Origin of the sequence: Pseudoxanthomonas daejeonensis (genome assembly GCF_010093205.1) — a bacterium.
Taxonomy (GTDB): domain Bacteria; phylum Pseudomonadota; class Gammaproteobacteria; order Xanthomonadales; family Xanthomonadaceae; genus Pseudoxanthomonas; species Pseudoxanthomonas daejeonensis.
In genome coordinates this window covers 1-54816 of sequence record NZ_PDWN01000019.1, presented here as the reverse complement: position 1 = coordinate 54816, position 54816 = coordinate 1, and the positions used below count along the sequence as shown (strand labels likewise).

54 protein-coding genes, 8 tRNA genes and 1 other RNA gene (1 of these 63 only partly in view) are annotated in these 54816 nt (G+C 68.8%); 23 read left to right on the top strand and 40 right to left on the bottom strand.

From position 1 onward, the window contains the following. The 3 genes from CSC65_RS15745 to CSC65_RS15735 form a co-directional block, all read right to left on the bottom strand. Nucleotides 1–205: the 5' end (the start) of a hypothetical protein gene (locus CSC65_RS15745; RefSeq protein ID WP_162411546.1), read on the bottom strand. It extends 494 nt beyond the left edge of the window; the window shows 205 of its 699 coding nt (coding positions 1–205); it begins with the start codon at nt 203–205; the stop codon falls past the left edge of the window. Nucleotides 206–360: 155 nt separating this feature from the next. Beyond that, nucleotides 361–630 (bottom strand): coiled-coil domain-containing protein, encoded by a 270-nt coding sequence (locus tag CSC65_RS15740; protein WP_162411528.1) that lies wholly within the window; start codon nt 628–630, stop codon nt 361–363. A gap of 438 nt (nt 631–1068) precedes the next feature. Then, nucleotides 1069–1440 carry a YciI family protein gene (locus tag CSC65_RS15735; protein ID WP_162411527.1) on the bottom strand — a complete coding sequence of 124 codons (372 nt, stop codon included), beginning with the start codon at nt 1438–1440 and terminating at the stop codon, nt 1069–1071. 224 nt (nt 1441–1664) lie between these two features. Here CSC65_RS15735 and CSC65_RS15730 point away from each other — a divergent pair, with 224 nt between their 5' ends. Together CSC65_RS15730 and ffs are read left to right on the top strand one after the other, a co-directional pair. Then, entirely contained in the window at nt 1665–2885 is a 1221-nt protein-coding gene (locus CSC65_RS15730) for a DUF418 domain-containing protein (protein ID WP_202922913.1), read from the top strand. A gap of 223 nt (nt 2886–3108) precedes the next feature. Next, an RNA gene (gene ffs, locus CSC65_RS15725) (signal recognition particle sRNA small type) lies at nt 3109–3205 on the top strand. A gap of 135 nt (nt 3206–3340) precedes the next feature. On the opposite strand, the gene CSC65_RS15720 is transcribed toward ffs, so the two are convergent. The 8 genes from CSC65_RS15720 to CSC65_RS15685 form a co-directional block, all read right to left on the bottom strand. Next, nucleotides 3341–4231, bottom strand: coding sequence for a TolB family protein (locus tag CSC65_RS15720; RefSeq protein ID WP_162411526.1), 891 nt, complete (start codon nt 4229–4231; stop codon nt 3341–3343). 206 nt (nt 4232–4437) lie between these two features. Continuing rightward, nucleotides 4438–5478: a Vgb family protein gene (locus tag CSC65_RS15715; RefSeq protein WP_162411525.1), complete on the bottom strand. Its 1041-nt coding sequence runs from the start codon at nt 5476–5478 to the stop codon at nt 4438–4440. After that, nucleotides 5475–5966, bottom strand: coding sequence for a molybdenum cofactor biosynthesis protein MoaE (locus CSC65_RS15710; protein ID WP_162411524.1), 492 nt, complete (start codon nt 5964–5966; stop codon nt 5475–5477). Before CSC65_RS15710 ends, CSC65_RS15715 begins: the two co-directional genes overlap by 4 nt. Nucleotide 5967: 1 nt before the next feature. Beyond that, nucleotides 5968–6213, bottom strand: coding sequence for a MoaD/ThiS family protein (locus CSC65_RS15705; RefSeq protein ID WP_202922912.1), 246 nt, complete (start codon nt 6211–6213; stop codon nt 5968–5970). Then, complete coding sequence (gene moaC / locus CSC65_RS15700; RefSeq protein WP_162411522.1) at nt 6210–6719, bottom strand: cyclic pyranopterin monophosphate synthase MoaC; 510 nt, start codon at nt 6717–6719, stop codon at nt 6210–6212. The genes CSC65_RS15705 and moaC overlap by 4 nt, the downstream gene beginning before the upstream one ends. Beyond that, the gene (gene moaA / locus CSC65_RS15695) at nt 6720–7742 is read right to left on the bottom strand and encodes a GTP 3',8-cyclase MoaA (RefSeq protein WP_162411521.1); all 1023 of its coding nucleotides are present in this window, start codon (nt 7740–7742) and stop codon (nt 6720–6722) included. After that, nucleotides 7739–8497 carry an MBL fold metallo-hydrolase gene (locus CSC65_RS15690; protein ID WP_162411520.1) on the bottom strand — a complete coding sequence of 253 codons (759 nt, stop codon included), beginning with the start codon at nt 8495–8497 and terminating at the stop codon, nt 7739–7741. Before CSC65_RS15690 ends, moaA begins: the two co-directional genes overlap by 4 nt. Next, a complete protein-coding gene (locus CSC65_RS15685; protein ID WP_162411519.1) occupies nt 8497–9249 on the bottom strand; it encodes a 3-deoxy-D-manno-octulosonic acid kinase in 753 nt (250 codons plus the stop codon). The genes CSC65_RS15690 and CSC65_RS15685 overlap by 1 nt, the downstream gene beginning before the upstream one ends. Nucleotides 9250–9280: 31 nt before the next feature. Here CSC65_RS15685 and CSC65_RS15680 point away from each other — a divergent pair, with 31 nt between their 5' ends. Then, nucleotides 9281–10330, top strand: coding sequence for a glycosyltransferase family 9 protein (locus CSC65_RS15680; RefSeq protein WP_162411518.1), 1050 nt, complete (start codon nt 9281–9283; stop codon nt 10328–10330). Between the two features lie 31 nt (nt 10331–10361). On the opposite strand, the gene CSC65_RS15675 is transcribed toward CSC65_RS15680, so the two are convergent. After that, complete coding sequence (locus CSC65_RS15675) at nt 10362–10769, bottom strand: DUF6165 family protein (protein ID WP_162411517.1); 408 nt, start codon at nt 10767–10769, stop codon at nt 10362–10364. Nucleotides 10770–10880: 111 nt separating this feature from the next. Further along, nucleotides 10881–10971: transfer RNA gene (locus tag CSC65_RS15670), tRNA-Ser, on the bottom strand. 191 nt (nt 10972–11162) lie between these two features. Between CSC65_RS15670 and CSC65_RS15665 the strand changes: the two genes are divergently transcribed. Next, a complete protein-coding gene (locus tag CSC65_RS15665; protein ID WP_162411516.1) occupies nt 11163–11867 on the top strand; it encodes a PP2C family protein-serine/threonine phosphatase in 705 nt (234 codons plus the stop codon). 21 nt (nt 11868–11888) lie between these two features. Here CSC65_RS15665 and dnaQ read toward each other — a convergent pair whose 3' ends face one another. Genes dnaQ through CSC65_RS15650 form a run of 3 tightly spaced genes read right to left on the bottom strand, consistent with a single transcriptional unit; the run spans nt 11889 to nt 13762 of the window. Next, entirely contained in the window at nt 11889–12626 is a 738-nt protein-coding gene (gene dnaQ / locus CSC65_RS15660; protein ID WP_162411515.1) for a DNA polymerase III subunit epsilon, read from the bottom strand. A gap of 6 nt (nt 12627–12632) precedes the next feature. After that, nucleotides 12633–13085: a ribonuclease HI gene (gene rnhA / locus CSC65_RS15655; protein WP_162411514.1), complete on the bottom strand. Its 453-nt coding sequence runs from the start codon at nt 13083–13085 to the stop codon at nt 12633–12635. 20 nt (nt 13086–13105) lie between these two features. Further along, on the bottom strand, nt 13106–13762 hold the full coding sequence (locus CSC65_RS15650; RefSeq protein WP_162411513.1) for a hypothetical protein: 657 nt from the start codon (nt 13760–13762) through the stop codon (nt 13106–13108). Nucleotides 13763–13773: 11 nt separating this feature from the next. Between CSC65_RS15650 and gloB the strand changes: the two genes are divergently transcribed. Continuing rightward, the gene (gene gloB, locus CSC65_RS15645; protein ID WP_162411512.1) at nt 13774–14535 is read left to right on the top strand and encodes a hydroxyacylglutathione hydrolase; all 762 of its coding nucleotides are present in this window, start codon (nt 13774–13776) and stop codon (nt 14533–14535) included. Then, complete coding sequence (locus CSC65_RS15640; protein WP_162411511.1) at nt 14532–15722, top strand: lytic transglycosylase domain-containing protein; 1191 nt, start codon at nt 14532–14534, stop codon at nt 15720–15722. The genes gloB and CSC65_RS15640 overlap by 4 nt, the downstream gene beginning before the upstream one ends. A gap of 170 nt (nt 15723–15892) precedes the next feature. On the opposite strand, the gene CSC65_RS15635 is transcribed toward CSC65_RS15640, so the two are convergent. The 8 genes from CSC65_RS15635 to tig form a co-directional block, all read right to left on the bottom strand. Further along, nucleotides 15893–17869: a peptidyl-prolyl cis-trans isomerase gene (locus CSC65_RS15635; RefSeq protein WP_162411510.1), complete on the bottom strand. Its 1977-nt coding sequence runs from the start codon at nt 17867–17869 to the stop codon at nt 15893–15895. A 184-nt stretch (nt 17870–18053) separates the two neighbouring features. Then, nucleotides 18054–18130 (bottom strand) — tRNA-Asp (locus CSC65_RS15630). A gap of 48 nt (nt 18131–18178) precedes the next feature. Continuing rightward, a tRNA-Val gene (locus tag CSC65_RS15625) sits at nt 18179–18253 on the bottom strand. Between the two features lie 11 nt (nt 18254–18264). Beyond that, on the bottom strand, nt 18265–18597 hold the full coding sequence (locus CSC65_RS15620; protein ID WP_274379422.1) for an HU family DNA-binding protein: 333 nt from the start codon (nt 18595–18597) through the stop codon (nt 18265–18267). 152 nt (nt 18598–18749) lie between these two features. Then, nucleotides 18750–21221, bottom strand: a complete 2472-nt coding sequence (gene lon, locus CSC65_RS15615; protein WP_162411508.1) for an endopeptidase La — start codon at nt 21219–21221, stop codon at nt 18750–18752. A 180-nt stretch (nt 21222–21401) separates the two neighbouring features. Further along, the gene (gene clpX, locus CSC65_RS15610) at nt 21402–22691 is read right to left on the bottom strand and encodes an ATP-dependent Clp protease ATP-binding subunit ClpX (RefSeq protein ID WP_162411507.1); all 1290 of its coding nucleotides are present in this window, start codon (nt 22689–22691) and stop codon (nt 21402–21404) included. 151 nt (nt 22692–22842) lie between these two features. After that, nucleotides 22843–23466 (bottom strand): ATP-dependent Clp endopeptidase proteolytic subunit ClpP, encoded by a 624-nt coding sequence (gene clpP / locus CSC65_RS15605; protein ID WP_425501380.1) that lies wholly within the window; start codon nt 23464–23466, stop codon nt 22843–22845. Between the two features lie 114 nt (nt 23467–23580). Then, nucleotides 23581–24876, bottom strand: coding sequence for a trigger factor (gene tig, locus CSC65_RS15600; protein ID WP_162411505.1), 1296 nt, complete (start codon nt 24874–24876; stop codon nt 23581–23583). 269 nt (nt 24877–25145) lie between these two features. Here tig and CSC65_RS15595 point away from each other — a divergent pair. The 6 genes from CSC65_RS15595 to CSC65_RS15570 all read left to right on the top strand — a co-directional run bounded on the left by CSC65_RS15595 (nt 25146) and on the right by CSC65_RS15570 (nt 26845). Next, nucleotides 25146–25222: transfer RNA gene (locus CSC65_RS15595), tRNA-Pro, on the top strand. 36 nt (nt 25223–25258) lie between these two features. Continuing rightward, nucleotides 25259–25335: transfer RNA gene (locus CSC65_RS15590), tRNA-Arg, on the top strand. A gap of 34 nt (nt 25336–25369) precedes the next feature. Then, a tRNA-His gene (locus CSC65_RS15585) sits at nt 25370–25446 on the top strand. Between the two features lie 84 nt (nt 25447–25530). Then, nucleotides 25531–25606, top strand: a tRNA-Lys gene (locus CSC65_RS15580). 92 nt (nt 25607–25698) lie between these two features. Beyond that, nucleotides 25699–25784 (top strand) — tRNA-Leu (locus tag CSC65_RS15575). Nucleotides 25785–26086: 302 nt separating this feature from the next. Continuing rightward, on the top strand, nt 26087–26845 hold the full coding sequence (locus CSC65_RS15570; RefSeq protein ID WP_162411504.1) for a Bax inhibitor-1/YccA family protein: 759 nt from the start codon (nt 26087–26089) through the stop codon (nt 26843–26845). A 71-nt stretch (nt 26846–26916) separates the two neighbouring features. Here CSC65_RS15570 and CSC65_RS15565 read toward each other — a convergent pair whose 3' ends face one another. The 4 genes from CSC65_RS15565 to grxC form a co-directional block, all read right to left on the bottom strand. Then, nucleotides 26917–28239, bottom strand: a complete 1323-nt coding sequence (locus CSC65_RS15565; protein ID WP_162411503.1) for a Na+/H+ antiporter NhaC family protein — start codon at nt 28237–28239, stop codon at nt 26917–26919. A 131-nt stretch (nt 28240–28370) separates the two neighbouring features. Then, on the bottom strand, nt 28371–29375 hold the full coding sequence (locus tag CSC65_RS15560; RefSeq protein ID WP_162411502.1) for an isocitrate dehydrogenase: 1005 nt from the start codon (nt 29373–29375) through the stop codon (nt 28371–28373). A gap of 150 nt (nt 29376–29525) precedes the next feature. Then, entirely contained in the window at nt 29526–29927 is a 402-nt protein-coding gene (locus CSC65_RS15555) for a carboxymuconolactone decarboxylase family protein (RefSeq protein ID WP_162411501.1), read from the bottom strand. Beyond that, nucleotides 29924–30217: a glutaredoxin 3 gene (gene grxC, locus CSC65_RS15550; protein ID WP_162411500.1), complete on the bottom strand. Its 294-nt coding sequence runs from the start codon at nt 30215–30217 to the stop codon at nt 29924–29926. Before grxC ends, CSC65_RS15555 begins: the two co-directional genes overlap by 4 nt. Nucleotides 30218–30369: 152 nt before the next feature. Here grxC and CSC65_RS15545 point away from each other — a divergent pair, with 152 nt between their 5' ends. From CSC65_RS15545 to CSC65_RS15520, 6 genes are all read left to right on the top strand, one after another. Continuing rightward, nucleotides 30370–32010: a M48 family metalloprotease gene (locus tag CSC65_RS15545; RefSeq protein WP_162411499.1), complete on the top strand. Its 1641-nt coding sequence runs from the start codon at nt 30370–30372 to the stop codon at nt 32008–32010. A gap of 91 nt (nt 32011–32101) precedes the next feature. Beyond that, nucleotides 32102–32791: a phosphate regulon transcriptional regulator PhoB gene (gene phoB, locus CSC65_RS15540; RefSeq protein ID WP_162411498.1), complete on the top strand. Its 690-nt coding sequence runs from the start codon at nt 32102–32104 to the stop codon at nt 32789–32791. Nucleotides 32792–32876: 85 nt separating this feature from the next. Beyond that, nucleotides 32877–34223, top strand: a complete 1347-nt coding sequence (phoR, locus tag CSC65_RS15535; protein ID WP_162411544.1) for a phosphate regulon sensor histidine kinase PhoR — start codon at nt 32877–32879, stop codon at nt 34221–34223. 22 nt (nt 34224–34245) lie between these two features. After that, nucleotides 34246–36354: a polyphosphate kinase 1 gene (gene ppk1 / locus CSC65_RS15530; RefSeq protein WP_162411497.1), complete on the top strand. Its 2109-nt coding sequence runs from the start codon at nt 34246–34248 to the stop codon at nt 36352–36354. A gap of 52 nt (nt 36355–36406) precedes the next feature. Next, nucleotides 36407–37945, top strand: a complete 1539-nt coding sequence (ppx, locus tag CSC65_RS15525) for an exopolyphosphatase (protein ID WP_162411496.1) — start codon at nt 36407–36409, stop codon at nt 37943–37945. A 175-nt stretch (nt 37946–38120) separates the two neighbouring features. Continuing rightward, nucleotides 38121–39899, top strand: a complete 1779-nt coding sequence (locus tag CSC65_RS15520; RefSeq protein WP_162411495.1) for a vWA domain-containing protein — start codon at nt 38121–38123, stop codon at nt 39897–39899. Nucleotides 39900–39936: 37 nt separating this feature from the next. Here CSC65_RS15520 and CSC65_RS15515 read toward each other — a convergent pair whose 3' ends face one another. From CSC65_RS15515 to CSC65_RS15505, 3 genes are all read right to left on the bottom strand, one after another. Continuing rightward, nucleotides 39937–40881, bottom strand: coding sequence for an aspartate carbamoyltransferase catalytic subunit (locus CSC65_RS15515; protein WP_162411494.1), 945 nt, complete (start codon nt 40879–40881; stop codon nt 39937–39939). Nucleotides 40882–40998: 117 nt separating this feature from the next. Next, the gene (gene ruvX, locus CSC65_RS15510; RefSeq protein WP_162411493.1) at nt 40999–41472 is read right to left on the bottom strand and encodes a Holliday junction resolvase RuvX; all 474 of its coding nucleotides are present in this window, start codon (nt 41470–41472) and stop codon (nt 40999–41001) included. Beyond that, the gene (locus CSC65_RS15505; protein WP_162411492.1) at nt 41465–42034 is read right to left on the bottom strand and encodes a YqgE/AlgH family protein; all 570 of its coding nucleotides are present in this window, start codon (nt 42032–42034) and stop codon (nt 41465–41467) included. The genes ruvX and CSC65_RS15505 overlap by 8 nt, the downstream gene beginning before the upstream one ends. Before the next feature lie 78 nt (nt 42035–42112). Here CSC65_RS15505 and CSC65_RS15500 point away from each other — a divergent pair, with 78 nt between their 5' ends. Beyond that, on the top strand, nt 42113–42673 hold the full coding sequence (locus tag CSC65_RS15500; RefSeq protein ID WP_162411491.1) for a DNA-3-methyladenine glycosylase I: 561 nt from the start codon (nt 42113–42115) through the stop codon (nt 42671–42673). 68 nt (nt 42674–42741) lie between these two features. On the opposite strand, the gene CSC65_RS15495 is transcribed toward CSC65_RS15500, so the two are convergent. From CSC65_RS15495 to CSC65_RS15485, 3 genes are all read right to left on the bottom strand, one after another. Further along, nucleotides 42742–43416: a YitT family protein gene (locus CSC65_RS15495; RefSeq protein WP_162411543.1), complete on the bottom strand. Its 675-nt coding sequence runs from the start codon at nt 43414–43416 to the stop codon at nt 42742–42744. A 259-nt stretch (nt 43417–43675) separates the two neighbouring features. Then, complete coding sequence (locus tag CSC65_RS15490) at nt 43676–44806, bottom strand: PilT/PilU family type 4a pilus ATPase (RefSeq protein WP_162411490.1); 1131 nt, start codon at nt 44804–44806, stop codon at nt 43676–43678. 49 nt (nt 44807–44855) lie between these two features. Further along, on the bottom strand, nt 44856–45893 hold the full coding sequence (locus CSC65_RS15485; RefSeq protein ID WP_162411489.1) for a type IV pilus twitching motility protein PilT: 1038 nt from the start codon (nt 45891–45893) through the stop codon (nt 44856–44858). Nucleotides 45894–46006: 113 nt separating this feature from the next. Here CSC65_RS15485 and CSC65_RS15480 point away from each other — a divergent pair, with 113 nt between their 5' ends. The 4 genes from CSC65_RS15480 to CSC65_RS15465 all read left to right on the top strand — a co-directional run bounded on the left by CSC65_RS15480 (nt 46007) and on the right by CSC65_RS15465 (nt 48661). Beyond that, nucleotides 46007–46687, top strand: coding sequence for a YggS family pyridoxal phosphate-dependent enzyme (locus CSC65_RS15480; protein ID WP_162411488.1), 681 nt, complete (start codon nt 46007–46009; stop codon nt 46685–46687). A gap of 43 nt (nt 46688–46730) precedes the next feature. After that, complete coding sequence (gene proC, locus CSC65_RS15475) at nt 46731–47570, top strand: pyrroline-5-carboxylate reductase (RefSeq protein WP_162411487.1); 840 nt, start codon at nt 46731–46733, stop codon at nt 47568–47570. Next, nucleotides 47567–48037, top strand: coding sequence for a DUF4426 domain-containing protein (locus tag CSC65_RS15470; protein ID WP_238390427.1), 471 nt, complete (start codon nt 47567–47569; stop codon nt 48035–48037). The genes proC and CSC65_RS15470 overlap by 4 nt, the downstream gene beginning before the upstream one ends. A 201-nt stretch (nt 48038–48238) precedes the next feature. Continuing rightward, complete coding sequence (locus CSC65_RS15465) at nt 48239–48661, top strand: hypothetical protein (protein ID WP_162411486.1); 423 nt, start codon at nt 48239–48241, stop codon at nt 48659–48661. 116 nt (nt 48662–48777) lie between these two features. Here CSC65_RS15465 and CSC65_RS15460 read toward each other — a convergent pair whose 3' ends face one another. The 6 genes from CSC65_RS15460 to CSC65_RS15435 all read right to left on the bottom strand — a co-directional run bounded on the left by CSC65_RS15460 (nt 48778) and on the right by CSC65_RS15435 (nt 54796). Then, a complete protein-coding gene (locus CSC65_RS15460) occupies nt 48778–49632 on the bottom strand; it encodes a pirin family protein (RefSeq protein WP_162411541.1) in 855 nt (284 codons plus the stop codon). 125 nt (nt 49633–49757) lie between these two features. Beyond that, a complete protein-coding gene (locus CSC65_RS15455; protein ID WP_162411485.1) occupies nt 49758–50423 on the bottom strand; it encodes a DUF2306 domain-containing protein in 666 nt (221 codons plus the stop codon). A 15-nt stretch (nt 50424–50438) separates the two neighbouring features. Then, nucleotides 50439–51800 carry an NAD-dependent succinate-semialdehyde dehydrogenase gene (locus tag CSC65_RS15450; RefSeq protein ID WP_162411484.1) on the bottom strand — a complete coding sequence of 454 codons (1362 nt, stop codon included), beginning with the start codon at nt 51798–51800 and terminating at the stop codon, nt 50439–50441. A 112-nt stretch (nt 51801–51912) separates the two neighbouring features. Beyond that, nucleotides 51913–52758: an ABC transporter permease subunit gene (locus tag CSC65_RS15445; RefSeq protein WP_162411483.1), complete on the bottom strand. Its 846-nt coding sequence runs from the start codon at nt 52756–52758 to the stop codon at nt 51913–51915. After that, nucleotides 52755–53666: an ABC transporter permease subunit gene (locus tag CSC65_RS15440; protein WP_162411482.1), complete on the bottom strand. Its 912-nt coding sequence runs from the start codon at nt 53664–53666 to the stop codon at nt 52755–52757. Before CSC65_RS15440 ends, CSC65_RS15445 begins: the two co-directional genes overlap by 4 nt. After that, nucleotides 53663–54796: an ABC transporter ATP-binding protein gene (locus CSC65_RS15435; protein ID WP_162411481.1), complete on the bottom strand. Its 1134-nt coding sequence runs from the start codon at nt 54794–54796 to the stop codon at nt 53663–53665. Before CSC65_RS15435 ends, CSC65_RS15440 begins: the two co-directional genes overlap by 4 nt. Between the last annotated feature and the right edge of the window lie 20 nt (nt 54797–54816).

Sequence of the window (54816 nt, the reverse complement as noted above, 5' to 3'; positions counted from 1 at the left end):
CAGCGGCCTTGTCCATGACCGCGAATGGATAGCCTTGGCTGTCGCCGCTTGCGACGACCCAGCCGGCCAGTTCGATCACCGTGTCGGACACTTCCTGGCCAGGAGGAAGCTGGTCGACGGCGGCCCCGCTTTGCGCGGGCGCGGGCGCGGGCGCGGGGGCAGGCGCGGCGTCGGCCACGCCGACGTTGGCGAACGACAAAACCAACAGCAGCGCACCACAAGCGCCCCGGATAGCAGGATGTATGGACGTACGGATGGGACGATTCCTCATGAACGGGATCGGGCAAGGAAGGAGACCGGTTGCCAGCAACGGCAACCGGTCCCAGGTTCGAACCTTGGTCACAAATCGCGGAAGAGCGACTAGCCGCGCGGCGCGCGCTTGGGTGCGCTTTCGAGCTGCTGGACGCGGCCTTCAAGCTGGTTCAACCGCTGGTTGGCCTGCTGGGCGGACTGGTTGGCGGATTCGGCACTCTGGGCCGCGCCCTGCACCCTCGTGTCGAGTTGATCGAGGCGCGAGTTGATTGTTGCGAACTCGTCGTCATAGGTGGCGCAGCTGGCGAGACCCAGGGCGGCGACGAGTGCCACGCCGAGCGTACGCGCCGTTGTGAGATGTTGCTTGGTCATGAACATTTGCAATCCTCCTTCGTGTGGGACCCCGGGAATATAGCGACCTTTTAGCCGGAGCCATGACTCGCCTTCATCTGACGTTGGAGTACGTATATGGACTGTGAAGAGGTGGTGATTCGCGACTGGCCGCTCGAACCATCCGTCGCCGCGAACCCAGGGCATTCGATCGGCCGTCACGGCCCGGCCACGGCAATGCCCCGGTGAACGGAAACCTTAATAGGCAAGCAATTCTTCCAGTGACGGATGTTCCGGGACCTCTTCGACTCCTCGCAATCATCAGCCAGGAAGGCCATACCGGTCTTCCAATGTCCAGGCGGTCGGCATGGTCTCTCCGCCCTCACTCTCGCACCGCACGCCGTGCTGCCAGGCCGCCTGCGGCGGAGCCAGAAGTGTGTCGGCGTGCACATCCATGCGCCGGCCAGGTGCAACTTCGCCAGCGCCTCACCACCCCCGATAGAACTCCAGCGGCACCAGCTCCACCGTCCACCCGCATTCCTCGCCCAGCGTCGCGGCCGGATGCATCGACGCGATCCGCAGCGCCTCGTCTTCGCTGTCCGCCTCGATGACGAACAGCCCGCCGACGACCTCCTTCGCTTCGGTATAGGGCCCGTCGCTGACCTGCGTCCTGCCGCCGTGCGGGCGCAGCGTGCGCCGGGTGTGCGGCTCGCCCAGCGAAGCAGACACCCGCATCTTCCCGGTCGCCTGCATCTTCTCGTCCAGTGCGGGGCACTGGCGGGTCAGCGACTCGACCGCTTCCGGCGTCATCGCCGCGAAGGCTTCGGGGGTGTAATAGGCCAGGCCGAGGTACTTCATTGGGATGTCCTTGTTGGAGTGGGATGCAGGGACGACGAGACGGTGCATCCAGGATCGACGGGCCGATGCCGGCATTGCGCGGGCGGGCGGGATCGATTCAAGCGTAACCGGATCACCCTCGCCGCCCGCCGCCCGCCCCGCTATGCTCGCCGCACTGGGAGCAACACCGTGGACGTGCCTGCCTGCGCGGCGGGTGGCGTGTTCGCGCCTGGACGGGGAACCCCATGCAAGACACCACCTACACCCCGCGCATGGAAGGGCTCGACGCCCTGCGCGGCTTCGCCCTGTTCGGGCTGTTCATCGTGCACATGCCCGAGCTGTTCGAGCTGTACTGGGCGCATCCGGCCACCGATCCTTTCCAGCTGGCCGTGCACGACGCGGTCTGGCTGGTCTTCGCCGGCAAGGCCTTCGCCCTGCTGGCGCTGTGCTTCGGGGTGAGCTTCTTCATCATCATGGACCGCGCCGCGCGGCGCGGCGTGGACTTCACCGGGCGCTTCGTCTGGCGGCTGGTGCTGCTGGCGGCGATGGGCCTGCTGCACGGGCTGTGGTACCGCGGCGACGTGCTCGAAGTGCTGGCGGTGATGGGCCTGTTCCTGCTGCCGTTCCATCGCGTGCGTTCGAACCGGGTGCTGCTGGCGGTGGCGGTGCTGTTCCTGCTGCAGCCGCTGATGCTGGTGCGGATCGTGGCCGGCCTCGCGGGTGCCGACTGGGCCAACCAGCCGCTGCGCTTCTGGAGCGCGACGATCCCGCAGGTCTACCTGGATGGCGGCTTCGTCGACACGCTGCGCATGAACGTCGCCGAAGGCTGGGCGTTCAAGTGGCTCTTCATGTACGAGTCCGGGCGCCTGAGCCAGATCCTGGGCCTGTCGCTGGTCGGCATGCTGCTGGGGCGGATCGGTTTCTTCAGCCGGCCGCAGGAGTTCGCCCGCGCACGCGTGACCGGCCTGCTGATCGCGCTGGGCGTGGCGGTGGCGCTGTACTTCGCGCGCGAGCCGCTCGCCGCTTGGGTGCCAGCGAGCGAGGCGATGCCCATGCCGCGCGCGCTCACCGGCGCGCTGCTGGGCAGCCTGTTCGACCTGGCGGTGATGGCGGTGCTGATGCTGGGCTTCGTCGCGCTGTACCACGGCGGCGCGCACCGGGCGCTGGGCGTGCTCGCCCCGGCCGGGCGGATGACCCTGACCCTGTACATCGCCCAGTCGCTGCTGTTCGTGCCGGTGTTCTACGGCTACGGCCTGGGCCTGCATGCGTCGATGACCCAGGTGCAGGCTTTGCTGCTGGGGCTGGCCGCGTTCGCCGTGCAGGTGCTGTTCGCGCACCTGTGGTTCCGGCGCTTCTATTACGGGCCGCTGGAATGGGTGTGGCGCGCCGGCACCTACCTGACCGTGGACGTGCCGTTCGTGAAGCGCGGCAACGGCGCGCCGGGCAAGGAACGCGTGCCGGCCTGAGCCGGGGCAGCGGAGGCATGCGGCGGGGCGTGCGGCGGGATCAGCCGCCGCCGCACCCCTTGCCGCTGAACGGCCGGACCGCGCGCACGGGCCGCCGGCATGGCGGCGCGTCGCCGGGATCGGCTAGAATTCGCGTCCCCGCTCGCGCGGCGGCCGCCCCAGGCGGCCTGCCCCGCTCGCCGGAACCATGGATCGCCCCGCGCGCTCCAGTCCTATGGTGGCCCCGTCGGCCCCTCGCGACGCTAGATCGAAAATCCCGCCAGGGCCGGAAGGCAGCAACGGTATCGGTCGATGCGGGCGCCGAGGTCAGCCGGCGGGGCCGCCACCTTTTTGGGCCGCGGAAAAGTGCGGCAGTTTCCCGATGCCGCATGGCTGCGGCGCTGGCCCAAGCGATCTCGCACGGGTAGCACCACGCGCTGGGCGCGGAGATCAGCGGAAGGCGCCATCTTCCCAGGCTATTCGCCGCAGACCGGCGGCCATCGCGGATCGGCACCCGGCGCCAGGTCCACGAGGAAGAATTCGCCCGACGCCGCGCCATCGGCCTGCGCGAACAGCAGCCGCCTTCCGTCCGGCGACAGCAACGGTCCGACCTGGAACACATCGGCGTAGGCCGGCACGCGGCCGCGCTCATGCCAGGCTTCACCCTCGCCCTCGCGGTCGTACACGTACAGGTGCGAACGCGTGCCGCGATTGGCGACCACGACCAGCACGCGGCCATCGGCGGACAGGTCGGCCTCGTACTCGTCCTGCGGCGTGTTGACCGGCGCAGGCAATGTCGCGACGTCCCAACCACCGCCGTCGCGTGGCGTGGCCAGGTAGACATCGCGCCCTCCCATGCCACCCGCGCGATGGGAGCCGAGCAGCACGCGCCCATCGGCCAGCGGCCGCGGCAGGAGTTCGGCCTGCGCCGAGTTCACCGGTGCCGGGAGCCGCTCCGGCTCGCCCCAGCTGCCGTCGCCAAGGCGCGGCACCCGCCAGATGTCCAGGTCGCCCGGGTGGGTGCGGTCGCTGGCGTAATACAGCCACGCGCCGTCGGGGCTGTAGGCCGGATCCGTTTCCAGGGCTTGTGCCGGACCGGCGAACGCCGGGGCGCGCGGCGCGCCCCATTGCGTCCCCTCGCAGCGCGAGTACAGGAGACGGTAACGGTCGAAGGTTGGCGGGGCGCGGAAGAAGAACAGCTCGCGGCCGTCGGGCGAGAACACCGGCGAGGATTCGTACTGGTCGGTCGACAGCGCCGGCGGCGTCCAGCGTGCGGGCGGCGGGACATCGAGATCCTGCGATGGCCCCGTGGCGCAAGCCACGGCCGGCAACAAGCAGAGCACGGGCAAAAGCGGGCGCACGGGCATGAAGGATCTCCTGGGGATCGCCGCGACCTTAGCCGGCCGCGATCACGGTGCGTAGCGGAGATTCCACAAGCCAGCCTTGAGCGTGGCTCATGCTGCCGATCAGCGTGGGTCAGTCGTCTGCATTGAGCGGGTGAAATCGCCGCTGATGGCGGACCCGTGCCAGATCACGCGGCGAACGCCTTCGCCCGCTTGCAGGCAGGCGCGCCCTACTTCGCCTTTCCGCGCGCCGGTGCCGCCGGATCCGTGACGATCCCCAGCGCATCGGGCTCGTCGCCGGTCGGCCAGCGTTCGACCACGCTCCAGCTTGCGGTGTCGACCACGGCGATCTCGTTGCCGCCGCTGATCGCGACGTAGACGCGTTTGCCCGAGGGATCGGAGATCACGCCGATCGGCAACGCGGCGCGGCCGAGCATTGTTTCGCGGTACTCGGTGCCTGGTTTGGCCAGAGCGACCACGGCGACGGGCTTGCGCGAGACGGTATCGAACACCGCCAGCGTCGCGGCACGCGCGTTGGTCACCAGCGCATGGCGGCCGCTGGGGGTGAAGCCGACCCGGATCGGGAAACCGTCGCTGTCGAGCGTATCGTGGACGTCCAATGTCGCCGGATCGTGCACGGTCACCGAGCCGTCCTCGCGGTTGCTGACCCAGACGCTGCCATCGGGCGCCACGCCGATGCCTTCGGCACCGGCACCCGCGGGCTTCTCCAGCGTGGCGCCATCGGCCAGGTCCACGCGCACCACGGTGCCGGCGCCGACCTTGCTGACGTAGGCGACCTTGCCGTCCCGCGACAGCGCGACCATGTGGCCCTTGCCCGGCCCCAGGTCGATCGCGCGATCGACCTTGCCGGCGATGTCGACCACGACCAGTGCGTCGCTGCCTTCGGTGGTGACCAGAAGGTGCTGGCCATCGGCGTCGAAGCGCATGCCGTGCGGCCGCGAATGCGTGCCCAGGTCGATCCGCCGCAGCAGGTGGCCGTCGGTGGTGTCGTACACGCCCAGGGTGTTGCCGGACGCCTGGCGGCCGTACTCGCTGACCACCGCCAGGCGGCCGTCGGGACTGACTGCGATCTCGTGCGGGCCGGGTGCGGTCGGCGATTCGCCGAGCTTGCGTCCATCCTCCAGGGACAGGCGCCAGAGCGTATCGGCGGACTTGTTGCCGACCAGCAGTTCGGCCGCGCCTGCGGCGGGAGCCGCGAACAGCACAACCAGCAGCCCTGCGGCCAACCCGCTTCTTGAGATGCGATTCATCGCGCGCCTTCTCCACGCGGTTCGTCAGTGCTACCCGCGGCAGCCGGCTCCGGATGCAGCCACTGAAGGTCGCCGTCGGCGTAGCGTTCGTGCTTCCAGATCGCGACCCGCGATTTCACTTCATCGATCACGAACCTGCACGCGTCGAAGGCCGCGCCACGGTGCGCGGCGCTCACGCCTACCCATACCGCCAGGTCGCCGATCGCCAGGTCGCCGGTGCGGTGCACGCAATGCACGCCGGTGATGGCGAAGCGCGCAACGGCTTCCTCGACGATGCGCCGCCCCTCGGCCGAGGCGAGCGCGGCATAGGCCTCGTAGCGCAGGCCCAGCACGGGGCGGCCATCGTTATGGTCGCGGACCCAGCCTTCGAAACTCGCATAGGCGCCGGCCGCGTCGCGCAGCAGCTGCGCGCGCAAGGGCTCGACTTCGAAACGTGCGTCGGCCAGTTCAAAGCGGGCGACAATCGTTCCAGCAGCGTGAGCAGTCATGTCAGCCTCCCGAAACCGGCGGGATGAACGCGACTTCGCTGCCATCGCGAAGCGCGTCGTCCCACTGCGCGAACGCGCCATCGACCGCCACGCGCAGGCGCTCGCGCGGCCAGGCCAGTGCGTGCCGGGCTGCGGCCTCCGCATACAGCGTGGCCAAGTCGGGCGCGGCGCTGTCCACGACTTCCACGTCCTGCCCCGTCGCTTCGCGCAGGCTGGCGAAGTACAGCAGTCGCACCTTCGCCATCATGCCTGCGCCCCGAAATCGCGCTTGCCGCCGCGCTTGCCGAGCAGCTTCGCCGGACCCAGCACGATGGCGTGCGACAGCGCCTTGCTCATGTCGTACACGGTCAGCGCCGCCACGGTCGCGCCGGTCAGCGCTTCCATCTCCACGCCGGTGCGCGCAGTGGTGCGTGCGCTGCACTCGATCCGCAGCTCGCGCTCGCCGTGCCAGTCGATGGAAATACGCAGGCCCTCCAGCGGCAGCGCATGGCAGAACGGGATCAGTTCATGGGTGCGCTTGGCCGCCAGGGTGCCGGCGATCACCGCGGTCTCGACGATGCCGCCCTTGGACCCGCGCAGGCCATTGGCTCGCAGCTGCGCGGCGACTTCGGCCGGGAAGCGCACGCGGCATTCGGCAATGGCACTGCGCGCGGAGACCGCCTTGGACGAGACATCGACCATCGCCGGGCGCCCTTCGGCGTCCAGGTGGGTCAGGTGCGGCGGTGCCGGCTTGGGGGACGTGCGGGTGGCCACTCAACCTCCGATCAGGTACATCTCGATGTGCTTGCGCGGCGCCAGCGGATTGCCGCGGATCTCGCTGTAGCGATCCTCGCGCCGGCTCCACAAAGCGGCCACGTGCGCCGCAAGCGCCGCTTCGCCCTGCTCCAGCGCCGGCTTGAGATCATGCCCGTCGCCGGCGAACAGGCAGGTGTAGATGCGGCCGTCGGCCGAAACGCGGGCGCGATGGCAGTCGCCGCAGAACGGCGCGCTGACCGAACTGACGAAGCCCAGTTCGCCGGCGCCGTCCTCGAAGGCATACCGCTCGGCGACTTCGCCGCGATAGCGCGATTGCAGCGCGCGCAGCGGCCAGCGCGCGGCGATGCGGTCGCGCAGCTGCGCCGAGGACACCACCTCTTCGCTGCTCCAGCCGTTGCAGGTGCCCACGTCCATGTATTCGATGAAGCGGACCACGTGCCCGCTGCCGCGGAAGTGTTCGAGCAGCGGCAGCACCTGGTCCTCGTTGGCGCCACGCTGGACCACGCAGTTGATCTTCAACGCGGTGAAACCGGCGGCCTCGGCGGCGGCGATGCCGTCCAGCACCGCGGCGATCTCGCCGCGTCCGCCCGACATGGCGCGGAACACCGCCGGGTCGATCGCATCGAGGCTGACGGTGATCCGGTGCAGCCCGGCCTCGCGCAGCGCGCGTGCCTGCGCGGCCAGCAACGAACCATTCGTGGTCAAGGCCAGGTCGTCGATGCCGGGAATGCGCGCCAGCCGCGCGACCAGCTCGGGCAGCCGCTTGCGCAGCAAAGGCTCGCCGCCGGTCAGGCGCAGTTTGTGCACGCCCACCGCGGCAAAGCCCCGTACCAGCGCTTCGATCTGGTCGAACGACAGGCGCCCGGCGGAATCCAGGCCGTGGTCGTCCGGGATGCGGTCGGCGGGCATGCAGTAGCCGCAGCGGAAATTGCAGGCATCGATGACCGACAGGCGCAGGTCGCGCAGCGGCCGTCCGAGCTGGTCGTGCGGCAATGCCTGCAGCGGCCGGGCCAGGTTCATGGCAGCGCCAGCATCGCGGTGTGCTCGGCCAGCGGCCACGACTCGCCCGGTCGCGCCACGCGGTAGCCGCGCGCGACCATCGTGGCCGCATCGGCGTGCCCGGCGTAGTGGTAGAGCAGCATGCGCTTGCGCAGCGCATCGGAATACTCGCGTTCCAGGTCGTCCAGCCCGGTGTGGGATGGATTGCCGTGCAGCGCGCAGTCGTGGGCGATGAGCTCGCCGGCATCGGCGTGGCGCGCCAGCATTTCGGGAATGGGCCGGGTATCACCGCTCCACACGACGCTGCCGCGCAGGCGCAGGCCGAACGCGGTGTCGGGCCAGTGGTGGCGGACCGGGAACACTTCCAGGCGCAGGCCGTCGTGCCAGAACGCATCGCTGACCGGGACCAGCTGGAACGCGTCCCAGAAATTGGCGCCGCCCTCGGCCAGCACGTTCGGGTAGTCGCCCACGCGCCGCTGCAGCAAGGGCACCACCGGCGCGGGCACGTACAGGCGGATGCGGCCACGGCGCTGCGGATCGAAATAGCTGGACACGAACAGCCGTTCCAGACCGGCGACGTGGTCCAGGTGCACGTGGGTGATGAACACTGCGTCGGGCGGGCGGCCGTACAGGGCCTCGAACGCGGTCAGGCCCTCGGCACCGCAATCGATGGTCAGCCAGGGCCGCCCGTCGCGCTCGATGCTGGCCATCGCCGAACCCAGCTCCACCGCCGATGCGTTGCCGACCCCATGCAGCTGCAGCGCCCAGGCGGCCATCAGCAGCCCCGCTTCCAGGCCAGGTCGTAGGCGCGGCGCAGGCGGGCGTAATCGGCCTCGACCTCGTCGGAGGCACGCTCGCCGCGCAGCTTGAGCAGGGAACGCAGCAGCCGCCGCAGGTTCTCCTCGCGCCAGTGGGTGGCGGGGATGCGCAGGCGGCCGCGGTCGAAATCGATCATCCAGCCGCGGCCGTTGCCGTCGAACAGCAGGTTGTGGGCGTTGAGGTCGGCATGGTCCAGGCCTTCGCGGTGGAAGCGCGCGATCAGCCGGCCGGCTTCTTCCCACGGCGCGCCGTTGCCGGCGACCAGCGCGCGGTCGGCCAGCGAGCGCACGTCCATCAGCCGTTCCAGCAGGATCGCGGCGCGGTACTGGAAGCCGCCGTCGCGCACGTAGCTGGCCGCCAGCGGGCGTGGCACGGGCAGGCCGCGCATCAGCAGTTCGCGCATCAGCCGGAACTCGGCGAAGCTGCGCGTGTGCGCCGCGCCGCGCCACAGGTAGCCGTCGCGGCTGAAGCGCGCGGCCAGCCCGCCGCGCAGGTACTGGCGCAGCACGCTGGGGCCGAACGGCGCATCGACGAACCAGGCGCCACCGCGGCCACCGGAGGTCACCGGCCGCGCTCGCTCGCCCCAGGCCGCCGGCGAGAACAGCTCGGCGCCGGCTTGCCGCAGCCGATGACGGTCGAAGAGAATGGCCCCGTATCCGCGCTCGGCACGGTACGGCGTCAAGGCTTCGCTGGCGTCGAATGCGACCATCCGCACGAGTCTAACAACACACTGCAAGCGAATGCGCCCATCACTCTGCCTGCTGCGCCTGTCCGCCCTCGGCGACGTGACCCATGTCGTACCGCTGGTGCGCACCCTCCAGCGCGCCTGGCCCGGCTCGCCGGACAGGACGCCGCCGCTGCACTGGATCATCGACCCTGCCGGCAAGCGCCTGCTCGACGGGCTCGAGGGCGTGGTCTTCCATGTCTATGACAAGCGCACCGGCCTGGCCGGCATGCGCGCCCTGCGCGCCGCGCTGCCGCCGGAAGGCTTCGACGTGCTGCTGCAGATGCAGGTGGCGTTCCGCGCCAACCTGCTGTCGGCGCATGTCCGCGCGAAGCGGCGGATCGGCTACGACCGCTCGCGCTCCAAGGACCTGCACGGGCTTTTCATCAACGAGCGCATCCCCGACCGGCCGGGCATCCACGTGCTCGATGCGATCGGCAGCTTCTGCGAACCCCTGGGCCTGAAGCAGACGGAAGTCACCTGGGACCTGCCGGTGCCCGATGCGGCGCGCGAGTGGGCCCGGGCGCAATGGCCCGAGGACGGCACGCCGGTGCTGATGATCTCGCCCTGCTCCAGCCACGCGCGCCGCAACTGGTATCCCGAGCGCCATGCCGCACTGGCCGACCACGCCGTGTCGCGCGGCTGGCGGGTGGTGCTGTGCGGGGGACGCAGCGAACTCGAGCGCAGCACGGCCGACGCGATCCTGGCGGCGATGCGCGGCCCGGCCCTGGACCTGGTCGGCAAGGACACGCTCAAGCAGCTGCCGGCCCTGCTCGAGCGCGCCCGCCTGCTGGTCACCCCCGACTCCGGACCGATGCACATCGCCAATGCGATGGGCAGCAAGGTGCTGGGCCTGCATGCGGCCAGCAACCCGGCCCGCAGCGGCCCCTACTCCGACCGCCGCTACTGCGTGGACCGCTACGACGACGCCGCGCGCAAATACCTGGGCAAGCCTGCGTCGGCGCTGAAGTGGGGCACCAAGATCGAGCACGACGGGGTGATGGACCTGGTCACCGTGGATGACGCGATCGGGGCGTTCGAGCGCTACCGGGCCGACCACGGCTGAGCCGGCGCGGGTCGCGGCCCGCAAGGGCCGATCAGGGCGCGGCGCCGCTCCGGTAGTCCTGGTACGACTTCTCCTCGACGTAGGCCGAGCCCAGCGCCAGGTTGATGTCCTTCTTCACCCGCGCGCGCTCGTCGTTCTCGAAGTAGACGCTGCGCGCCAGACGCACGAATTCGTCGTCGAAGGCCTGGGCCTTCTCCTTGACCCGGACCTCGTCCTCGATGTCCCACAGGCGCTCGTTGACCGCCTTGAGCTGCGCCCGCAACAGGGCGATGTCGCCGCCGGCCGCCGGATGCTGCATCCAGGTGCGCTCCAGCGCGGACAGCTCCTTGTGGACATTGGCCAGCTTGGCCGGATCGGTCATCCGCTCGGCCTTGATCTGCAGGATCGAGATCTTGTCGAGCAGTTCGCCGAACGAGACGGGCACGATGATTTCGGACATGGGTCGATGCGTCTATGGGATCGACACAGTCTACCGCCCCCATCCGTGGGGTCCGCGTAACGGCCCCAAAACAAAAGGGGTCACGCCGGAAGCGCAACCCCTTGAATAATCTGGCGGAGAGGGAGGGATTCGAACCCTCGAGGCGCTATAAACGCCTGCCTGATTTCGAGTCAGGTACATTCAACCGCTCTGCCACCTCTCCGCGGTCCCCGGCATGACCGGGGCCGTGCATGATACGGATACGGCCTGCCCGGGACAAGCTGGCCCTACCCCCCGCGACACCGTTCGCGAATGACGTGCCGGCACGCCATCGCGTAACCTGCCTTGCCCGTTGTCCTGTCCGTCCGGATCATTGCGTATGCATTTCTTGAGCACCCCGGCCCGCCGGCAGACATGATCGAATTCGGACACCTGACCCACGTCGGCCTGCGCCGCCAGCTCAACGAAGACACCTATTACGGCGACAGCGAGCTGGGACTGTGGCTGGTCGCCGATGGCATGGGCGGACACGCCTGCGGCGAAGTCGCCAGCGCCCTGGCCCGCGAGACCATCGTCCGCGAGATCCGCAGCGGCACCCCGCTGACCCAGGCCATCCGCATCGCCGACGAGGAGATCATCCGGGTCTCGCGCCGGCGCAACGACGCCCTGCCGATGGGCACGACCGTGGTCGCCGCCCGGGTCCAGGGCCAGCGCTTCGAAGTGGCCTGGGTCGGCGACAGCCGCGCCTACCTGTGGCGCGACGGCAAGCTGGCCCAGCTCAGCCAGGACCACAGCTACGTGCAGGACCTGATCGCGCAGGGCACGCTCACGCCCGAGCAGGCCCGCTCCCATCCGCATCGCAACGTGGTCACCCAGGCGCTGGGCGTGACCGACCCCAACCACCTGAACGTGTCGACCATGGCCGGCGAACTGCGGCCGGGCATGCAGCTGCTGCTGTGCAGCGATGGCCTGACCGAGGAAGTGGACGACCGTCATATCGCTACCACCCTGGGCGAGCAGGAATGCAGCGCCCAGGAATGCGTCGACACGCTGGTCGCCGCCGCCCTGGACGGTGGTGGGTCGGACAACGTCACCGCGGTGCTGGTGCGCTGCCAGTAGCGCCCGGCACGCGGCGGCGGCTCAGGCCGGCACGCCGTCCGTGACGGCCGGCGATTCCACGACCGCATCCCACACTGCCCGCCCCGCCTTCTTGCGCAGGGTCTCCAGTCGGCGCAGGTGCGCCTCCTGTTCGCCCGGCAGCAGGCCGATGCGCGGACGCTCGCCAGTCGCGGGGATGAAACTGGCCGCCGCGGCCGGCCGCGCGTCGTGCGCCTGCGCGTCGCCGAAGCCGATCTCCTCCTGGCCCGAGGTCAGGGCGACGTAGACGTCGGCGAGGATCTGGGCGTCGAGCAGCGCGCCGTGCAGTTGCCGGTGCGAGTTGTCCACGCCCAGCCGCTTGCACAGCGCGTCCAGCGAATTGCGCTGGCCCGGATACCGCTGGCGCGCCAGCAGCAGCGTGTCGACCACCGTGGTGCGATCGGCCATCCGCCCGTACTGGCTACCCGCCCGCGACAGTTCGTTGTCGAGGAAGCCCAGGTCGAAGGCCGCGTTGTGGATGATCAGTTCGGCGCCATCGATGTAGGCGAGGAACTCTTCGACGACATCCTCGAACACCGGCTTGTCGGCGAGGAACTCCAGGGTCAGGCCGGTGACTTCCTGCGCACCGGGTTCGAAGTCGCAATCGGGCTTCAGGTAGCGGTGGAAGTTGCGGCCGCTCGGGCGCCGTTCCAGCAGCTCGACGCAGCCGATCTCGACCACGCGGTTGCCCTTCTTCCACTCTAGTCCGGTGGTTTCGGTATCGAGGATGATCTGTCGCATGCGCGATCAGTGTACCGCGCCGGCGTCGCGCACCTGCTCGGCGGCGGTACGCGCGAGCACGTCAACGCGCTCGTTGTCCGGATCGCCGTTGTGGCCCTTGACCCAGCGCCAGTCGATCCGGTGGCGGCTGGCGGCAGCGTTCAGGCGCTCCCACAGGTCCCGGTTCTTGACCGGGTCGCCGCCGGCAGTCTTCCAGCCGCGCCGCACCCAGCCGGCCATCCACTCGGTGATGCCCTGGCGTACGTACTGCGAGTCGGTCTGCAGCATCACTTCGCATGGTTCGCTGAGCGCCTCGAGGCCGCGGATCGCCGCCATCAGCTCCATGCGGTTGTTGGTGGTATCGGGTTCGCCGCCGGCCAGCTCGCGTTCGTGGGCGTTGTAGCGCAGCAGTGCGGCCCAGCCGCCGGGACCGGGGTTGCCCAGGCAGGCACCGTCGGTGTGGATTTCGATCTTCTTCATTGTTTTCCTGTGGTTCTACTTCATGCCGCGGGTGCGGCACCGTGGCGCCAGCCCCGGGGCGCAGGCGCCACCGGCGCCAGTCCACGCTTCTCGGCCACGATCACGCGACAGGCGCGCAATGGCGACACGCCGCTGCCGGGTCCGTCGCCGGCATCGTCCTGCAGCATCCGCCAGCATGGCCCGATGAAGCGCGTCATGTCGACCTGCAAGCCCTCGTCGCGCAGCCGCTTCTGCCATGGACCTGCCGCGGAAGCCGGAAGGTCGCGCAAGCAACGCAGGCGGTAGGGACTCCACGGATTGGCCAGGAACAGCCACAGGCGGCCGCCATCGACCAGCACGCGCGCGCACTCCTCGATCAGCGGCCCTGCATTGCACGCGCCGGGATGCTGCAACACCACGTCGCCCAGGCACTCGCTGGGCAATGGCAGGGGCAGCCCGCAGCGCACCGTACCGGCATAGACGCCGCCTTCCGGCCGGAGCAGCAGGCCACGCGGTGGCGGCGTGACCCAGTCCGGCGCCGATTCCGACGGCGGAACCAGCCACAGCCAGGGGCGGGCCGGTCGCGCAGCCAGCTGGGTCGCAAGCCAGCGCCGCTCTTCGGCGAGCAGCCATTGCGCCTCCTTCCCGCTGAACCGGATCGAGGCGCCGGGTTGACGGCTAGGCGCGGCGACGGGCATCGTCGGATTCTATGCGACTGAGCATGCTGCCCGCATTCGAGGACAACTACATCTGGGTCCTGCGGGACTCACGGCGTGCGTTGCTGGTGGATCCGGGCGATGCGGCGCCGGTGCTGGCCGCCGCGCGCGAGGGCCTGGAACCGGCCGCGATCCTGCTGACCCACCACCACCCGGACCATTGCGGCGGCGTGCCCGCGCTGCTGGAGCGCTGGCCCGGGCTGCAGGTGTTCGCGCCGGACGACGAGCGGATAGCCGTGGAGTGCGAACGTGTCGGCGAGGGCTCCCGCTTGCGCATACTCGACAGCGACGTGCAGGTGATGGCCGTGCCGGGGCATACGCGCAGCCATGTCGCATACGTGACCGATGGCCATCTGTTCTGCGGCGATACGCTGTTCAGCCTCGGCTGCGGCCGCATGTTCGAGGGTACGCCCACGCAGATGCACGATTCGCTGCAGCGGCTTGCGTCCCTGCCCGGCGACCTGCAGGTGTGCTGCGGGCACGAATACACCCAGGCCAATGCGGCGTTCGCGTGCGAGGTCGAACCCGGCAATCCCGACCTGGCCACGCGTCGCGCCCAGGTGCTGCGCCACCGCGCGGCGGGTTTGGCCACGTTACCCACCACTCTCGAGAGCGAGCGCGCCTGCAACCCGTTCCTGCGTTGCAACGTGCCGGCGGTACGCGAAACCGTCGCGCGCCGGCTCGGCCATGCGCCCGCCACCCCGGTGGAAACCTTTGCCGCGCTGCGCAGCTGGAAGGATGGATTCCGCGCATGACCCTACCCCGTCGCGCCCACGTGCCGTGCCTGCTCGCCGCGCTCATGCTGACCGCGTGCACTACGCCCGCTGTCCGGTCGCCGGATGCGGGCACCCCGTCACCTGTCTCGCCCACCCCGTCACCTGCTCCATCAGCCGTCTCCACCGAACCGCCAGCCCATGGGGTACAAGCGGCGGAAGCGGCAGGCCCATCCCCCGGCAACGGGCTGGCCATCTACGAAGACTTCCGTACCGGACTGGCCGAGCCGCAATGCGGCAATTCCCAGGCCCGTTGGCGCAAGCATTTCGCCCATGCGCCCCAGCGCCTCGGCGATCCGGGTACCGACACGCTGCTGCTGTTCGCCCATGTGGTCGAGTCGCTGCGCGCAGCCGGTCTGCCGACCGAGTTCGCCCTGATCCCGTTCGTGGAGAGCGGTTACGCCCCCGGCGCCCGCAGCAAGGCCGGTCCCGCGGGCCTGTGGCAGTTCATCGCGGTGACCGCACGTGGCCATGGCCTGCGGGTCGAGCCCGGCTACGACGGACGGCTTTCGCCGGCCGAGTCGACCCGCGCGGCAGTCAGCTACCTGAAATCGCTGGACGATACCTTCGACGGCAACTGGCGGCTTGTCGCGATGGCCTACAACGCCGGCGAGTACCGCGTACTGCAGGCGCTGCGACGCAGCGGCGGCAACATCTCCAGCGCCACGCCTGAAAGCATCAAGGGCCTGTCACCGGTGACGTATGCCTACGTCGAGAAGCTGCATGCGCTGGCCTGCCTGCTCGAAGAATCGGGCGAGCGCACACAGTGGCGCGCCGGGCTCGACCAGCCGGTCCCGCGCCTGCGTGCCGTGCCCTTGGAGAACGCGAAGTCGCTCGATGCCTGGACGGCAAAGAACGACCAGGATGCGAAGGTGCTGCGCCGGTTCAATCCAGCACTGGCCGGCCACTGGCCCAGCCGCGGCGTGCCACTGGCCCTGGTGCCTACTGGCGTCCAGGGCGACATGTCGGTGGCTGCAGCCACGTCTGCGCGCAGCGGCACTGACGAGGCGGATGCCACTGCCGGCTCGGCCACGCACACCGTCCGCAAGGGCGATTCGGCCTGGAGCATCGCCAGGCACTACGGCGTGACCACGCGCCGCCTGCTGGAACTCAACGACTTGAAAGCCAACAGCGTGCTGCGCCCGGGCATGGTGCTGCGCCTGCAGTGATCGCTGGGGCGCTCATCCGCCCTCCCCAGAATCGTCCGAGCAGGGCGCCGGGATCGCTTGCATGCGGCCGCACCAGCGACAGTCGCATCGGCCCTCCCATCCCATAAGCGAGAAAGGCGCGGAAGAAACTCTTCCGCGCCTTGCCTGCGACTGATGCATCGCGTGGATGCTTACAGCTGGCTTTCCTCGATCACGATGTCGAAGCTCTTGCGGATCTGGCGGACGTAGGCTTCCGCGGCCGCCGCACCGTCGATCTGTGCGAACTGCTTGCGCAGCTGCTCGCGCTGCTCGGGCTGCAGTTCCGCCACATCGCCCGGATGCACGCCGGTCACTGCGAACAGCGCTAAGCGTCCATCGGGCATTTCGAAATGACCCGCAGCGACCTTGCCCTCGGCCGGCGGAGCGACCGCGAAGATCTCGCGGTTGGCCTCAGGCGACGGTGCCGGCACGCCACGCGGCAGGCCCGGCAGCGGCATCACCTGCGCACCCACCGAGGCGGCCACGTCGGCCATGGTCTCGCCTGCCTGCACGCGCTTGGCCAGCGCATCGGCGGCGGCGCCGGCGGCAGCCTGCCGTCGATCGACGCGGATCGCCGCAACTACCTGGTCCTTGACCTCGGCCAGCGGTCGCGGCTGTTCGGGAGCGTGCTCGATCACGCGGATCACGACGCTGTGCTCCGGGCCCAGCTGGATCGGATCGCTGGCCGTGCCGTCCTCGATCAACGCTTCGGAGAAGGCCGCCTTCTTGACCTCGGGCGAAGCGCCGATACCGATCGTGTCCTCGCGGGTGAACGGACCCAGCTTCTGCACCTGCAGGCCCACCTGCTCGGCCGCGGGAGCCAGCGATGACGGGTTCTGGTAGACCAGGTCGGTCAACCGGCCGGTCAAGTCGCTGAAGGCCCGCTCGCGATCCACCTGTGCCTGTTCGCGCGCCAGTTCCTCGCGCGCCTCCTCGAACGACACCTGTGCACCCTGCTTGAGTTCGCGCAGCTGCAGCACATGGAAGCCGAAGTCGGTCTTGACCGGACCGCGGACTTCGCCGGACTGCATCGAGAACAGGGCCTCCTCGAACGGCGCAACCATTGCACCGCGCTCGACCCAGCCCAGGTCGCCGCCACTGTCGCGCGAACCCGGATCCTCCGAACTGGCCTTGGCCAGCGCGGCGAAGTCGGCGCCCGGCGCCTTGGCTTCGGCCGTCAGGCGCTGCGCCTTTTCTTCGGCCGCCTTCAGCGCAGCCGCGTCGGCATCCGGTTCGACCCGGATCAGGATGTGCGATGCCAGGCGCTGCTCGGGCTCGACGAAGCGCGCTTTCTCGTCCTCGTAGCGCTTGCGCAACGTCGCCTCGTCGGCGGGAACGGCAGGCGGCAAGCTGTTTCCATCCACCTCGACGTATTCGATCGTCACCGATTCGGGACGGACGAAATCAGCCGGGTGCGCGTCGTACCACGCCTGGATTTGCGCTTCGTCCACCGCGGCGGTGTCTTCCGGCACCTCCGGCAGCAACGCGAGCTCGACGTCGCGCTTCTCGCCGGACAGGCGCAGGATGCGGTCGAACTCGGCATCGGTCACGAACGCCGACGTACCCAGGCCCACGGGGATCAACGACTGCTGCAGCGAATCGCGCACGAGCAGTTCGAACTGCGTCGGCGTCTGCGCCGGCACCTGCGATGCGAGCGCCAGCTGGTAGCGGTTCGCGTCGAACTTGCCTTCGACCTGGAAAGCCGGGATCGATGCGATGTAGTCCCTGACCGCGGCATCGCCGACCACGACCCCGGCACGCTCGGCGGCGAGTTGCAGCGCCTTCTCGTCGACCAGTTGGTCCAGCACCTTGCGCTTGTTCTCCACCGTCTCGAAAGCGCGAGGGTCGAACGCCTCGCCCTGCTCCTGGCGGACGCGCATGCGCTCCTGCTCGAAACGCTGGCGGAATTCGTCCACGCCGACTTCGCGGTGCTCCCACAGCGTCGACGCCGGCCACCATTTCGGGGCGCCTTCCCACCACGTCGGCGGCGCCTTGACCTGGGCCACGTTGTTGGCACCCATGCCGCCCATGTAGCGCTGGTCGATGACGAACAGGAACGGGACCATCAGCAGCGCGATGATGATTGTGGCGACCCAGCCCGATGTCCGGTCGCGGAGCTTCTGCAGCATTGTTGCCTGCCTGGTGATTAAGCGGGAAAAGTAAGCGGCGCAGTTTAACCCGTCGGGACCGGCCCTGGCGCCGTGTGGAACGGACCCAGTCTGGCGGCCTGGGCATGGGCCCGGCCCTGGTCGGCCCTGGAGCGGATGCACAAAGAGAAAGGGCCCCTGGTTTCCCAGGGGCCCTTTCGGATAGTGGCGGAGTGGACGGGACTCGAACCCGCGACCTCCGGCGTGACAGGCCAGCATTCTAACCGACTGAACTACCACTCCGCTTTTGAAACTCGCCAGCACCGAAGTACATGCTGGTGTCGGGTGACTTGGTGGGTGCTGAGGGTTTCGAACCCCCGACCCTCTCCGTGTAAAGGAGACGCTCTACCGCTGAGCTAAGCACCCGAGCGAGACGATCAGTTTACTGCATCCTTCAGGGCTTTGCCAGCCTTGAACGCCGGATTCTTCGACGCCTTGATCTTGATGGTCTCGCCAGTCTTCGGGTTGCGACCGGTACGGGCGGCGCGCTTGCGCACCTGGAACGTACCGAAGCCCACCAGCGTCACCGCGTCGCCCTTCTTCAGCGCCTTGGTCACGCTGTTGATCACCGCGTCGACCGCGCGTGCGGCTTCCGCCTTGGTGAGCTCGGCATCATTGGAGACGGCGTCGACCAGATCGGTTTTGTTCATTCTTCTTTGCTCCCTGTGCGGCCTTGCCGCGAGATGAGTGACCGGATCCGCGCCATGCAGGGCGAACCCGTAGGTCCGGTGCCACCGCACGGTCTGGACCGTCGGCAGGTGCGCCCGTTATACAGGGCGCCGCCCCCCTGCCGCAAGCCGGAAATGCAGCAACGGCGCGGGTTTTTGCCTCCCGCGCCGCCGCGATTCCAGCACCCGGTTGATCAGTGCTTGACGCCCGTCCGGTCCTCCGCGGCCCGCTGGCGGCGTCCACCGGATTTGCCACTGCGACCGCCGGTCTTGCCGGCCTCGGGTCGCAGCGGACGCTCCAGGGCCAGGTCGAGCACCTCGTCGATCCAGCGCACGGGCACGATCTTCAGACCCTCGGTGACGTTGGCCGGGATGTCGGCCAGGTCCTTGCGATTCTCTTCCGGGATCACCACGGTGCGGATGCCGCCGCGCAGCGCCGCGAGCAACTTCTCCTTCAACCCGCCGATCGCGGTGACCTTGCCGCGCAGGGTGATCTCGCCGGTCATGGCGAGGTCCGCGCGCACCGGAACCTTGGTCAGCGTGGAGACCAGCGTGGTGACCATGGCGATGCCTGCGCTGGGGCCGTCCTTGGGCGTGGCCCCGTCCGGCACGTGCAGGTGCACGTCCTGCTTCTGCAGGAAGTCGACTTCGATTCCGAGCCGTTCGGCACGCGAACGAACCACCGACAGCGCCGCCGAAGCGGACTCCTTCATCACGTCGCCCAATTGGCCGGTCAGGATCAGCTGGCCCTTGCCCGGCACCAGCGTGGCTTCGATCTGCAGCAGGTCGCCACCCACCTCGGTCCATGCCAGCCCGGTGACCAGGCCGATTTCGTTCTGCTCCTCTGCCCGACCGTAGTCGAAGCGGCGCACGCCCAGATACTTGTCCAGGTTCTTCGAGGACACCTGCACCAGCGGCGCCTTCGGCTTGCGTGCCTGAGTCTTCTTGCCCGCGGCCTTCTTCGCCGGCTGCGGACCCTTGAGTGCGATCTCCTTGACCACCTTGCGGCAGATCTTGGAAATCTCGCGCTCCAGGTTGCGTACGCCGGATTCGCGCGTGTAGTAGCGCACGATGTCGCGCACCGCATCCTCGGCGATCGACAGCTCCTCGGGCTTCAGTCCATTCGCCTTGAGCTGCTTGGGCACCAGGTAGCGCAGGGCGATGCTGAGCTTCTCGTCCTCGGTGTAGCCGGGGATGCGGATGACTTCCATGCGGTCCAGCAGCGGGCCCGGGATGTTCAGCGAATTGGACGTCGCCACGAACATCACTTCCGAGAGGTCCAGGTCGACCTCCAGGTAGTGGTCGTTGAACGAGTGGTTCTGCTCGGGGTCGAGCACCTCCAGCAGTGCCGAGGACGGATCGCCGCGGAAGTCCATCGACATCTTGTCGATCTCGTCCAGCACGAACAGCGGGTTCTTCGTGCCGACCTTGTTGAGGTTCTGCACGATCCGGCCCGGCATCGAACCGACGTAGGTGCGACGGTGGCCGCGGATCTCGGCCTCGTCGCGCACGCCACCCAGGCTCATGCGCACGAACTTGCGGTTGGTGGCCTTGGCGATCGACTGTCCCAGCGATGTCTTGCCCACGCCAGGCGGGCCCACCAGGCACAGGATCGGGCCCTTCATCTGCTTCACCCGCGTCTGCACCGCCAGGTACTCGAGGATGCGGTCCTTGACCTTCTCCAGCCCGTAGTGGTCCGCGTCCAGCGTGTCCTGCGCGGCAGCAAGGTCCTTGCGCACCTTGCTGCGCTTCTTCCACGGCACGCCCAGCAACCAGTCCAGGTAATTGCGCACCACCGCGGCTTCGGCGGACATCGGCGACATCTGCTTGAGCTTGTTGAGCTCCGCTCGTGCCTTCGTTTCGACAGCCTTCGGCATGCCGGCCTCGGCGATGCGACGCACCAGCTCCTCCATCTCGCCCGGGGAGTCGTCCAGGTCGCCCAGTTCCTTCTGGATCGCCTTCATCTGTTCGTTGAGGTAGTACTCGCGCTGGCTGCGCTCCATCTGCGACTTGACCCGCCCGCGGATGCGCTTCTCCATCTGCTGCACGTCGATCTCGCCCTCGACGAGGCCGACCAGCAATTCCAGCCGCTCGCCGATGTCGGCGCTTTCCAGCAGCCGCTGCTTGTCGGCCAGGCGCACGCCAATATGGGCGGAGATGGTGTCGGCCAACCGCCCGGGCTCGTCGATGCCCGACAGGGTCTGCATCAATTCCGGCGGCAGCTTGCGGTTGGTCTTGACGTACTGCTCGAACAGGCTGGTCAGGGTGCGCGCCACCGCCTCGACCTCGCGCTCGCTGCGCCCGCTGCCGGCTTCGATCAGTTCACCGCGGCCGTGCAGGGCACCGTCACGCTCGACGATCTGGTCCACATGCACCCGGGACGTACCCTCCACGAGCACCTTGATCGTGCCGTCGGGCAGCTTCAGCAACTGCAGCACCTGGGCCAGGGTACCGACCGCATACAGGTCACCGGCATCCGGATCGTCGGTTTCGGCCGACTTCTGGGCCACCAGGAGGATCTGCTTGTCGGATTCCATCGCCTGTTCCAGGGCGCGCATGGACTTGTCGCGGCCGACGAACAGCGAGATGACCATGTGCGGGAACACGACGACATCCCGCAAAGGCAGGACTGGCAGCTCCAGGGCGTCGGATCTGTTGCGGGACATGAAGACTCCGGGATGTGGGGGTGACGGCTGTTGCCATCCTGCCCCCCGTTATGGGGGCAAGCCCCAAGGGATGCAAGAAGGACTCCAATGTCGTTTCCGATCATGCAGATACAAGAAGCCCCGGGAGGACCGGGGCTTCTTCAACTTCCTGAACGTCGCGCCCATCAGGCGCCGCCTGCGCTACTCGGCGGAGGCGACCTTCGGCGCGGGGGCCGCAGGCGTCTGGTAGATCAGGTACGGCTCGGTCTTGTGTTCGATGACCGACTCGTCGACCACGACCTTGCTGACGTTCTCCTGCGACGGCAGGTCGTACATGGTATCCAGCAACACCGACTCCACGATCGTACGCAGGCCGCGGGCACCGGTCTTGCGCTTGAGCGCCTTGCGGGCGATCGCCGCCAATGCGTCGGGCCGGAACTCCAGTTCCACGCCTTCCATCTCGAACAGCTTGCGGAACTGCTTGGTGATGGCGTTCTTCGGCTCGGTCAGGATCTTGACGAGGGCCGGTTCGTCCAGCTCCTCCAGCGTGGCGACCACCGGCAGGCGGCCGACGAACTCGGGGATCAGGCCGAACTTGATCAGGTCCTCCGGCTCGACCTCGGCCAGTAACTTGCCGGTGTCTGCCTTGCGCGCCTGGCTCTTCACCTTGGCGCCAAAGCCGATGCCGCCGGCCTCGGTGCTGCGCTGCTGGATGATCTTGTCGAGCCCGGCGAACGCGCCACCGACGACGAACAGGATGTTCTTGGTGTCCACCTGCAGGAATTCCTGCTGCGGATGCTTGCGCCCGCCCTGCGGCGGCACGCTGGCCACGGTGCCTTCGATCAGCTTGAGCAACGCCTGCTGCACGCCTTCGCCGGACACGTCGCGGGTGATCGACGGGTTCTCGCTCTTGCGCGAGATCTTGTCGATCTCGTCGATGTACACGATGCCCTGCTGCGCCTTGTCGACGTCGTAGTCGCACTTCTGCAGCAGCTTCTGGATGATGTTTTCCACGTCCTCGCCCACGTAACCGGCTTCGGTCAGCGTGGTCGCGTCGGCGATCGTGAACGGCACGTTGAGCAGGCGCGCCAGCGTCTCGGCCAGCAGCGTCTTGCCCGAGCCGGTCGGGCCGACCAGCAGGATGTTGGACTTGGCCAGCTCGACGTCTTCGTTGCGCTGGCGGCTCTCGATCCGCTTGTAGTGGTTGTACACGGCCACGGCGAGCGTCTTCTTCGCCCGCTGCTGGCCGATCACGTACTGGTCCAGCACCTCGAGGATCTCGCGCGGCTTGGGCAGCGAGCTGCGCGCCGACTGCGCCTTCTCCTCGAGTTCCTCGCGGATGATGTCGTTGCAGAGCTCCACGCATTCATCGCAGATGAACACGCTTGGACCGGCGATCAGCTTGCGCACTTCATGCTGGCTCTTCCCGCAGAAAGAGCAGTAGAGGATCTTGGTGCTGTCGCCGGAACGGCCCTGGCGGTCTTCGCTCATGCTTGGTGTGTCCAGTATCGCAACCCGTGTGAGACGGGTTCCGGTTCGAGAATAACACAGGGTCGGAACCGCGCCAGCGGCGCGCCGGACCCTGCGGAATGCGGTGGCGGAACCCCGGGCCGGCGGTTCCGCGGGAAGGCCGACGCTTGGCTCAGCCGGCCTGGATCGACTCGTCCGTACGACGCTCCAGGACTTCGTCCACGAGCCCGTAGGCCTTGGCATCGGCCGCGCTCTTGAAGTTGTCGCGCTCGGTGTCGCGGGCGATGGTCTCGATCGACTGCCCGGTGTGGTGGGCCAGGATCTCGTTCAGCCGCGCGCGCATGCTCAGGATCTCGCGGGCGTGGATGTCGATGTCGGTGGCCTGGCCCTGGAAACCGCCCAGCGGCTGGTGGATCATCACCCTGGAATTGGGCAGCGCGTAGCGCTTGCCCTTCGCGCCCGCCGCCAGCAGCACGGCACCCATGCTGGCCGCCTGGCCGACGCAGATCGTGCTCACGTCCGGCTTGATGTACTGCATGGTGTCGTAGATCGCCATGCCGGCCGTGACCAGGCCACCGGGCGAATTGATGTAGAGACTGATGTCCTTCTCGGGGTTCTCGGCCTCGAGGAACAGCATCTGGGCGATGATCACGTTGGCGACATGGTCTTCGACCGGGCCGACCAGGAAAATCACGCGCTCCTTCAACAGCCGCGAATAGATGTCGTACGCGCGCTCGCCACGGCTGGTCTGCTCGACCACCATCGGGACCAGGTTGAGGGCTTTGGTCGGGATCATGTTCATCGGTGCGTACGCTCCTGGGCGTGCCTGTCTTGGGGGTGGCGCCCGGGATTCCGGACGCCCTTGGGCAGGGTAACGGGCGCGGCGGTCATGCCGCACCCGTCGTCGCCGTCATCCCCGGATCGCTTCCTGGAACGACAGCGGCGTTTCGGTGTGCTGGGCGCGCTCGGCGATCCAGTCGATCACCTGCTCTTCCATCACACGACCCTGCAGTCCCTGCATCAACTGGGGGTCGTTGCGGTACATCTCAATGACCTGCTCGGGCTGCTCGTAGGTCGAAGCGATCAGGCGCAAGGTCTCGTTCACGCGCTTGGGGTCCAGGCGCAGGTCGTGGCGGCGAGCGACCTCGCCCACCAGCAGGCCGGCCAGGACGCGCTTGCGCGCCGGTTCCAGGAACGCTTCATGGGCGTTGGCCGGGGGCTGGCCGGGGTCGCGACCGCCGCGGCGGATCTGCTCCAACTGCTGGGCCAGCATGGCCCGCGCCTCGTTCTCGACCAGCCGTGGCGGCAGTTCGACGTGGGCGTAGGTGGAGGTCAGCTGCTCACCGACCTCGCGACGCAGGCGACCCATCAGCGCGCCCTTGAGCTCGCGCTCGAGGTTGCTGCGGATGTCGTCCCGGAACTTGTCCTTGTCGCCACTGCGCACGCCGAAGCTCTTGACGAAAGCCGCGTCGACGTCCGGCAGCACCGGCTCGGACACCTGGGCCAGGGTCACGTGGACGCTCGCGGTCTTGCCGGCCAGCTGCGGCTGGCGCCAGTTCTCCGGGAAAGCGACGTCGATGACCGTTTCCACGCCGATCTCCAGCCCGGCCAGCGCGTTCTCCAGCGCGGGCAGCAACTGGGCGGAACCGATGACCGTGGTGAACTGTTCCACGCCCTCTGCCGGCTGGCGGAAATCCTCGACCTGGGTCCACAACGAGCCGGCGACGAGGTCGCCCTCCTTCGCGGCGCGTTCGACCTTGTTCCAGGTACGGCGCTGCTGGCGAAGGTTCTCGATCATCTGGTCGATGTCGGCGTCGGTCACCTCGGCGGTATTGCGCACGACGGTGAGCTTGGCGACGTCGACGTCACCGAAGTCCGGCACGACCTCGAAGGTGGCGACAAAGTCCAGGTCGCCCTCGCTGGCCCGGTCGATGCGCGGATTGCCGGCCAGGCGCAGGTCGTGCTCGCGCACGGCCGAATCGAAGGTCTGGCGGACCAGGCCACCCAGCACTTCAGCCTTGACCTGCTCGCCGTAGCGCTGCTCGATCACCTTGGCCGGCACCTTGCCGGGGCGGAAGCCCTTCATTTTCGCGGTGCGCGCGATCTCGCGCAGGCGCCCGCTGACGCCGGACTCCAGCTGCTCCGCCGGCAGGCTGAAGTTCATGCGGCGTTCGAGATTGCTGGTGGATTCGACGGAAACTTGCATGGTGGTCTGGCTCCTGCCGCCGGGGCTCCTGCCCACAGCGCAAATCAACGGGTTTTCGAGGGTCAGGCACCGGCTTTCCTGCCGGCCCCGCGGAACGCGCTAGTTTCGCCTATCGGCAGCGGCTGCGCCAGCCTGCAGCTGTTCCCGGCATTGACAGGCCCGGCGCGCTTCCCGAACAATAGCCGGCCTTCCTGAGGCCCACTGGGCAGCATGAAGCCGGGACCGGCAGGCCGGACTCAGTGGACTGACGCCGGACCGACCCAGCACACCGGGGTATAGCGCAGTCTGGTAGCGCGCCTGCTTTGGGAGCAGGATGTCGGGGGTTCGAATCCCTCTACCCCGACCATCCCGCCGCAGGGCGGGTGATGTGAGACCGCGTTGTGCGCCCGTAGCTCAACCGGATAGAGCACCGGCCTTCTAAGCCGGCGGTTGCAGGTTCGAGTCCTGCCGGGCGCGCCATCACAGGGCGTCGGCGGATACAGGTTTTTTTGTGGTGGCTGTAGCTCAGTTGGTTAGAGTACTGGATTGTGATTCCAGTGGTCGGGGGTTCGAATCCCCTCAGCCACCCCACTTGTTCTGACGCGGCGCATGCCGCGGAGCTTGCCAGGAAAGCGTAATTCGCTAGAATGTGCAGCTCGGTTGTACGGGTTCATCGGGCCGTTAGCTCAGTTGGTAGAGCAGTTGACTCTTAATCAATAGGTCGAAGGTTCGAATCCTTCACGGCCCACCATCCCGAAGAAAGCGCCCGGCCTGTCCGGGCGTTTTTGTGTCCGCCTCACCCCCGCGCGATGATCGGCGGCACGGTTAGAATGCGGGCGAACTGCGAAAGTGGCGGAACTGGTAGACGCACTGGATTTAGGTTCCAGCGGGTAACCCCCGTGCGGGTTCGAGTCCCGCCTTTCGCACCAGCCCGGGAATGAATCTAACCCCGGGCCACGACACCCTGGAAGCGCACAGGCTCCCTACCGCTGCCGCCGGGCGACCAGCCTGACGACGACGGCCACCCGCCGCCCAGCGACCCCGTGTTTACGCATCGCCCGCATGTCGTCGGCAACTTGCCGCCTCCAAGTCGAAACACCATGCGCGAGCCACAGCGAGCCATCGCCCCCTCTGCGATGCGGACAGGTAGCCCTGCAGGCGATCCGACCGACCGCCCCGCTGCGTGTATCCTTGGTCGATCGACTTACCATACCGACGGAGCGACTCCACGATGCGCAGCGGAAATCCGGCTTTCAAGGAATCCACTTTCCTCGACCTTGGCAGCGGCGCGGTCGTTTCGCGCGATGGCGGTGCGATGACGCTCGCCGGCACCAGCAACAAGACCGGCCTGCTGCTGCTGCTGGCGGTACTTACCGGCAGCTGGTCGTGGAGCCAGGCGTTCGGCGCCGACGGCACGGTCAACCCGAACATCGGCCTGTATCTGTGGGGCGGCCTGCTCACCGGCTTCGCGCTGGCCCTGGCCACCATCTTCAAGAAGACCTGGGCACCGGTCACCGCGCCGCTGTATGCGCTGGCCCAGGGCGTGTTCCTTGGCGCGATCTCGGCCATGTACGACGCCCGGTTCAACGGCATCGTCATGCAGGCGGTCCTGCTGACCATGGGCACCCTGTTCGCGATGCTGTTCGCCTATCGCAGCGGAATGATCAAGGCCACCGAGAACTTCAAGATGGGCGTGGTCGCCGCCACCGGCGGCATCGCGCTGGTCTACCTGGCCACGATCGTCCTGGGCTTCTTCAACATCCAGATCCCGTTGATCCACGAGTCGGGCATCATCGGCATCGGCTTCAGCCTGTTCGTGGTGGTGATCGCGGCGATGAACCTGGTGCTGGACTTCGATTTCATCGAGAACGGCGTCGACCAGGGCGCGCCCAAGTACATGGAGTGGTACGGCGCGTTCGGCCTGATGGTCACCCTGGTGTGGCTGTACCTGGAGTTCCTGCGCCTGCTGTCGAAGCTGCAGTCGCGCTGAACCCCGGCGGCACCGCTGGAACGGAAACGGGGCGCCTCGGCGCCCCGTTTCCGTTCCAGCACTTCACGCCCTCAATCGACCGGCGTGGCCGGAGTCGACGCCTTCCGCGCGGGCCAGAGCATGAACACGATCGCCGACAGGGCCAGCAGCCAGCAGTAGTGCACGCTGCCTGCCAGGGCCAGCGGCGAGACCGCGGCGAGCGATGCGGCCAACAGGATCTGCGCACCGTACGGCTGCACGCCCTGGACCACGCAGGCGAAGATGTCGAGGATGCTGGCCGCACGGCGCGGGCTGATGCCGTGGCGCTGGGCGATGTCCTTGGCGAGGCTGCCGGTGACCAGGATCGCCACGGTGTTGTTGGCGGTCAGCGCGTCGGTGCCGGCCGCAAGCGCGGCAATGCTGAACTCGCCGGAGCGGCGGCCGGTATGGCCGCGGGCGAACCTGGCGATCGCCTGCGCCAGCCAGGCCAGGCCGCCGGTCGCCTTGATCAGCGCCGCCAGGCCTCCGATCAGGATCGACAGCAGGGTGATCTCGACCATGCTCTCGAAGCCGGCATAGATGTCGCCGACGAAATCGACGGCTCCATACCCGGGCGCCATCGCCAGGCCGAAGCCGCCGGTCACCACCAGGCCGATCCCCAGTACCAGGACGACGTCCAGCCCGGTCAGCGCCAGGACCAGCACCAGCACGTAGGGCAGCACCAGCCAGGGCGATGCCTCCGCCGCTTCAGGCACGGGCACGCTGTCGCCCAGCGTCGCCAGCAGGATCACGGTCGCGATCGCGGCCGGCGCGGCGATCTTGAAGTTCTCGCGGAACTTGTCGCGCATTTCCGCGCCCTGGCTGCGGGTGGCGGCGATGGTGGTGTCGGAGATGATCGACAGGTTGTCGCCAAACATCGCACCACCCAATACCGCACCCAGCACCAGCACGCGGTCCAGTCCCGAGGCATCGGCCACGCCCAGTGCGATCGGTACCACCGCCGCGACCGTGCCCATCGAAGTGCCGATCGACAACGAAACGAATGACGCCACCAGGAACAGCCCTGGCAGGATCAGCGCGGCAGGCAGCGCGCCCAGCCCGAGCGCGACCACCGCGTCGACCGCGCCGATCGCCTTGGACACCACGGCGAAGGCGCCGGCCAGCAGGAAGATCAGGCACATCAGCATGACGTTGCTGTCGCCCATGCCGGCCAGCAGGGTCGGCTGCGCCGGCACGCCGCGGCGGCGCGCCAGCCACAGGCCCAGCGCAAGGGCCGGCAGGATCGCCACCGGCGCGCGCAACTGGTAGAAGCCCATCGGCTCGCCCTGGGCGGTGTAATACAGCCCGGCGCCGAAGAACAGCGCCAGGAACAGCAGAAGCGGGGTCAGCGCCAGCGCGCTGGGGCGGACGGACATGGCCGGGCCTCGGATGCGGGCCGGGGATTGTGCGTCGCATCACGGCGCCGGCCAACGCCATGGATGGCACAGCCTCCAACAAAAACGGGACGCTGTGCGTCCCGTCGTTGCGTGTTGCCGCCAGCGCCGGATTACAGGCGGGTGGCGATCGCCTGGGCGAAGCCCATCGTGGTACCGCTGCCGCCCAGGTCGCCGGTCAGCGAGTCCTTGGCCTCCAGCGTGGCCACGATCGCCTTGCGCAGGCGCTCGGCGTTCTGCGGCTGGCCGATGTGGTCGAGCATCTGCGCGGCCGCCAGCAGCAGCGCGCAGGGATTGGCGATGCCCTTGCCGGCGATGTCCGGCGCGGTGCCGTGCACGGCCTCGAAGATGGCCGCGTGCTCGCCGATGTTGGCGCCCGGGGCCAGGCCCAGGCCGCCGACCAGGCCGGCGCACAGGTCGGAAATGATGTCGCCGAACAGGTTGGTGGTGACCAGGATGTCGAACTGCTCGGGGCGCATCACCAGCTGCATGCAGGCGTTGTCCACGATCATTTCCTGGAACTCGATGTCCGGGTACTTCGCCGCGACCTCACGCGCCACGGCCAGGAACAGGCCCGAGGTCGACTTGATGATGTTGGCCTTGTGCACCGCGGTCACCTTCTTGCGGCCGGTGCTGCGCGCCAGTTCGAAGGCGTAGCGCACGATCCGCTCGGAGCCCTTGCGGGTGATGCGGGTGCCGGAAATGGCGGTCTCGCCGTCGGCCGACACTTCCTGGCCCTCGGCCAGGTAGGCACCCTCGGTGTTCTCGCGCACCGTGATCAGGTTGATGTTCTCGTAGCGGGACTTCGTGTTCGGGAACGAGATCGCCGGGCGCACGTTCGCGTACAGGTCGAAGTGCCGGCGCAGGCTGACGTTGATCGAGGTAAAGCCGCCACCGATCGGGGTCGACAGCGGGCTCTTCAGCGCGACGGTGTTGCGCGCGATCGAGTCCAGGGTCTCCTTCGGCATCAGGTCGCCGTGCTTCTCGAGCGCGGCCACGCCGGCCTCGGCAAATTCGTACTCCAGGCCGGCGCCGAGCTGGTCGAGCACGTACAGGGTCGCGTCCATGATCTCCGGGCCGATGCCGTCGCCGCGGATGACCGTGATCTTCTGGGTCATGGGTAGTGTTCCGGAACAGGCGCGCCGGCCCTGGAAGCGGGCACGGCACGTGGGGAAGGGAAAGTTTGTCGTGAAATTATGCCCGATCCCCGGTGAACACCCCACATCGACCTTGGGAGGGTGCGCGGACGGGAAGGCCCGCGGACCGGCTCAACCGTGGTCGTGGGCAGGTGCCGCGGGGTCCGCCGCCCCTGCTTCCAGCTGGTCCAGGAAGTCCACCGCCCGGCGCAGGTGGGGGATCACGATCGAGCCACCCACCACCAGGCCGACCGAGAAGGTCTCGAAGAACTCGTCCCGCGAGACCCCGGCTTCCTTGCACTGGGCGACGTGGTAGCTGATGCAGTCGTCGCAGCGAAGCACCATCGAGGCCACCAGGCCGAGCAGCTCCTTGGTCTTCAGGTCCAGCGCACCGGCCTGGTAGGTCTGCGCGTCCAGGGCGAAGAACCGCCTCACCACCTGGTTGGGCTCGGCAAGGATCCGCTGGTTCATGCGCTGGCGGAATTCGGTGAACTCGCGGACGCGGTCGGCGCCGTCCTCCCCCTGCCCGCTCACGCCGAGGCCTCCGGGACCTGGCCGTGCCCATCGAGAAGCGGCAGCAGGCCACCCTTGCGATGCAGCGCCATCATGTCGTCGTAGCCGCCGACATGGACGTCGCCGACGAAGATCTGCGGCACGCTGGTGCGGCGCGCAAGGTCGATCATCTTCCGGCGCTCTTCCAGGTCGAGGTCGACGCGGACCTCGGTCCACTCGCGCCCCTGGCTTTTCAGGAAATTCTTGGCGGCCACGCAATACGGGCAGATGGCGGTGGAATAGATCACGATCGGAGGGGCAGACGGGGACACGGGAAACTCCGCGGGACGATTGGGGTCAATACCGATATGGTAGCGGCGGCGCCGCAGGCAGCCTCCACGGGTGGAACACAGCGGGTTAACCGCCGATTCACCCGCGCCCCAGGCGCCGCCGCCATGCTCACGCCGACCGTCGGAGAACCCGTTTGCGCTACCTGCTGCTGGCTGCCGCCCTTACCTTGGCCTTGGCCCCGATGCGCACGGTGGCGCAGGACGAACCGCGCCTGCCGGACATCGGCTCGTCGGCGGGCGAACTGCTGAACCCGGCCAAGCAGGCCGAGTACGGCGGGATGATGCTGCGCGAACTGCGCAATTACGGCTACCTGCTCGAAGACCCCTTGCTGGACGACTGGCTGCAATCCATGGGCAACCGGCTCGGCTCCAACAGCGACCGGCCCGAACAGCCGTACACGTTCTTCATGCTCAAGGACCGGCAGATCAATGCCTTCGCCACCCTGGGCGGCTACATCGGCATGAACGCAGGGCTGGTCCTCACCGCGCAGCGCGAAGACGAGGTCGCGGCGGTACTGGCCCACGAAGTCGCCCATGTCACCCAGCAGCACGTGCTGCGCGGCGTGGAACGCGCGCAGCGCGACCAGATCCCGATCCTGCTCGGCATGCTCGCCGCGATCGTCGCCGCGCAGGCCGCCGGCGGCAGTTCCGCCGGCGAAGCCTCGGAGGCAGCCGTCGCCAGTGCGATGGCGCTGATGCAGCAGAACCAGATCGACTACACCCGCTCCAACGAATCGGAAGCCGACCGGCTCGGCATCCGCACCCTGTCGCGCAGCGGCTACGACGTCGACGCGATGGCCGGCTTCTTCGAGCGCATGTCCTTCGCCATGCGCGGCAACGAAGGCGGGTACAGCGCGCCCGACTACCTGCGCACGCATCCGGTCAATACGACCCGCATCAGCGAGGCCAAGCAGCGCGCCGAACAACTCAAGCGCGGCTCGGTCACCGCGGTCACGTCGGTCCCCGGCGGTGGCGAGCGGATCGAGCGCATGGATCCGTTCAAGGTCCAGGCCCCTCCTCCCTCCAGCAGCAATCCGCTGCTGCCTGCCGGTTTTCGCATCGACCCGTTCGACCCCACCGCCGAGGCCGTGGGCGCGCAGTTCGGATGGGCCCAGGAACGCCTGCGGGCGTTGACCGCCAACACCCCCGACGAGGCGATCCGCGAGTACGAATCGCTGCGCCGGTCCGGTCCGAAGGGCCTGTCGGACGCGCAGCAGTACGGCCTGGCCCTGGCCCGCCTGAACCGCCAGCCGGCGGCAGCCGCGACCGAACTGTCGCGCCTGCTCGATGGGCACCCCGACAACCTGTGGCTGGAACTGGCCCTGGGCGAGGCCGAATCGCGCTCGGGCCATGCCGCCGAGGCCAATCGCCGCTACGACGAGCTGCTGCGGAAGATGCCGGGCAGCCGGCCGGTCGCCCTGACCTACGCACGTGTCCTGGTCGAACAGGGCGGCAAGCAGGCCGGACGACGGGCCCAGGAAATCCTGCGCCCGCAGCTGGCCCGTTCGGGCAGCGATCCGGTGTTCCAGCAGACCTTCGCCCGCGCCAGCGAACTGGCGGGCGACACCAGCCGGGCCGCGGAGGCCTACGCCGAGGCCGCTTTCCTCAATGGTCGCCCCGAGCAGGCGCTGATCCAGCTGGAAACGCTGAAAAAGCGCGGCGACCTGGACTACGTCACCCGCGCCCGGGTCGACGCCCGCATCGTCGCCATCACGCCCACCGTGCTGGAATTGCGCCGCCAGGGCATCCGCGACCCCGACATGCAGCGCCGCTGAAAAACGGCGCCCACGCCTCGAAAGGCGCTGTCACAATTCGGTCATCGGACGGTAGTCTAATTCCGCCGTCGCCCCTACTTCCGGGAAAGCCGTGCAGAAGCAGATCCTGATCGTCGATGACGAGCCCGCGATCCGGGACATGGTCGCTTTCGCCCTGCGCAAGGGCGACTACGCACCGGTGCATGCCGGCGACGCGCGCGAAGCGCAGGCCGCCATCGCCGACCGCGTGCCCGACCTGATCCTGCTGGACTGGATGCTGCCCGGCACCAGCGGCCTGGACCTGGCCCGGCGCTGGCGCCGCGAGGCCCTGACCCGCGAGGTCCCGATCATCATGCTCACCGCCCGCGGCGAGGAGAACGACCGCGTCGGCGGGCTGGAAGCGGGCGTCGACGACTACGTGGTCAAGCCCTTTTCGGCGCGCGAACTGCTGGCGCGGATCCGCGCGGTGATGCGGCGCGCACGCGAGGACGACGAGGACGGCAGCGTCGCAGTCGGCCTGCTGCGCATCGACGGTGCCGCGCACCGCGTGTTCGCCGGCGATGCGGCCGTGCCGATCGGCCCCACCGAATACCGGCTGTTGCATTTCTTCATGACCCATCCCGAGCGCGTCTACAGCCGCGCGCAGCTGCTGGACCACGTCTGGGGCGGCAGCGTGTACGTGGAAGAACGTACGATCGACGTGCACATCCGTCGCCTGCGCAAGACGCTGGAACCGTTCGGCGTCGAGAACATGGTGCAGACCGTGCGCGGCGCCGGCTACCGCTTCTCCAGCGCCACCTGAGTGCCCGGACGCGCCGCACCGGATGAACGATCCCAACGCCATGCCTGCAGCGCGCACCCGGAACGACGCCAGCCTTGACGGGCGGATGCCGCCGCACCTGCGCGCGGCATGGCGACGCACCCTGGCGGTGCTGGCGGGGCTGCTCGGCGCGGCGGTCCTCGTGGGCCTGGCGATCGGCCAGGTCGGCTGGGTGCTCGCGATCACCGCCCTGGGCGTGCTGGCATGGCACTACTGGCGCCTGCGCCGTGTCCTGCTCGGCCTGACCGCCCGCCGCCGCTGGGAACCGGCACGCGGCAGCGGGGCCTGGAACGAACTGGACCACCTGCTCCATCGCAACCAGGTCGAGATACGCGCGCGCAAGCGGCGCCTGCTGGACATGCTGCGCGCCTACCGCGCCGCCGCCGCAGCGCTGCCCGACGCGGTGGTAGTGGTCGACCGCAACACCCAGCGCACGATCTGGTTCAATCGCGCGGCGACCGACCTGCTCGGGCTGCGCCACCCGCACGATCTCGGCGCACCGGTGGTCGAGCGCCTGCAGCCGCTGCCCCTGGCGCGCTGGCTCGTGGCCGGGCGCAACGCCGAACCGATGCTGGACGCGCCCTCGCCGGTGGACGAGCGCATGCGCCTGAACCTGCGCCTGATCCCCTATTCCGAGGACTACTGGCTGCTGGTCGCGCGCGACGTCAGCAAGCTGCTGCGCCTGGAGCAGATGCGCCGCGATTTCGTCGCCAACGTCTCCCACGAACTGCGCACGCCGCTGACCGTGGTCCATGGCTATCTCGACATGCTCGACCCGGCCGACTTCCCGCCCTGGCAGCCGATGCTGGCCGAGATGCAGAAGCAGTCGCAGCGGATGACCCGGCTGGTCGAGGACCTGCTGGCCCTTTCGCGCCTGGAGTCGCGCGACAGCCTGCCGGAGGAACCGGTGGCGATGGCGCCGATGCTGGCCACGCTGCGCCGCGAGGCGGAGGCCTACAGCCAGGGCCGGCACGCCATCGAAGTGCACGACCACGCCGGCTGCGACCTGCTGGGTTCCACCCAGGAGCTGCACAGCGCGTTCTCCAACCTGGTGACCAACGCGGTCCGCTACACGCCTGCCGACGGCCGGGTGGAGGTGGACTTCGCGCGCACGCCCGATGGTGGTGCAGTGCTGTCGGTGCGCGATTCCGGTTACGGTATCCCCGAGGCGCACATCCCGCGGCTGACCGAGCGCTTCTACCGGGTTTCCAGCAGCCGTACGCGCGAGAGCGGCGGCACCGGCCTGGGGTTGTCGATCGTCAAGCACGTGCTCGGCCTGCACCAGGCACGCCTGTCGATCGAGAGCACGGTCGGCCAGGGCAGCGTGTTCGCCTGCCACTTCGGTCCCGAGCGCGTGCAGGCGCGCCAGGAAGACCCCCTTGCCCTGCCGGCGACCGAACATGTCGCCCGCTGACCCCCTCCCCGGCCCGAGCCCCATGGACAACGACAGCCGCCAGCACGAATCCCACGGCACGCACGAACACGACGGCGGCGCGGATGCCCTGCGCGACCCGGCGCTGTACCTCAACCGCGAGCTGTCGCAGCTGGATTTCAATTTCCGGGTGCTGGCCCAGGCCCAGGATCCGCTGGTGCCATTGCTCGAACGGCTGCGCTTCCTGTGCATTTCCTGCACCAACCTCGACGAGTTCTTCGAGATCCGCGCCGCCACGGTGCGCCATGCGCTGGACCTGGGCCTGCCGGCGCAGTCCGATGGCATTGCCCCGGCGCAGCTGCTGGACCTGATCCACGACCGCGCAGCCGAGCTGGTCGACGCGCAATACCGATGCTGGAACGAGGTCATCCGGCCGGCGCTGGCCGACGCCGGCATCGGCGTCCTTGGCCGCAACAGCTGGAACGCGCGCCAGCGCCGCTGGCTGCGCGCCTACTTCCGCAACAAGGTCATGCCGGTGCTGTCACCGCTGGGCCTGGACCCATCGCACCCGTTCCCGCGCATCCTCAACAAGTCGCTCAACGTGGTGGTCGTGCTGGAGGGCATGGACGCGTTCGGCCGGCCTGGGCACCTGGCCATCGTGCGCGCGCCGCGTTCGCTCAGCCGCATCGTCGAGCTGCCGCCGAGCCTGGCCGGCAAGGGCAAGCAGGCGTTCGTGCTGCTGTCCTCGATGCTGGCGGCGTTCGTCGACGAGCTGTTCCCGGGCATGACCGTGCGCGGTGCGTACCAGTTCCGGGTGACGCGCAACTCCGAACTGGTGGTGGACGAGGACGAGGTCGAGAACCTGGCTTCGGCATTGCGCACCGAACTGGTCGGCCGCGGCTACCGGCCCGCAGTGCGCCTGGAGATCGCCCACGACTGCCCCAAGGCGATCGTGCGCACGCTGCTGCTCAACTTCGAGCTGGGCGAGAACGCGGCGTACTACATCGACGGCCCGGTCAACCTCAACCGGGTGATCCAGGTCCATGACCTGGTCCAGCGACCGGAGCTGAAGTACCCGCCGTTCACCCCGCGCAACCGCCTCGAAGGCGCGGAAGTGTTCAAGACCGTCGCCCGTGGCGACGTGCTGCTGCACCATCCTTTCGACTCGTTCTCCGGGGTGCTGGAACTGCTCGCGCAGGCATCGGTCGATCCGGATGTGCTGGCGATCAAGCAGACCCTGTATCGCACCGGCAAGGATTCGGCGATCGTCGAGGCGCTGGTCCAGGCCGCGCGCAACGGCAAGGACGTGACCGTGGTGGTCGAGCTGCGGGCACGCTTCGACGAGGACGCCAACCTGGGCGTGGCCGATCGCCTGCAGGAAGCCGGCGTGCAGGTCGTGTATGGCGTGGTCGGCTTCAAGACCCACGCCAAGATGCTGCTGATCGTGCGCCGCGAAGGCCGGCGCCTGCGCCGCTACGTGCACCTGGGCACCGGCAACTACCACAGCGGTACCGCGCGGGCTTACACCGACCTGAGCCTGCTGACCGCCGACGTGGACATCGGCAACGACGTGCACCTGCTGTTCCAGCAACTGTCCGGCCTGGCGCCTTCGAACCGGCTCAAGCGCCTGCTGCAATCGCCGTTCACCCTGCACAGCGGGATCCTGCAAAGGATCGAGCGCGAGACCCGGCTCGCGGCCTCCGGCCGGCCGGGAAGGATCGTGGCCAAGATGAACGCCCTCAACGAGCCGCAGGTGGTGCGCGCGCTGTACGCCGCCTCGCAGGCCGGCGTGTCCATCGACCTGATCGTGCGTGGCGCCTGCACGTTGCATCCGGGCATCCCGGGCGTATCGGACAACATCCGGGTGCGTTCGATCGTGGGCCGGTTCCTCGAACACAGCCGGGTCTACTGGTTCGGCAACGACGGCAAGCCCGAACTCTACGGCGCCAGCGCAGACTGGCTGGAGCGCAACCTGCTGCGGCGGGTGGAGACCTGCTTCCCGATCCTGGATCCGGCGCTGGTGGACCGCGTCGGCCGCGAAGCGTTGCAGAACTACCTGGCCGACAACACCAACGCGTGGGAGCTCGGTGCCGACGGCCGCTACCGCAAGTGCGTGCCGGCCGAGGGCGAAGCGCCCTATTCGGCGCAGCAGGCGCTGCTGGACGCGTTGTAGCGTGACCGCGCGGGGGGAGGAATGGCGGCGGCCATCCGCTACCATTCCCACCATGCCCAGCACCTCCAGCTCGCGCGCCGCCACCCTTGCCCCGGTCCAGGACGGCGATGCGCTGGCCGCGATCGACCTGGGTTCCAACAGCTTCCACATGGTCCTGGCCCAGCACATGCTCGGCCAGCTGCGGGTCGTGGACCGGCTGCGCGAAACCGTGCGCATGGCCGACGGCCTGGACGGCAAGGGCGGGCTGTCCGAGCCGGCGCGCCTGCGCGCGCTGGATTGCCTGGCCCGCTTCGGCCAGCGCCTGCGGGGAGTCCCGCGCCTGCACGTGCGCGCACTGGCCACCAATACGGTGCGCCAGCTGCGTGATCCCCAGGCCTTCCTTGCGCCGGCCGAAGCGGTGCTGGGCTATCCGATCGAAGTGGTCTCCGGCCGCGAGGAGGCGCGCCTGATCTACCTGGGCGTGGCCCATGCGCAGCCGCCCAAGGACGGGCAACTGCGCCTGGTGATCGACATCGGTGGCGGCTCGACCGAGTTCATCATCGGCCGCGGCTTCGAACCGGTCGAACGCGAGAGCCTGCAGGCAGGCTGCATTGCAAGTACCCGGCGCTTCTTCCCCAACGGCCGGCTGTCGAAGAAGAAATGGAAGGATGCGCTGACCGAGATCAGCACGGAGTTCCAGCGGTTCGCCGGGCTGTATCGCGCACTGGGCTGGCAGGAAGCGCTGGGCTCGTCCGGCACGCACAAGTCGATCGGCGAGATCTGCGCGGCGATGAAGCTGACCAAGGGCGCGATCACCGCCGAAGCGCTGCCGCAGGTGCGCGAGCGCCTGCTCCAGGCCGAGAGCATCGACCAGATCGACCTGCCCGGCCTGTCCAGCGACCGCCGTCCGATCATCGCCGGTGGCGTCCTGGTGCTTGAGGCCGCGTTCCAGGCGCTTGGGCTGCAGAAGCTGCTGGTCAGCAAGGCGGCCATGCGCGAGGGCATCCTCTACGACATGCTCGGCCGCGGCGGCGTCGACGACCCGCGCGATGCCTCGGTGGATGCGCTGACCCAGCGCTACGGGATAGACGAAGCGCAGGCGGCCCGCGTCGAGGCCACGGCGATGCGGCTGTACGAGCAGGTCGCCGGGACCTGGGGCCTGGACGACGACGATGCGCGCATGCTCGGCTGGGCCGCACGCGTGCACGAACTGGGCCTGGCCATCGCCCACAGCCAGTACCACGTACATGGCGCGTACGTACTTGAACACTCCGACATCGCAGGCTTCTCGCGCCAGGAACAGCAGGTGCTGGCCGCCCTGGTCCGCACGCACCGCCGCGGCGTGCCCAAGAGCGCCTTCGACGCGCTGCCCGACCGCCTCCTGCTTGCCGCCAAACGCAAGGCGGCTCTGCTGCGCCTGGCGGTGCTGCTGCACCGTGCCCACGACAGCGACGAGATCCCCCGTCTGGAACTGGCTGCCGACGGCGACCGGTTGCAACTGGTGCTGGAACGCGACTGGATCGGGACGCGCCCCTTGCTGCGCGCCGACCTGCTGATGGAAAAGGAAGGCATGCCCGGGTTGGGCATCGACTTCCAGCCGATGGTGGCCTGACCCGCACGGGCGTCCGGCACGCGCGGCAGGCTTGCCGTCGCACCGCCTCCCGCGGCCTGGACCAGGTCGCCCTTGATCCCGGCTCGCCGCGGATGCGTGGTCCCGCCCGCGCCGGGCCAAACCCCATCTCCACCGTCCGCGCGTTCGATCTTCCGTCCTAACCGGGAGTATCGATATGCGCACCGCACCGCTGTCCACGTTTCCCACGCTCGCCCTCGCCGCCGGCAGCACCCTGCTGCTGGCCCTGTCGCTGTCCGGCTGCCGCACGGGGCCGGCATCCTCGCGCGCCGATGCCGCCGCGCCGCCCCCCGCGAAGGTGGTGGCCGATGTGGCCGAGCCCCGCCCCACCGATGTCTTCCACGCGCCCGCGCCGCCCGCGCCACCGATGGCGCAGGCGGCGCGGGCCGAGTCCGAGCGGCAACGGCGACAGGCGATGGCCCAGCAGATGCAGGCCGCTCCCGCCATCGCATTCGCACCGGCCACGCCCGTGGCCGGGATCGTCGGGGCAGCCAACACCGAACGCTACGAGGCGCGCCACGACAATCCGGTCCAACGCGCCAGCGAACAGCCGCTGTCGACTTTTTCGATCGACGTGGACACCGGCAGCTACGCCAACGTGCGACGCATGCTGCGCGAGGGCGTGCGTCCGCCCGCCGATGCGGTCCGGGTGGAGGAATTCCTCAACTACTTCAGCTACGGCCACCCGGCACCGCTCAACCGCGACGTGCCGTTCCGGGTGACCACCGAACTGGCGCCGTCGCCGTGGAACGCGAAGCGGCAGCTGCTGATGGTCGGGATCAAGGGCTACGACGTGCCCAAGGCCGTCCTGCCGCCGGCGAACCTGGTGTTCCTCGTCGACACGTCCGGCTCGATGCAGTCGCCCGACAAGCTGCCGCTGCTCAAGCAGGCCTTCGCCCAGCTGGTATCGCAGCTGCGCGCGCAGGACCGGGTCTCGATCGTGGTCTATGCCGGTTCGGCCGGGCTGGTGCTGCCGCCCACGCCGGGCGACCGTCGCGGCGAGATCCTCGACGCGCTGGATCGACTGGAGGCCGGCGGCAGTACCAACGGCGGCGATGGCATCCGCCTGGCTTACGCGGTGGCGCGGCAGGGCTTCGTCGAGGGCGGCGTCAACCGGATCCTGCTGGCTACCGACGGCGATTTCAACGTCGGCACCGTCGATCGCGGCACCCTGGAAACCTGGGTCGCCGACCAGCGCAAGTCGGGCATCGCGCTGTCGACGCTGGGCTTCGGCCAGGGCAACTACCACGATGCGATGGCCGAACGCCTGGCCGATGCCGGCGACGGCAACCACGCCTACATCGATACGCCCGAAGAGGCGCGCAAGGTGCTGGTCGAGCAGATGCAGTCGACGCTGCTGACCATCGCCAACGACGTGAAGATCCAGATCGAGTTCAATCCGGCGCTGGTGGCCGAGTACCGGCTGGTCGGCTACGAGAACCGGATGCTGGACCGCGAGGATTTCGCCAACGACAAGGTCGATGCCGGCGATATCGGCGCCGGGCACGAGGTCACCGCGCTGTACGAGGTCGCCCTGGTCGGCTCCGGTGGCGAACGGCTGCCGCCGCTGCGCTACGGCGGCACCGCAACGCCGGGCGGCGCATCCAGTGGCGAGATCGCCCACCTGCGTCTGCGCTACAAGACGCCCGGACAGGCGCACAGCCAGCTGATCGAGACACCGGTGCTGCGTTCGTCGCTGCGGCGCGAGCCGGGCGAGGCGCTGCGTTTCGCCAGCGCCGTCGCCGGCTATGCCGACCTGCTGCGTGGCGGTGGCAACGTGGGCGACTGGAACTGGGACGATGTCGCCGCCCAGGCCCGCGCTGCGAGCGGCGATGATCGCTGGGGCCTGCGTGGCGAGTTCAGCGGACTGGTCGAATCGGCCCGCCGGGTGACCGCCGCGACAGGCACACCGGTGCAGGCAATCGCGGTGGAGTGACGACGAGGCGGCGCGGCCGGGGAACCGGCCGCGTCGCTCAACCCAGCAGGTGTTCGAGCACCGCCATGCGTACGGCCACGCCATTGGCGACCTGGCGCAGCACCCAGGACTGCGGCCCGTCGACCACTTCGTCGGTGATCTCCACGCCGCGGTTGATCGGTCCCGGGTGCAGCACCGCCGCGCCCGGCGCGGCACGCTTCAGCCGGTCGGCGGTCAGGCCGTAACGGGCGTGGTAATCCTCGAGCGAGGGCACCAGGCCCTCCTCCATGCGTTCGCGCTGCAGGCGCAGCATCATCACCGCGTCGACGCCCTCGAGCATCGCATCGAGGTCGCTGCCGACCTGGCAGCCCGCCGTCGTATCGGCATCGGGCAGCAGCGACGCCGGGCCGCAGACCCGCACTTCGCCGGCACCCAGCGTGCGCAGCGCATGCAGGTCCGAGCGCGCCACCCGCGAGTGCTTCACGTCGCCCACGATCAGTACCTTCAGCCGGGCGAAATCGCCGCCGCAGGCCTGGCGCAGGGTGAGCATGTCGAGCAGGCCTTGGGTCGGATGCGCGCTGCGACCGTCGCCGGCGTTGACCAGTGCGGTGCCCTCGCCGGCCACGTTGGCCAGCGCCTGCACCGCGCCGTCGTCGGGATGGCGGACGACGAAGCCGCGCACGCCCATCGCCTCCAGGTTCTTCAGCGTGTCGCGCGCGGTCTCGCCCTTGCGCGTCGACGATGTGGACGCATCGAAGTTGAGCACGTCGGCACCCAGCCGCTGCGCTGCCAGCTGGAACGAGCTGCGCGTGCGGGTGGACGGCTCGAAGAACAGCGTGCACACCGCGCTGCCCGCGAGCACGGTGCGCTTGCCGACGCGCCCGACCGCCGCGTCGCGGATCTGGCCAGCGCGATCGAGCAGCTGCACCAGGGTGCTGCGCGGCAGCCCCTCAAGGGTCAGCAGATGGCGAAGGCGACCGTCGGAATCGAGTTGTTGGGTCATGGCGTCGTTCGGATTCTCTGGTGGGAGCCGGCAGGGGCCGGCGACACGTGCGGTTCCAGTTGCGGGATGTAGCGGCGATCAAGGGCCTGGCAGGCATCGAACGGATCCGGGGCCGCCCTAAACCGGTGTTGCGTCGCCGGGCGCGGCCTGCCAGCGCTCGATGATGACCGCTGCCGCGGCGGCATCGAGGGTGGCGGCATCGCGACGGCGGCGATTGCCCGCGGCACGGTCGCTGGCGAAGCGCTGCGCCGCCTCGACCGAACTCGAGCGCTCGTCGACCAGCACCACCGGCAGGCGGTAGCGCGCCTTGAGCTCTCCGGCGAACGCGCGCGCGCGACGGCGGATCGGCTGGTCGCCGCCATCCAGGGTCATCGGATCGCCGACCACCAGTCCACGCGGACGCCATTCCCCGTGCAGGCGGTCCAAGGCCTTCCAGTCCGGCGCGCCATCCCGCACGTCGACCACCGCTACCGCGCGGGCACCGCCCAGGCTGCTGCCGACGGCCACGCCGATCCGGCGCGAGCCGACGTCGAAACCCAGCACGATCGCGTCGACCGGGGGCATCGTGGCGATCGCGGACGGCTCAGGCATGCCCGCTGTAGTCGGCCAGCCGGAACAGGTCGTCCACCCCGATGCGGCCGGCGGCGGTCTGCCAGCGCCGCTCCAGCGGGAGCTCGAACAGCAGCTCCGCATCCACCGGCGCGGTCAGCCAGGTGTTTTCGCCCAGCTCGTATTCCAGCTGCCCGGCGCCCCAGCCGGCGCAGCCCAGCGCGACGACCGCGTGCGCCGGGCCCTCGCCCGCCGCCATCGCCTCGAGGATGTCGCGCGAGGTGGTGAGGAACAGGCCATCGGCCACCTGCAGGCTCGACTCCCACTCCTGCCCGCCGTCGTGCAGGACGAAGCCGCGCTCCTGGTGCACCGGTCCGCCATGCAGGACCGTGCTCGCGCACAGCGCCTCGTCGTCGCTGCCGATCCCCATCTGCGACAGCACCTGGCCCAGCGTGTACTCGGAAGCGCGGTTGACCACCACGCCCATCGCGCCCTGCTCGTCGTGCTGGCAGATCAGGGCGACGGCACGGGAGAAGTTGGGATCTGCCAATGCAGGCAGTGCGATCAGCAACTGGTTGGCCAGGTTGTCGTTCGGTGCGGACATGCCTGCATTCTAGCGCCGCCGTGCCGGATGCGCCCCGCGGCTTGCGATAATCGACACGCGACCTTCAGGGAACCCGCCATGTCCGGCTACTGCGACTCCGCTCCGGGCCATCCGCTGCACGGCCCTTACCACGACAACGAGTACGGCTTCCCGCAACGCGAGGAATCCGTGCTGTTCGAGCGCCTGCTGCTGGAGATCAACCAGGCCGGATTGAGCTGGGAAACGATGCTGAAGAAACGCGAGGGCTTCCGACAGGCCTATGACGGCTTCGACGTCGACAAGGTCGCGGCCTATGGCCAGGCCGACCGTGCGCGCCTGCTCGCCGATCCGGGCATCATCCGCAACCGGCTCAAGGTCGACGCCGCGATCCACAACGCCGGCGTGATCGGCACGTTGCGTGTTTCCCATGGTGGTTTCGCCGCCTGGCTCGATGCCCATCACCCGCTGGACAAGGCCGGCTGGGTCAAGCTGTTCAGGAAGACTTTCCGCTTCACCGGGGGCGAGATCACCGGTGAATTCCTGATGAGCCTGGGCTACCTGCCCGGCGCGCACCGCGAAACCTGTCCGGTGCATGCGCGCATCGCCACGCTGGGACCGCCCTGGCTCGCGCAGATCGGGGCCCACCCCGCTGTGCGCTGATGCTTCCGGCCCTGCCGCTGCGCCAGCATGGGCGACCGGGCACGGCCGGCTCCATGGCATCGCTGCGACTACACGCCCATGTAGCGGTGCGGACGGTGGTTGAACATCAACACCACGCTCAGCATCACCGCGCCCAACGCCGAGTACATCACCTTGGACGGTGACAGCACGAAGAACGCCGCGCACATCAGCAGCGCGTCGAAGGCCAGCTGCACCTTGCCCGCGCTGATCCCGCGTTCGCGCTGCAGGTACACCGCGAGGACGCCGATGCCGCCCAGGCTGGCGCGATGGCGTATGAAGAACAGGACTCCCAGTCCGCACAGCGCGCCACCGACCAGCGCCGAATACAGCCCGGTCATGTGCGACCAGCCCGCCCAGCGCGGCAGCAGGCCGGTGAGCAGGCCGCAGGCGCCCACCGCCAGGAAAGTCTTGAGGGTGAACTCCCAGCCCATCCGGCGCACGGCGATCCAGTAGAACGGCAGGTTCACCAGTACGAACAGCAGGCCGAAGTTCCAACCCAGGGTGTAGTGCAGCAGGAACGACACCCCGGCCATGCCGCCGATCATGATCCCGCCCTGGGCGAACACGGTTAGCCCGAGCGAGGCGACCAGCGTGGCCAGGACCATGCCCTGCACGTCCTCGGCCACCGAATGGTGGAAGGCACGGCCGTCGGCCGGAGTGCCCGCCGAATCGGGAGGCGGGGTCAGCGGGCCGGCGGTGACGACGGCGCCGTTTTCGGGCAGCGGTTCCTGCCCGGGCCGGAGGTCCGGATCGGTGGTTTTCACGGGAGTCGGCGACGCAGTGGGGGCGCGCATTCTAACCGAGCCGCCCCGCCGCACCGGCGGACGCCAGCGCCCCGGAACGCCGGCACGGCTTCCCGAGACGCAGCTGTTTCGCCAGGCGAACTGCCGCTTCGCGCGGTAAAAGGAGGCGGGCTCCCGAGCCCGGAAAAGCAAGGGCCGCCTCGCGGCGGCCCTTCGATCCACTGGACCCGATCCCGGGTCAGCGAACCTCGGCGATCTCCACGCCGTCCAGCCCCTGCGCCAGGGTCCGCGCATCGCCACCCTGGGAGAGCTTGATGCGCAGGCGCACCTCGTTCTGCGAGTCGGCGTAGCGCAGCGCATCCTCGTAGGAGATCTCGCCGGCCTGGTACAGCTCGAACAGGCTCTGGTCGAAGGTCTTCATGCCGAGGTTGGTCGACTCCTTCATCACTTCCTTGATCTTGTGGATCTCGCCGTCGCGGATGTAGTCCTGCACCAGAGGCGTGCCCAGCAGGATCTCCATCGCCACCCGGCGCCCCTTGCCGTCCGGGGTCGGGATCAGCTGCTGCGCGACCACGCCCTTGAGGTTCAGCGACAGGTCCATCAGCAGCTGGCTGCGGCGGTCTTCCGGGAAGAAGTTGATGATGCGGTCCATCGCCTGGTTGGCGTTGTTCGCATGCAGGGTGCACAGCACCAGGTGGCCGGTCTCGGCGAAGGCGATGGCGTGGTCCATGCCCTCGCGGGTACGCACCTCGCCGATCATGATCACGTCCGGCGCCTGGCGCAGGGTGTTCTTGAGCGCGTTCTCCCAGGTGTCGGTGTCGATGCCGACCTCGCGCTGGGTGATGATGCAGCCCTCGTGCTTGTGCACGAATTCGATCGGGTCCTCGATGGTGATGATGTGCCCGGTCGAATTCTGGTTGCGGTAGCCGATCATCGAGGCCAGCGAGGTCGACTTGCCGGTGCCGGTGGCGCCCACGAACAGGATGATGCCGCGCTTGGTCATCGCCAGCGTCTTGATGATCGGCGGCAGGTTCAGTTCTTCGACCGTCGGGATCTTGGTCTCGATCCGGCGCAGGACCATGCCCACCTGGTTGCGCTGGTAGAAGCACGACACGCGGAAGCGACCCACGCCCGCCACGCCGATGGCGAAGTTGCACTCGTGGGTCTTCTCGAATTCCTCGCGCTGCGCCGGCGTCATCACGTTCAGCACCAGGTCGCGGCTCTGCTGCGGGGTGAGCGGCGTCTGCGTGATCGGGCTGATCTTGCCGTGGACCTTCATCGACGGCGGCATGCCGGCGGTGATGAACAGGTCCGACGCCTTCTGGTGCGCCATCAGCTTGAGGAACGAGGTGAAATCGATGCTGCTCATGGCGGTGCTCCTGGAATGCGTGGGTGTCGGGCCGGTCAAGCGGCGGCCGTCACTCGAACAGGCGCTTGTCCCTGGCGTATTCCTTGGCCTGGTGGCGCGTGATCAGGCCACGCTTGACCAGGTCCTGCAGGTGCTGGTCCAGGGTCATCATGCCGTACTGCTGGCCGGTCTGGATCGACGAGTACATCTGCGCGACCTTGTCCTCGCGGATCAGGTTGCGGATGGCCGGGGTGCCGACCATGATTTCCCATGCCGCGGTACGCCCGCCGCCGACCTTCTTCAGCAGCGCCTGCGAGATCACCGCGCGCAGCGATTCGGACAGCATCGAGCGGACCATCGGCTTCTCGCCGGCCGGGAACACGTCGATGATGCGGTCGATGGTCTTGGCCGCCGACGAGGTATGCAGGGTGCCGAACACCAGGTGGCCGGTCTCCGCGGCGGTCAACGCCAGGCGGATGGTTTCCAGGTCGCGCATTTCGCCGACCAGGATGTAGTCGGGGTCCTCGCGCAGCGCCGAACGCAGCGCCTCGTTGAAGCCGTGCGTGTCGCGGTGCACTTCGCGCTGGTTGATCAGGCACTTCTGCGAGGTGTGGACGAACTCGATCGGGTCCTCGACGGTGAGGATGTGCCCGTACTCGTTCTTGTTGATGTGGTCGACCATCGCCGCCAGCGTGGTCGACTTGCCCGAGCCGGTCGGGCCGGTGACCAGGATCAGGCCCTGCGGCTGGTCGATCAGCTCGCGGAAGATCGGCGGGCAGCCCAGGTCTTCCAGGGTCAGCACGTCCGACGGAATGGTGCGGAACACCGCGCCGGCGCCACGGTTCTGGTTGAACGCGTTGACGCGGAAGCGGGCCAGGGACGGGATCTCGAACGAGAAGTCGACCTCGAGGAACTCCTCGTAGTCGCGGCGCTGCTTGTCCGACATGATGTCGTAGACCAGCGCGTGGACCTGCTTGTGGTCCAGCGCCGGGATGTTGATCCGGCGCACGTCGCCATCGACGCGGATCATCGGCGGCAAGCCGGCCGACAGATGCAGGTCGGAAGCCTTGTTCTTGACCGAAAAGGCCAGCAGTTCGGCGATATCCATGCGCGTGATCCCCCGTGATCCACTGATAGCCCGCGATCCCCGCAGGCTGGAACGATACATCCCCGCGGGGCAGTATAGCGCTCCCGCTGCTGGCGCCAATGGCCCGTCCATCCATGTCCAACGACCGCCTGCGCGACGTGACGCAGCGCATCCTGAACGCGGCGGACGCGGCAGGCCGGCCACCGACGCGCCTGCTGGCGGTCTCCAAGACGCAGCCAGCCGACGCGGTGGCCGCCTTGGCCACCGCTGGCCAACGGGCGTTCGGCGAGAACTACGTGCAGGAAGCGGCGGCCAAGCGCGAAGCGCTGGCCGGCACGCATCCGGGCCTGGAATGGCACCTCATCGGCCACCTGCAATCGAACAAGGCGGCGCTGGCCGCCGAGGTGTTCGACTGGGTCCAGAGCATCGACCGGCCCAGCCTGGTCGATGCCCTCGCCCGCCATCGCCCGACCACGCGCGGACCGCTGAACGTGCTGGTCCAGGTGAATGCCGAAGGCGAAACCGGCAAGGCCGGCTGCCGCCCCGAAGACCTTCCCGCCCTGGCCAGGCGCATCGCCGCCGAGCCGCGGCTGCTGCTGCGCGGCCTGATGTCGATCCCGGTGCCGCACGCCGACCCGGAGCAGCGCCGGCCGGCCTTCCAGCACATGCGCCAGCTGTTCGAGGCCCTGGCGGCAGACCATGCGCATGTCGATACCCTGTCCATGGGGATGAGCGACGACTTCCCCATCGCCATCGCCGAAGGCGCCACCCTGGTACGGATCGGCACCGCGCTGTTCGGTGCGCGTACACGATGAGCGCCAGCCTGCCCCCGCCCCCTCCCGACGGAACCCTGCCCCGATGACCGACTCCACGACAGCGCACGACGGCCTGGCCTTCATCGGCGGCGGCAACATGGCGCGCAGCCTGATCGGCGGCCTGGCCCGGCGTGGCGCCGACACCCGCCGGATCCGCGTCGTCGAGCCGGTCGCCGCACTGCGCGACGCGCTGGCCTCGGACTTCGGCGTACAGGTGTTCGAACGCGGCGAAGATGCCGTTGCCGGTGCCGACTTGTGGCTGCTGGCGGTCAAACCGCAGATGATGCGTGCGGCCTGCGAACCGCTGGCCTCCGCGGCGCGGACGCAACGGCCCCTAGTGGTATCGATCGCCGCGGGCATTCCGGTCGCCCGGTTGCGGCAGTGGCTGGGAGGGGACGTGCCGGTGGTGCGCTGCATGCCCAACACCCCCGCCCTGCTCGGCGCTGGCGTGACCGGACTCTATGCCGATGAAGGCGTGGACCCCGGACAACGCCGGCGCGCCGAAGACCTGCTGTCCAGCGCCGGCGCGACGGTCTGGGTCCAGTCCGAGCCGCTGATCGACGCGGTCACTGCCGTCTCCGGCAGCGGCCCGGCCTACGTGTTCCTGCTCGCCGAGGCCATGGAAGCGGCAGCGGTGGCCGAAGGCCTGCCTGCCGCCGATGCACGCACGCTGGTCGTGCAGACCCTGCTGGGCGCCGGGCGCATGCTCGACGAAGCCGGCGAGGCACCGGCCGAACTGCGACGACGGGTCACCTCGCCCGGCGGCACCACCCAGGCCGCGATCGAGGCGTTCCAGGCGGGCGGCTTCGAGGCCCTGGTCACCCGCGCCGTCCACGCCGCGCGCCAGCGCAGCGCCGCCCTGGCCGCGGCGGGTGCGCAATGAGCGGCCCACGGATGGCCCCGCTGGCGGCGCTGGCCCTCGCGCTGTGCCTGTCCGCATGCAGCGGGCGGGCGCCGGAACCGGCGCGCTTCGTCCCGCCGCCGCCCAGCGTCACCGACCTCGAAGGCCCGCTGCGCGCCCGTTACAACCTGCTGCCGACCCTGGCCCTGGGCGAGGCGGTCGCGCGCGAGTACCGGGTAACCCGCGACGCCGGTTCGGCCCTGCTGGTCGTGGCCCTGCGCCGTCCGACCGCCGACGGCGACGAAACCGCGGCCGAAGGCGAGGTGACCGCCGAAGTGGTCGACCTCGCCGGCCGCCGCCAGATCGTGGCCCTGCGCAGGGTCGCTACCGGCAGCTACGTCGACCACGTCGGCACGGTGCGGATCGGCCCACACGAAACCGTGCGCGTCGAGGTCGCCGTGGTCGCCGATGGACGTCGCCAGGAATTCGACTTCCAGCGCAGTTTCTGAGCCGGATGTTTGCATCACCGCGCCACGCTGGGTAAGTTCGGTGCGGGGGCCGGGGTGCGGGAGAACCGGCGAAGGGGGGAAAGCAACGTGCGGGCGCTGCGAATGCGCCGGCGGCGGCATGCATCGCCCTCGCCACGCGGCCATGCCGCCCGCACGCGATCCGTCAGTACGCCTGCGACGCGCAGGCAAGGGGAATGCGTGATGAACAAGTTCTACTGCCTGGGACTGCTGCTCGCAGCGTCGCCGACCTTCGATGCCCGCGCGCAGGACGCCGCCGCGTGTCCTTCGCTGCCGGCAGGATCGAACCTGCACTGGGAAGCGAAGGCCGGCAACGGCTTCACCGTCTGCCGGGCACTGGACGGCGAACGCCAGGTGCTGGGCCTGATGCTGACGAGCCAGCCGACCGTCAACCTCCTGCGCCGCAATCGCGAAGAGCAAGGCACGATCGGTGCGCACGAAGTGCGCTGGTACCAGCCGGAGGTCGCCGTGCAGGGTTCCGAACGCCGGCGGATCACGATCGTCGAACTGGGCGACGACCGATACGCGCAGGTCTGGGTCGACGCCAGCAACGATTATGAACTGCAGCAGTTGCTGTCGCTGGCGCAGGGCATCGCGCTGAACTGAACCGACGCCCCGGCGCGGGGACGGCCTCGCGCGACTCTCCCGCGTCCCAGGGAGCCTGCCCTAACGTCGGCAGGCATGCGGCGGGCGCGAAATCCGGCCCGCCGTCCACCGCGGCGTCAGAACTTGCCTTCCTGGAAATCGACAAAGGCCTGCATGAGCTCCTGGCGGGTGTTCATCACGAACGGCCCGTGCCGCGCCACCGGCTCGCGCAACGGCGTGCCCGCGACCAGGATCAGGCGCGCGCCGCTGGCGCCCGCGCGCAGGGCCAGCGCGCTGCCACCGCCGATCACGCCCATCTCGTGGGTTTCCAGTGCGCGTGCACTGTCGCCCTCGCCCACCGTGGCGGCGCCCTCGAATACGTAGGCGAACGCGTTGTGCCCCTCGGGCAATGCGTACGTCCATGCCGTATCCGCTTCCAGCGCGATATCGAGATAGAGCGGGTCGGTCGCCGGCTGCGTGATCGGGCCGGCGACGTCGCCGACGCGGCCGGCAATCACCTTCACCGTCACGCCGACGTCCGGCTGCACGACCGGGATCCGCTCCGGCGCGAACTCCTGGTAGCGCGGGTCGGTCATCTTCTCGCGCGCCGGCAGGTTCACCCACAGCTGGAAGCCGCGCATGCGGCCGGACTCCTGCTCGGGCATCTCCGAATGCACCAGGCCACGCCCGGCGGTCATCCACTGCACGCTGCCGGGGGTGAGCAGGCCCTCGTTGCCGTGGTTGTCCTTGTGGCGCATGCGCCCGTCGAGCATGTAGGTCACCGTCTCGAAGCCACGGTGCGGGTGGCTCGGAAAGCCGGCGATGTAGTCCTCGGCCTTGTCGGTGCCGAACTCGTCCAGCAGCAGGAACGGATCGAGCTCGGGCAGGTCGGGACCACCGATCACCCGGGTCAGCTTGACCCCGGCGCCGTCGGACGTGGCACGACCGTGGACCTTGCGGACGACGCGCGCGGGGGTGGTATCGATGGTCATGCTCATGGGTCTGTTCCGGTTCCAGGTACGTGGAAGATGATGCCTGCGGTGCGGCAACGGAACCGCACGCGCGGCAACCGACTGTTCCATCGCCGGCAGCGATGCAGGGCCGGATCAGGGCCGGATCAGGGCCGGAGACGCTCCCCGATCCCCCGCCAGGCGGGCGGGAGGCGGCTGGCTGCAAGCATCTCGCGCGCATGCCTCGAGCGCAGGAACAGGATCGCCAGCAGCAGGTTCGGCACCCAGCACAGCCAGGCGATCACCGGATAGGCGACCGTGAAGGAGATTCCGGCGACCTGGCTGGCGGGCAGGTAGATCCGCAGCGTCACCGCCGCCAGGGTCAGCGCGTAGCTGCACACCATCCAGTCGCGATGCGACGACAGTTGCCGCCGGCGGATCGCGCGGACCGCCAGGGTGGTCGTTGCGAGCCAGGCCAGTCCCAGCAATGCGAAGCCGCTGGCGGCCACGGCGCCGGTCATGGCATGCGGCGCAAGCGACAACGCAGCCATTCCGCCGACGGCGACCGCCACGACGTACGTGCGACCCAGCCCGCGGTGCAGCCCCAGCCAGCGGTTGCGCATGCCGCCGTTGAGCTGGAAGGCACCGGTCGCCAGTGCGAGGCCACCGCCGACGAAGTGCCCCCATGCCGCCAATGGCCGCTGTGCGAACAGGTCGCGCACCAGCGGCGGCCGCCAGTCAGGCATGAAGGAAATGGCGAACGCGTAGGCGGCCACCAGCAGGGCCAGCACTGTCATCACATACCAGCCGAATCCTCTCCAGCGCGTCGCCATGCCTCGCTCCCCGATTCAGGCCACGTAGACGGACTTGATGTTCATGAACTCGTGGATGCCGTGGTCTGCGAGCTCCCGGCCGAAGCCCGAGCGCTTGGTCCCGCCGAACGGCAGGCGCACGTCGCTGCGGACGATGGTGTTGACGAAAGCCGCGCCCACCTGCAGCTGGCGGGCCACCCGCTCGCCGCGCGTGGCGTCGCCCGTCCATACGCTGCCGCCGAGCCCGAACGTGGTGTCGTTGGCGACGCGGACCGCCTCGGCCTCGTCGGCTACCCGCAGGATGCTGGCGACCGGGCCGAACAGCTCTTCGTCGTAGGCCGGCATGCCCGGCTGCACGCCATCGAGGATCGAGGCCGGATATCCGGCGTGCGAATCGTCGGGTGTGCATCCCAACAGCACGGTCGCGCCGGCGGAAATGCTGTCGCGCACCTGCTTGTGCAGTTCGTCGCGCAGGTCCTGGCGTGCCATTGGCGCCAGCGTGGTGCCCTCGTCCTGCGGATCGCCCAGGCGCAGTTTCGCAGCGGCCTGGACGAAGCGCTGCACGAATGCATCGGCGATGCCTTCAACCACGATGAAACGCTTGGCCGCGATGCAGGTCTGCCCCGCGTTGCCGAAACGCGACGCCACCGCCCCGGCGACGGTCTTGTCCAGGTCGGCGTCTTCCAGCACGACGAACGCGTCGCTGCCGCCCAGTTCCATCACGCACTTCTTCAGCTGCTGGCCCGCGTTGCCCGCGACGGAACGGCCGGCGCGCTCGCTGCCGGTCAGGGTCACCGCCACCACCCGCGCGTCGCGGATGACCCCGGCTGCCTGCTCGTTGTCGATGTGCAGCACGCCGAACACGCCCGCCGGCAACCCGGCCGCATCCAGCACCTGGCCGATCAGGTCGGCGCAGCGCGGCACGTTGCTGGCGTGCTTGAGCACCGCCACGTTGCCAGCCATGAGGGCGGGGGCGAGGAAGCGGAACACCTGCCAGAACGGGAAGTTCCAGGGCATCACCGCCAGCACGCAGCCCAGCGGCTCGTAGCGCACGTAGCTGCGCTGCGCTTCGGTGGCGATCGCCTGGTCGGCCAGGTAGCCGTCCGCATGGGCGGCGTAGTAGTCGCAGGCATCGGCGCACTTGTCGATCTCGGCGAGCGCCTCCTTCCGCAGCTTGCCCATCTCGGCGCTCATGGTCCGTTGCAGGTCCTCGCGGCGGCGGCGCAGTTCGGCCCCGATCGCGCGCAGCATCCCGCCGCGCTCGGCCAGGCTGCGCTGCGACCAGGCGGGAAACGCCGCCTGCGCAGCCCCCAGCACCGCATCGACCTGGGCCGCGGTCATCAGTTCATGCCGGTATTCGACCTTGCCGGTCGCGGGGTTGATCGTCTCGACGGTCATCGTTGCATGGCCTCTTTCGCCGGGCGTCCAGTATGGCCGCGGCAGGTTAGCGCGCCGTGTCCGGCGCCCGCCGCACCGGCAACAGGCGCTCCGGTGGACCTGTGCGCGCCACTCAGCCGTTGTCCTGCAGCGCCATCTGCATGTCGCGCTGGCGGCGCTGGTCCTCGCGGAACATCAGCCACCAGCCGATGACCGCGGCGATCGACACGGCCATGATCATCAGCGTGGCGATCGCGTTGATCTTCGGGCTCACGCCCAGGCGCACCGAGGAGAACACCTTGATCGGCAGCGTGGTCGAATCGGGCCCGGCGACGAAGCTGGCGATGACCACGTCGTCCAGCGACAGGGTGAAGGCCAGCAGCCAGCCCGAGACCAGCGCCGGCGCGATGATCGGCAGGGTGATCAGGAAGAACACCTTGAGCCGGTTGGCGCCCAGGTCCATCGCCGCCTCTTCCAGCGACTTGTCCAGTTCCTGCAAGCGCGAGGACACGACCACGGTGACGAAGGACACCGTCAGGGTCACGTGCGCGATCCAGATCGCGACCATGCCCTTGGACGGGATGCCCATCGCCGCGCCGACCGAGACCAGCATCAGCAGGATCGACAGGCCGATGATGACCTCGGGCATCACCAGCGGCGCGGTGATCAGCGCACCGAACACGGTCTTGCCGGGGAAGCGCCGGAACCGGGTCATCACCATCGCGCCGAGCGTGCCGATGACCGTGGCCGCGCTGGCGGTCCAGAACGCGATTCGCAGGCTGACCCAGGCTGCATCGAGGATCTGCCGGTCGCGCAGCAGCTCGCCGTACCACTTCACCGAGAACCCGGCCCAGACCGTGGCCAGTCGCGAGGAATTGAACGAATAGACGATCAGCAGCAGGATCGGCAGGTACAGGAAGGCGAAGCCCAGTACCAGGACCGACCAGCGCAGGATCCGCTGCCCCAGGGTCGAGTTCATGTCAGCCGGCCCTCCAGGTCTTTCTGCTGGTAATGGTTGAACACCAGGATCGGCACCAGCAGCAGGAGCAGCATCACGATGGCGACGGCCGATGCCGCCGGCCAATCGCGGTTGTTGAAGAACTCGCCCCACAGCACGCGTCCGATCATCAGCGTATCCGGCCCGCCCAGCATCTCCGGAATCACGAATTCGCCCACCGCCGGGATCATCACCAGCATGCAGCCGGCGATGATGCCCGCGCGCGACAAAGGCACGGTGATCCGCAGGAACGCCTGCCATGGCCGCGCGCCCAGGTCGTAGGCCGCCTCCAGCAGGCGGGTGTCCAGCTTGACCAGGTTGGCGTACAGCGGCAGCACCATGAACGGCAGGTAGCAGTAGACGATGCCGATGTAGGCGGCCAGCGGCGTATAGAGGATGCGCAGGGGCGTGTCGATCACGCCCAGGCCCAGCAGTGCGCGGTTGAGCAGGCCGTTGGCGTCGAGGATCCCGACCCAGGCGTAGACCCGCAGCAGGAACGAGATCCAGGACGGCAGCACCACCGCCATCAGCGCGATGTTGCGCGTCGACGGCTTCATCCGCGCAATGAAGTACGCCATCGGATAGCCGATCAGCAGGCAGAACAGGGTCGAGACCGCGGCGATCTTGATCGAGCTCAGGTACGCGACCACGTACTGCGAGTCGGTGAACAGGGCCACGTAGTTGCCCAGGTTCAGGCGCAGGGTCAGCGCCTTGTCCACGTACTCGATGATCGGCGTGTACGGCGGCATGGCGATGGCCAGCCGCGAGAACGAGATCTTCAGCACGATCAGGAACGGGATCGCGAAGAAGACCACCAGCCACAGGAACGGCACCGCGATCACGGCCCAGCGGCCGCCGGGCACGAGGCGCTTGAGCGCGCGCACGTTCATGAGGTCAGCACCACGCCGTCGTTGTCGCCCCACCACAGCCAGACCTCGTCGCCCCAGGTCAGGGCCTCGCTGGCCCAGCGCTGTTCGTTGGCAAAGTTGGCCATCAGCTTGATGCCGCTGGGCAGGCGCACGTGGTAGACCGAATGGCTGCCGAAGTAGGCGATGTCCTCGATGACGCCGCGCGCCTTGTTGTTCGGCTGCTCCGGCACTTCCTTGCCGATGCCAAGCTTCTCCGGGCGCACGGCGAAGGACACCGCCTGCCCTTCGAAGCCGGTGATGCCGTGGCCGATGTGGATCGGCGCTTCGAACGCCGGCGCCTTCAGGGTCACGTAGTCCGGCTCGTCCTCGTCGATCACCGCGTCCAGCAGGTTGACCGAACCGATGAACTCGGCGGCGAAGCGGTTGGCCGGCTGCTCGTAGATCTCGTCGGGCTTGCCGACCTGCTGGATCCAGCCCTGGTCCATCAGCGCGATGCGCGTGGCCATGGTCATCGCCTCTTCCTGGTCGTGGGTGACCATCACGCAGGTCACCCCGGAGGTTTCGATGATGTTGACCAGCTCCAGCTGCATGCGCGAGCGCAGCTTCTTGTCCAGCGCGCCCATCGGCTCGTCCAGCAACAGCATCTTCGGGCCCTTGGCCAGCGAGCGGGCCAGGGCCACGCGCTGCTGCTGGCCACCGGAGAGCTGGTGCGGCTTGCGCTTGGCCAGCTTGCCGAGCTGGACCATCTCCAGCATCTCGCCCACGCGCTTCCTGATCGCGTCCTTGGCCATCCCGTCCTGCTTGAGCCCGAAGGCGATGTTCTGCTCCACGGTCATGTGCGGGAACAGCGCGTAGGACTGGAACATCATGTTGATCGGCCGCTCGTACGGCGGCAGGTCGTTCATGACCTCGCCGTCGAGCACGATCCTGCCCTTCGTCGGCCGCTCGAAGCCGGCCAGGCAGCGCAGCAGCGTCGACTTGCCGCTGCCCGAGCCGCCCAGCAGGGCGAAGATCTCGCCCTTGCGGATGTCCAGGCTGACGTCGTCGACGGCGACGAAGCCGTCGAACTCCTTGCGCACGCCTTCGATCCGCAGGTAGCGCTCGGCGCCGGCATCAGGCGGGGATCCGTTCGTGCGTTCGTTGCTCGCCATGGCTGCTCCAGGTGGGGGTG

What these genes read in the sequence shown, in the direction of transcription:
- CSC65_RS15740 (WP_162411528.1), bottom strand. Translation starts at nt 630, where the DNA reads ATGTTCATGACCAAGCAACATCTCACAACGGCGCGTACGCTCGGCGTG.
- CSC65_RS15735 (WP_162411527.1), bottom strand. Translation starts at nt 1,440, where the DNA reads ATGAAGTACCTCGGCCTGGCCTATTACACCCCCGAAGCCTTCGCGGCG.
- CSC65_RS15730 (WP_202922913.1), top strand. Translation starts at nt 1,665, where the DNA reads ATGCAAGACACCACCTACACCCCGCGCATGGAAGGGCTCGACGCCCTG.
- CSC65_RS15720 (WP_162411526.1), bottom strand. Translation starts at nt 4,231, where the DNA reads ATGCCCGTGCGCCCGCTTTTGCCCGTGCTCTGCTTGTTGCCGGCCGTG.
- CSC65_RS15715 (WP_162411525.1), bottom strand. Translation starts at nt 5,478, where the DNA reads ATGAATCGCATCTCAAGAAGCGGGTTGGCCGCAGGGCTGCTGGTTGTG.
- CSC65_RS15710 (WP_162411524.1), bottom strand. Translation starts at nt 5,966, where the DNA reads ATGACTGCTCACGCTGCTGGAACGATTGTCGCCCGCTTTGAACTGGCC.
- CSC65_RS15705 (WP_202922912.1), bottom strand. Translation starts at nt 6,213, where the DNA reads ATGATGGCGAAGGTGCGACTGCTGTACTTCGCCAGCCTGCGCGAAGCG.
- moaA (WP_162411521.1), bottom strand. Translation starts at nt 7,742, where the DNA reads ATGAACCTGGCCCGGCCGCTGCAGGCATTGCCGCACGACCAGCTCGGA.
- CSC65_RS15690 (WP_162411520.1), bottom strand. Translation starts at nt 8,497, where the DNA reads ATGGCCGCCTGGGCGCTGCAGCTGCATGGGGTCGGCAACGCATCGGCG.
- CSC65_RS15685 (WP_162411519.1), bottom strand. Translation starts at nt 9,249, where the DNA reads ATGGTCGCATTCGACGCCAGCGAAGCCTTGACGCCGTACCGTGCCGAG.
- CSC65_RS15680 (WP_162411518.1), top strand. Translation starts at nt 9,281, where the DNA reads ATGCGCCCATCACTCTGCCTGCTGCGCCTGTCCGCCCTCGGCGACGTG.
- CSC65_RS15675 (WP_162411517.1), bottom strand. Translation starts at nt 10,769, where the DNA reads ATGTCCGAAATCATCGTGCCCGTCTCGTTCGGCGAACTGCTCGACAAG.
- CSC65_RS15665 (WP_162411516.1), top strand. Translation starts at nt 11,163, where the DNA reads ATGATCGAATTCGGACACCTGACCCACGTCGGCCTGCGCCGCCAGCTC.
- dnaQ (WP_162411515.1), bottom strand. Translation starts at nt 12,626, where the DNA reads ATGCGACAGATCATCCTCGATACCGAAACCACCGGACTAGAGTGGAAG.
- rnhA (WP_162411514.1), bottom strand. Translation starts at nt 13,085, where the DNA reads ATGAAGAAGATCGAAATCCACACCGACGGTGCCTGCCTGGGCAACCCC.
- CSC65_RS15650 (WP_162411513.1), bottom strand. Translation starts at nt 13,762, where the DNA reads ATGCCCGTCGCCGCGCCTAGCCGTCAACCCGGCGCCTCGATCCGGTTC.
- gloB (WP_162411512.1), top strand. Translation starts at nt 13,774, where the DNA reads ATGCGACTGAGCATGCTGCCCGCATTCGAGGACAACTACATCTGGGTC.
- CSC65_RS15640 (WP_162411511.1), top strand. Translation starts at nt 14,532, where the DNA reads ATGACCCTACCCCGTCGCGCCCACGTGCCGTGCCTGCTCGCCGCGCTC.
- CSC65_RS15635 (WP_162411510.1), bottom strand. Translation starts at nt 17,869, where the DNA reads ATGCTGCAGAAGCTCCGCGACCGGACATCGGGCTGGGTCGCCACAATC.
- lon (WP_162411508.1), bottom strand. Translation starts at nt 21,221, where the DNA reads ATGTCCCGCAACAGATCCGACGCCCTGGAGCTGCCAGTCCTGCCTTTG.
- clpX (WP_162411507.1), bottom strand. Translation starts at nt 22,691, where the DNA reads ATGAGCGAAGACCGCCAGGGCCGTTCCGGCGACAGCACCAAGATCCTC.
- clpP (WP_425501380.1), bottom strand. Translation starts at nt 23,466, where the DNA reads ATGATCCCGACCAAAGCCCTCAACCTGGTCCCGATGGTGGTCGAGCAG.
- tig (WP_162411505.1), bottom strand. Translation starts at nt 24,876, where the DNA reads ATGCAAGTTTCCGTCGAATCCACCAGCAATCTCGAACGCCGCATGAAC.
- CSC65_RS15570 (WP_162411504.1), top strand. Translation starts at nt 26,087, where the DNA reads ATGCGCAGCGGAAATCCGGCTTTCAAGGAATCCACTTTCCTCGACCTT.
- CSC65_RS15565 (WP_162411503.1), bottom strand. Translation starts at nt 28,239, where the DNA reads ATGTCCGTCCGCCCCAGCGCGCTGGCGCTGACCCCGCTTCTGCTGTTC.
- CSC65_RS15560 (WP_162411502.1), bottom strand. Translation starts at nt 29,375, where the DNA reads ATGACCCAGAAGATCACGGTCATCCGCGGCGACGGCATCGGCCCGGAG.
- phoR (WP_162411544.1), top strand. Translation starts at nt 32,877, where the DNA reads ATGCCGCCGCACCTGCGCGCGGCATGGCGACGCACCCTGGCGGTGCTG.
- ppk1 (WP_162411497.1), top strand. Translation starts at nt 34,246, where the DNA reads ATGGACAACGACAGCCGCCAGCACGAATCCCACGGCACGCACGAACAC.
- ppx (WP_162411496.1), top strand. Translation starts at nt 36,407, where the DNA reads ATGCCCAGCACCTCCAGCTCGCGCGCCGCCACCCTTGCCCCGGTCCAG.
- CSC65_RS15520 (WP_162411495.1), top strand. Translation starts at nt 38,121, where the DNA reads ATGCGCACCGCACCGCTGTCCACGTTTCCCACGCTCGCCCTCGCCGCC.
- CSC65_RS15515 (WP_162411494.1), bottom strand. Translation starts at nt 40,881, where the DNA reads ATGACCCAACAACTCGATTCCGACGGTCGCCTTCGCCATCTGCTGACC.
- ruvX (WP_162411493.1), bottom strand. Translation starts at nt 41,472, where the DNA reads ATGCCTGAGCCGTCCGCGATCGCCACGATGCCCCCGGTCGACGCGATC.
- CSC65_RS15505 (WP_162411492.1), bottom strand. Translation starts at nt 42,034, where the DNA reads ATGTCCGCACCGAACGACAACCTGGCCAACCAGTTGCTGATCGCACTG.
- CSC65_RS15500 (WP_162411491.1), top strand. Translation starts at nt 42,113, where the DNA reads ATGTCCGGCTACTGCGACTCCGCTCCGGGCCATCCGCTGCACGGCCCT.
- CSC65_RS15490 (WP_162411490.1), bottom strand. Translation starts at nt 44,806, where the DNA reads ATGAGCAGCATCGATTTCACCTCGTTCCTCAAGCTGATGGCGCACCAG.
- CSC65_RS15485 (WP_162411489.1), bottom strand. Translation starts at nt 45,893, where the DNA reads ATGGATATCGCCGAACTGCTGGCCTTTTCGGTCAAGAACAAGGCTTCC.
- CSC65_RS15480 (WP_162411488.1), top strand. Translation starts at nt 46,007, where the DNA reads ATGTCCAACGACCGCCTGCGCGACGTGACGCAGCGCATCCTGAACGCG.
- proC (WP_162411487.1), top strand. Translation starts at nt 46,731, where the DNA reads ATGACCGACTCCACGACAGCGCACGACGGCCTGGCCTTCATCGGCGGC.
- CSC65_RS15470 (WP_238390427.1), top strand. Translation starts at nt 47,567, where the DNA reads ATGAGCGGCCCACGGATGGCCCCGCTGGCGGCGCTGGCCCTCGCGCTG.
- CSC65_RS15465 (WP_162411486.1), top strand. Translation starts at nt 48,239, where the DNA reads ATGAACAAGTTCTACTGCCTGGGACTGCTGCTCGCAGCGTCGCCGACC.
- CSC65_RS15460 (WP_162411541.1), bottom strand. Translation starts at nt 49,632, where the DNA reads ATGACCATCGATACCACCCCCGCGCGCGTCGTCCGCAAGGTCCACGGT.
- CSC65_RS15455 (WP_162411485.1), bottom strand. Translation starts at nt 50,423, where the DNA reads ATGGCGACGCGCTGGAGAGGATTCGGCTGGTATGTGATGACAGTGCTG.
- CSC65_RS15450 (WP_162411484.1), bottom strand. Translation starts at nt 51,800, where the DNA reads ATGACCGTCGAGACGATCAACCCCGCGACCGGCAAGGTCGAATACCGG.
- CSC65_RS15445 (WP_162411483.1), bottom strand. Translation starts at nt 52,758, where the DNA reads ATGAACTCGACCCTGGGGCAGCGGATCCTGCGCTGGTCGGTCCTGGTA.
- CSC65_RS15440 (WP_162411482.1), bottom strand. Translation starts at nt 53,666, where the DNA reads ATGAACGTGCGCGCGCTCAAGCGCCTCGTGCCCGGCGGCCGCTGGGCC.
- CSC65_RS15435 (WP_162411481.1), bottom strand. Translation starts at nt 54,796, where the DNA reads ATGGCGAGCAACGAACGCACGAACGGATCCCCGCCTGATGCCGGCGCC.